This window comes from Nonomuraea sp. NPDC051941 (assembly GCF_044593615.1).
In genome coordinates, this window is the sequence record NZ_JBIUCF010000014.1 from 113,407 (window position 1) to 169,671 (window position 56,265).

The window sequence follows — 56,265 nt, forward strand, 5'->3', positions numbered from 1 at the left end:
ACACGTCCACGACGGGCGGGTTCGCCAGGCGCCAGTTGGCCTCGGAGAGCTCCTCCTGGTTCATCCCGATGCCCAGGTCGTTGATCGACACGAGCACGCCGCCCTCGGCGGGGGTGCTGGTGACCTGGACCTTGCTCTCGCGGGGGGAGAACGAGATCGCGTTCTCGATGAGCTCGGCGAGCAGGTGGACGGCGTCGGTGACGGCCGGGCCGACGATCAGCGTGCCGGACGGGATCTGGATCTGGACCCGCTCGTAGTTCTCGACCTCGGACAGCGAGGCGCGGGCGATGTCGACCAGCGGCACCGGCTCGCTCCACTTGCGCGCGGCCTCCTGGCCGGCGAGGACCAGGAGGTTTTCGCTGTTGCGGCGCATGCGGGTGGCCAGGTGGTCGAGGCGGAACAGGTTCGCGAGCCGCTGCTCGTCCTCCTCGCCCTGCTCCAGACCCTCGATGAGCTGCAGCTGCCGCTCGACCAGCGTCTGGCTGCGGCGGGAGAGGTTGACGAACATGGCGTTGACGTTCGCCCGCAGTTTGGCCTCGTCACCGGCCAGCCGGATCGCCTCGCGGTGGACCTCGTCGAAGGCCTGCGCGACCTCGCCGATCTCGTCGCGGGTGTTGATGCCGACCGAGGGTGTCTCGGGTATCTGCGCGTTCTCGCCGGACTCGCGCAGCACGCGGACGGTCTCGGGCAGCCGGGTCGTGGCGACCTGGAGCGCCTCGGCACGCAGCCGGCGCAGCGGGCGGACCAGCGAACCGGCCACGCGGGTGGTGAAGACCAGGACGAGGAGCAGCAGGACCAGGATCACCGCACCGGAGATGATCGCGTTGCGCTGCTCGGTGTCGCTCAGCTCCCGGGTCCTGGCCACGATCCTGGTGGCCAGGCCGTCCTCGACCTTGCGCATGGCGTTGCCGGACAGCGTGGTCGACTCGTACCAGTTGCCGAGGTCGCGGCGGGTGGTGACGTCGAGGTCCCGGATCTCGTTGTACTCGCGCATCTGGGCGAGCGCGCGCTGGCGCATGGCGTCGGCGAGGTCGATCTGCAGGCCCTTGACGCCCTTCTGGTACGCGTCCAGGTCCTTGGAGTCGGCCTCCTGCTCGAAGGCGGCCAGCTCGGCCTGCTGCTTGTTCCAGGAGCCCAGGAAGTCCGACAGGTCGTCGTTGTCCAGCTTCCGCTGGACGAGCGCCACGATCAGGATGATCTGCTGGCGCGAGATCTCCTCCTTGACCCGCTGCAGCGAGCCGAGCGCGGCCACGTCACCCTGGAGGGTGTCGTCGTTGACGCCGGAACCCAGGTCGCCCTCGATCGCGGAGAAGACGCCGATCATGGTGGTGTACGTGCTGATGGCGGCACGCGGCGGCACGTTCGAGACCATGGACTCGCGGAGGCTGTCGAGACCGGCGAGCCACCGGCGCATGTTGTCGACGCCCTCGATGACACGGGCGGAGTGCGCGGCGTCGATGGCGTTGGCCGCGCTCAGCACCTGCTTCTTGGCCGTGTCCGTCGCCTGCCGCTGCGTCTTGAGCTGGACGAGGCGCTGGCCTCTGCTGCGGTCGGAGACGTACCACGCGGTGAGCGTTCGCTCTTTGCCGAGCTCGTGGTTGAGCGCACCGATGCGCTGGACCAGCTCGGCGACCTGGGTGAGCCGGCGGTACTCGGCGTTGGTGCCGATGGCGTTGGCCAGCTGCACGCCGGCGAGCAGCACACCCACCACCGTGGGGATGAGGATCAGCGCGACCAGCCTGGAGCGCACACGCCAGTTCCCCAGCCGGAAACGTCCGCCTGTGTACTCCCCTGACCTCGTGTGCCTGGGGTCTTTCGTCCTCACTGACTCTCGCAACCTCTCGCCGGTACGTGCTCGAAAGAAATCAGACACGCGTGTGGCGCATGGGATTCGTTCCGGCTGGGTAATTGGAACACAACCCGTACCAGATCGGCCAACCGAACATATCCCATCACACGTGCCCAAAGGGTCACTTTGGGCAACATATCGCCGTACACGTCTTCAGGCGGGCCGGAACGAATCCCGCTCGACCGGTGCCGCGTGCTTCACCATCAGGTGCCGCGTCACCGAATACTCCTGCACCGCCTCCTGGCTCATGTCCTTGCCGAACCCGCTGCCCTTCACCCCGCCGTGCGGCGCCTCGCTGGCGATGGGCAGGTGGTCGTTCACCCAGGTCACGCCCACATCGAGCCGGTGTGAGACGCGCATGGCCCTGGAGACGTCACGCGACCACACCGACGAGGCCAGACCGTACCGCGTGTCGTTGGCCAGTCTGACCGCCTCGTCCTCGCCGTCGAACGGTAGCGCCACGAGCACGGGTCCGAAAAGTTCACCTTGGACGATCTCGCTGTCCTGGGCGATGTCGGTCACGAGCGTGGGCGGGTAGAAGAATCCGGGGCCTTCGATCGGGGCGCCTCCGTGGAGCACGCGCCCGCTGGCCCTGGAGACGAACCCGTGCACCCGGTCCCGGTGCGCGGCCGAGATCAGCGGGCCGATGTCCGTGGCCGGGTCCCAGGGGTCGCCGACGGTTATTTTGGCAAGAGTTGCCCGCAGTGCCTCGATCGCGTCCGCGTACACCTCGCGGGCGACGTAGACGCGGGTGGCGGCCGTGCAGTCCTGCCCCGTGTTGTACGTCGCCCCCATCGCCACCCCGCGGGCCATCTCCGCGAGGTCGGCGTCCTCGAAGACCAGCGCGGGCGCCTTGCCGCCGAGCTCGAGGTGCACCCGCTTGAGCGTGGCCGCGGCCCCGGTCATGACCGCCCGGCCCGTCTCCGTGGACCCGGTGACGCTGACCATGTCCACGCCCGGGTGGGTGACCAGCGCCTGGCCGGCCTCGGCGTCCCCGGTGATCGCCTGGACGAGCCCGTCGGGCGCGCCCGCCTTGGCGAACAGTTCGGCCAGCCGCAACGTCGTACGCGGCGTCTGAGGGGCCGGCTTGATCACCACGGCGTTGCCCGCGGCCACCGCCGGCCCGACCTTCCAGACGGCCATGACGAACGGGAAGTTCCACGGCGCGATCGACCCCACCACCCCGACAGGGCGGCGCAGCAGGACCGAGGTGTAGCCGGGGCTGAAGACACCGGCGCCCGAGCCTTCGAGCGAACGGGCGGCCCCGGCGAAGAAGCGCAGGTTGTCGGCGGCGAACGGCAGCTCGCCGTCCCTGAACACCGACGCGGGCTTGCCCGTCTCCTCCACCTCGAGCCTGGTCAGCTCCTCGGCGTCGGCCTCCACCAGGTCGGCCACCCGCAGCAGCAGCCGCGCCCGGTCGGCCGGGGTGGTCTGCGACCACTCCTCGAAGGCCGCGCGGGCCCGGTCGACGGCGGCCGCGACGCCCTCCACCGGCGTGTCGGGAATCTCGGCGCACGGCAGCCCGGTGGCGGGGTTGATCAGTTCACGCATGGAAATTCATGTCCTCACTGGCCGAGCTGCTCGATCAGGTCGGCGGCCTTGCGCAGGCCGTCGCGACCCCTGATCTCCTCGCCCGCGGCGGCGAGCCGGGCACGCAGCTCGGTGTCCCCGAGCAGCCGCTCGACCGCGCCCTTCAGTTCTTCGTCGGTGAAGGTGTAGGTGGAGAGCCTGACACCATAACCCAGCTCGTCGGCCCGCTGGGCGTTGTCGTACTGGTCCCAGAAGAGCGGCAGCAGGATCATCGGCTTGCCGAAGTGCAGCGCCTCCGTGGTCGTGTTGTTGCCGCCGTGCGTGATGACCAGGTCACACAGTGGGATGATCTTAGTCTGCGGGAGGAACTCCGCGCCCCACATGTTGTCGGCGAGCTTGATCTCCTCGTGCAGCGGGCCCTTGGAGACGATGTACTGGTGCGGCGTGGTGGCCAGCACGTCGATGACGCGCTGCATCAGCTCCACGTCGGAGGAGCCCAGCGAGCCGAGCGAGAAGTAGACCAGCGAGCCCTCATTGCGATCGAAGGGCAGCGTGAACGCCTCGTCCGTCTCGCGCACCGAGGAGTCGAGGCGGTGCCAGGAGTCGCCGAGCGGGCGGGCGTCGGCGTAGTCGAGGATCTCGGGGTAGACGTAGAGGTTCAGGTCGCCCTCGTGGATGAAGTCGAGGTCGGGCAGCGGCTCGGTGCCCTGCTCGACGCACCACTCGTTGAAGGCGGTCCACAGCTCGCGGTGGGTGCGGTCGTACTCGGCGCGGAAGGCCTCCCACTCCGAGCGGTCGTCGGCCGGCAGGCCGGAGAAGACCGGCGCGATGTTCTCGCCGCGCACCTCCAGCGGGTTGCAGGAGACGATGCGGACGAACTTCTTGCCCGCGGTGAGCAGCGCCGGGAACGTGATCACGTTGTCCTCGACGATCACGTCGGGGTTGACGCGCTCGATGATCGCCTTGAGCTGCGGCTCGCAGTACTTCACGCCGTCGATCAGCGAGTCCCAGATCGGCTTGGTGACGGTGTCGAGCTGCTCCAGAGTGCTCTTGCGGTACTCGGGGGCGGTCTCGCGGATGAAGTCCTTCCAGAACTGCCCCGGGTCCTGCTCCTCCGCGGCGTCCTCGGGCGGCGGGGCGAGGTCGACGAGGTCCTCCTCGAAGCCGAGCGCTTCGAGTTTGCCCTTCCACGACGCCTCCGCGGCGAAGACGACGCGGTGGCCGCGGCGGCGGAGGATGTCGCCGATGCCGATCGAGTTGTTGGTCGGCCCGTAGGCGCTTTCCGGCATGAACAGGATGGTGAGAGACATCGAGGCTCCGGGGAAACTCATCAATTTGAAGAGGAATTCAAGAACTGATCTAGCGTGAAGGTCAAGTAACGGGCACTATGGTCACGGCTAACTGAACAGCAGCCAAACGAGTGAAGGCGGTGGGGGTGGCTCAGCGTAAGAGCCGTAGTGACCGGCGCATCGACTTGATCGAGGCCGCGCGCAGGGCCATCATCCGTCACGGCATCGACGGCGTACAGCTCTCGCACGTCGCCGAGGAGGCCGGTCTGACGTCCGGCGCGGTGCTCTACCACTACCCCGACCTCAGCGAGCTGCTGGTCGAGGCGCAGCACGCGGGCATGGAACGTTTCTACGAGCAGCGCGTGCGGCAGCTCAACACCCTCACCGACCCGGTCGAGAAGCTGGTGCTCACGATCAAGTCCGGGCTGCCGACCGGGTCGCTCGACCCCGATGTCCGCCTGCTCAACGAGCTGGGCGGGGCCGCGGGCCGCAACCGGGTCTACGGCGTGCTGCTCACCTCCCTCTACGACCGCCAGGTCTCGATGTACCAGGCGGTCCTGGACACCGGCGCCGCGCTGGGGGTGTTCAGGCTGAGCGCCGACTCGCTGACGATCGCCCGCAACCTGGTGGCGCTGGAGGACGCGTACGGCTACCGCATCACGGCCAGGCACCCGGTGATCGGCCCGGCCGAGGCGGCCGAACTGATCCTCTCGTACGCCCGCGCTGCCACGGGCAACGACCTGGCCCGCTGAGCTCACCGGTCGACCGCCATGATGACCGCGTCCTCGGCCTTCCAGCGCACCTTGACCTTCGCGCCCGCCTTCACCGTGCTCGCGCCCTGCACGGCGACCAGCACCGGCTTGACGTGGCCCGGCACGTCCACGGAGATGTGCGACACGCCTCCGTAGAAGCTGACGTCCAGGACGCTGCCCTTGAGGCCGCGGGTGGCGCTCTCGCCGGCCAGCTCGACCTTCTCCGGCCGGATCGCCAGCAGCGCCTTGGCGCCTGCCTCGAGCTCTTCGAGCGGGGCGCCGGCCAGCATGCCGAAGTCCTCGGTCTTGATGCCGTCGAGGCCGCCGGCCGTGCCGTGGAAGAGGTTGTTGGCGCCGACGAAGTCGGCCACGAACGCCGTGCGGGGCCGCTCGTAGAGCGCGATCGGCTCGTCCACCTGCCGCACCTTGCCGCTGTCGAAGACCGCGATGCGGTCGGCCAGCGACATGGCCTCCTCCTGGTCGTGCGTGACCACCACGAACGTGATGCCCACCTCGTGCTGCAGCCGCTTGAGCTCCAGCTGCATGTCGGCGCGGACCTTCTTGTCCAGGGCCGACAGCGGCTCGTCGAGCAGCAGCAGACGGGGCCGCTTGACGATGGAACGCGCCAGTGCGACCCGCTGCCGCTGGCCGCCGGAGAGCTGGGCGGGCTTGCGGTCCGCGTGCGCCGACAGCCCGACGGTCTCCAGCACCTCGCCGACGCGCTGCTTCACCTCCTGGCGGGGCAGCCGCTCGCGCTCCAGGCCGTAGGCCACGTTCTTGGCCACGGTCATGTGGGGGAACAGCGCGTACGACTGGAACATGAGGCTGATCGGCCGCCGGTTCGGCTGCTTGGACAGCAGGTCCTCGCCGTCCAGCGTCACCGTGCCCCGGTCGGGCGTCTCGAACCCGGCGATGATGCGCAGCAGCGTGGTCTTGCCGCAGCCCGAAGGGCCGAGCAGCGCGAAGAACTCGCCCTGGCCGATCTCCAGCGACACCTCGTCGAGCGCCGTGACCTCCCCGAACCTGCGGGTGATCCCGTCAATCCTGAGCACGTCTCTCCCCGATCTTCGTCATGCGCTGCCCGGCGATCACCGCCGTGAAGCTCACGAGGAGCAGGATCGCGGCCAGCGCGTTGATCTTCGGGGTGACCCCGAAACGGATCATCGAATAGATCACGATCGGCAGCGTCTGGTCGCTGTTGCCGATCGTGAAGAACGCGATCACGAACTCGTCCAGCGACAGCGTGAACGCCAGCAGCGCGCCGGCGACGATGCCCGGCGTCAGCTGCGGAAGCGTGATCTTCAAGAACGTCGTGACCGGCCCCGCGCCCAGATCCCGCGAGGCCTCCTCGAGCGAGGTGTCGGAGTTGGTCAGCCTGGTGCGCACCACCGCGGCCACGAACGCCATCGCGAACAGGCCGTGGGCGAGGATCACCGAGTACAGGCCGAGCGTGAGCTGGATCAGGCCGTAGAACAGCAGCAGGCCGATCGCGATCACCAGGTCGGGCAGGACCGCCGGCATGAGCGCGATGGCGTCCAGCGTCTTGGACCTGGTGTGCCGGGCCAGCCCGACGGCCAGTAGCGTGCCGAGCACGGTGGCGATCACCGTGGAGCCGGTGGCCACGATCAGCGTGTTGACCAGGCCGTCCCTGACCAGCTTGTCGTTGACCAGCTCGCCGTACCACTTGAGGCTGAAGCCCTCGTACGTGTACGCCGACTTGCCGGAGTTGAACGACATGACGACGAGCACGACGATCGGCAGGTACAGGAAGACATACGTGGCCCAGAACGGGACGTACAGGAGCTTTGACCTACGCACGGCGCGCCACCCTGGCCTGCACGATGAGCAGCACGATCAGCACCGCGATGAGCGCCAGCGCGAGCGTCGAGCCGAACGGCCAGTCGCGGGCCTTCAGGAACTGGTCGCGGATCAGATTGCCCACCATGATCGACTTGCTGCCGCCGAGGATCTCGGGGATGACGAAGTTGCCGAAGCTCGGCACGAACACGAACAGGCACCCGGTCATCACGCCCGGGACCGTCATCGGCAGCGTGACCTTCCTGAAGGTGGTGAACGCCGAGGCGCCCAGGTTGGCCGAGGCCTCCCTGAGCTGCGGGTCGAGCCGCTCGATGGCGGAGTACAGCGGCAGCACCATCAGCGGCAGGTACGAGTAGAGCAGCCCGGTGACGATCGTGCCCTGCTTGTAGAGCAGCTCCAGGTCCGTGCCCAGCAGCGAGTTGACCACGCCGGGGCCGCTCAGCAGGATGATCCAGGCGTACACGCGGATGATGAAGTTCGTCCAGAACGGCAGCACGATGGCGACCAGCGCCACCGTCTTCCACTTCGGCGGCAGCTGGGCGATCAGGTAGGCCGTCGGATAGCCGATCAGCAGCGCGATCAGTGTCGTCAGGGTCGCGATCTTCAGCGAGGTGCCCACCACGCCGAGGTAGAGCGGATCGACCAGGCGCTCGAAGTTCTCGGTGGTGAACTCGTAGACGACGCCGCCGAAGCGGCCACGCTGGAACACCGTGTTGCTGAGCACCAGCGCGAGCGGCACCAGCAGCAGCACGATCAGATAGGTGACGCCGGGTGACAGGAAAACGAACGCGCCCAGCCGGCGTCCCTTGGACGCCGGCCGGGCCTTGACCTCAGACTTCACCGCTTTACTGCTGCGCCGTGATTTCGGTCGACAGGCGCGTGAACTTGGTCGACGCCTGGCCCAGGTCGATGATCGACTCACCGTTGAGCAGCTCGGCGGGCTTGACGTCCAGCAGCGAGCCCTTGGCGACCTGCACCCGCTCCATGGCGGCCTTGTTCGGGACCTTGTAGTTGATGTTCTCGGCGGCCCAGCTGTGGATCTCGGGGTCGAGGACGTAGTTGATCAAGGCGTGCGCGGCCTCCTTGTTCTTGGAGGACTTCATGATCACCATGGTGTCCACCCAGAGGTCGCTGCCCTCCTTCGGCACCTTGAACTTGATGTTGCCCTTCGGGTCCGTGGTCGGGCACCAGCCGTCCCACGCCTCGACCATGACGGCCTCGCCGGACTTCAGCTTGTCGCCGAACGTGGTGTCGTCGTAGGTGAGCAGGTGGGGCTTCTGCGCGACGAGGAGGTCCTTGGCCTTGGCGATCTCGTCGTCCTTGTCGGTGTTCACCGAGTAGCCGAGGGCCTTGAGCGCGGGCAGCGCGAGCCAGCGCTCGGTGGTCATCATGGTGACCTTCTTGTCGGCCCAGGCTGGGGGCTTGAGCAGATCGTTCCAACTCGTCGGCTCGGACTTCACCAGGTCGGAGCGGTAGCAGATGCCGGTCGTGCCCCAGGTGTAGGGCACCGAGTACTTGTTGCCCTTGTCGTAGGAGAGCTGGGTGGCCTCCGGGTAGAGGTTGGCCAGGTTGGGGATCAGCTCGGGGTGGATCGGCTCCAGCAGGCCCGCCGCGTTGAGCGCCTGGGCGTACTGGCCGGACACGAACGCCACGTCGATGCCGCTGTCACCGGGGGCGGTGAGCTTGGTCATCGCGATCTCGTTGGTGTCGTGCAGGGCGACCTTGATGTCCTTGACCTTGAGCTTCGCCTTGACCTTCGCCGGCAGCTCCTCGGGGGTGTAACCCGGCCAGACGGTGATCTGGAGCGTCTGCTGCGACAGGTCCGCGTTGGGCTTGAGCTGGTCCGCCGCCGCCGGCGTCGTGCCTTCTGAGCTGGTCGACGACTCACCGCCGCACGCCGCGACGGCGAGCGCGAGGCCGGCCGCTGTGACAGCGACCGGGAGACGACGGGTGAACCGGATACGGGACACGGCCGCTACTCCTTCTGGATTTTGTGCAGTTTTGAGGGGTCGCGCGACCTTACCGGACACAGCAGACCAGAGCAGGAGTGTTGCAGGGGAAATCAACATGAGCAAGACTTTTGCTGACATTGCTACCTGGAAGTTTGGTCTACGAGTTGAATTGGGATTCAATAGCAGATCGGCTGCTCTCTCTCGGTGAGAGGCCCCTCACGGCCCGAGACCGGGGTGTCAGCGCCACACTTCTCCCGCTGCTGGAGGGTGAGGTGCCGCCGCCGTTCGCGGTGCGGCGCTTCCTCCCGCTGCCCACCCTCTCGTACAGCCTTGGAGATCTCCACACTGGGGCCCCAGGTGAGCGGGAGTTCGGCGCGCACGTTGACCAGACGAACTACTCGGTGATCGTCGACGAGAAGGTCGTCGTCAAGTGGATCACCCCACCCGTCCCCCTGCCCCACCCCACCCCAGAGGTCTTCGCCCACCTCGTTGAGGCGGGGTTCAACGACACAGCACCCCCTTACGCGGCCCTGACCCGCGATGTGGACGGGAACGAGCAGCTCCTGGCCCTGGTCACGGGCTACCTTCCGGAGGCCCGCGACGGCTGGGAGTGGTGCGTCGACGAGGCCGAGGCCGGCGCCACGGACTTCGCCCCCGTGCTCGGCCGCCTCGCCGCCGACCTGCACCTCGCTCTCGCCACGCTCCCCACCCCCGCGCAGGAGCCCGGCGCCGCGGGTACGGCGGCCAGGGCGGAGGCCGCGCTCGCGGAGGCGCTCGCGCTCACGGACGGCGAGGACGGCGCGTGGCTGGCCACGCGGACCCCGGCGATCCGGCGCGAGCTGGCCGCCCTCCAGGAGCCGATCACCGGCCCCCGCATCAGGATCCACGGCGACCTGCACGTGGGCCAGATCCTCAAATGGCGGGACGGCTACGCGGTGATCGACTTCGACGGCAACCCCACCGTCACCGACGCCGACCCGTGCCAGCCGGCCGCCAGGGACGTGGCCCAGCTCACCACGAGCATCGAGCACGTGGCCCAGGTGGCGATCAAGCGGAGGGGCACCGACCCCGGCGCGGCGGCGGCCTGGGCAGCCGAGGCCCGCGCCGGGCTGCTGGCCGCCTACAGGGCCCGCCTGGCCGAGAAGGACCGGCCGGACCTGCTCGACGAGAGACTGGTCCGGCCGTTCGAGGTGGAGCAGGAGTGCCGCGAACTCATCTACGCCGCCCGCCACCTGCCCCGCTGGCGCTACGCCCCCATGGGCGTCCTGCGCACCTGGTACCAAGAGGAGAACATCACGTGAATTCCGAGCTCTACCTGTCCGACCTGGAGGCCAAGCCGGCGGCGCTCAGGAGCCTGGCCGCCGCCCTGAGGGAGGAGAACCCGTTCGCGGCGCTCCCCTCGGGCCTGACCCGGGTGCTCTTCCTGGGCATGGGCAGCTCCCGGTACGCCGCGGGCGTGGCCGCGCTGCGCCTGCGCCGGGCGGGCGTGGACGCGTACGCCGACTACGCCTCCGCGGAGGCCACCTACCCGGCCGCCGCGGACACCCTGGTCGTCCCGATCTCGGCCGGCGGTTCGAGCAGGGAGACCCTCGACGCCGTGGAACGGTACACGGGCGGCCCCTCCTACCTGGCGGCGCTCACCAACATCCAGGGCTCCCCTCTCGCCGAGCGGGCCGACCTGGTGGTCGACATGCGCGCGGGCGAGGAGCGCGGCGGCGTCGCCTGCCGTACGTTCCAGCACACCCTGGCCCTCCTCCTGGCGCTGGAGGCCCACCTCACCGGGAGGGGCCGCGACCTGCCGAAGCTGCTGGAGCGGGCCGCCGAGGCCACGACGGACCTCCTGGACAGGAGGGACGAGTGGCTCCCCATGACCATGGAACTGCTGGACGGCGACCGCGGCGTCTACACCGTCGCCCCCGCCGAGCGGCTGTCGTCGGCCGAGCAGTCGGCGCTGATGTTCCGCGAGGGCCCGCGCCGTCCCGCCGACGCGTGCGAGACGGGCGACTGGGCACACGTGGACGTCTACCTCACCAAGACCCTCGACTACCGCGCGCTGCTCTTCCCCGGCTCCCGCTACACCGAGCAGGCCATGGACTGGGTGCGCGAGCGCGGCTCCACGGTGGTCACGGTGGGCGGCGAGGTGAAGGACGCCAGGGCCGCCGTCAGGTACGCGCACGACGACGACCCGGACGTCGCCCTGCTCACCGAGACGCTGGTGGCCGAGCTGGTCGCCGGGAATTGGTGGTCGGCGCGGTAGTCAGTGCGGTAGTCAGTGGGCCCGCGCGGCGAGCGCGTGCTCGACGAGCGAGATGAGGGTGTTCTTGACCGCCGGCCGCGCCCGCGCGTCGGTGCGGATGACCGGTATGTGCGGGGAGAGCGTGAGCGCCTCCCGCACCTCGCCCTCGGTGTGCGGGAACACCCCGTCCCAGCCGTTCAGCCCGATGACGAACGGGATGCCGGACTCCTCGAAGTAGTCGATGGCCGGGAAGCTGTCGGCCAGCCGCCGCGAGTCCACCAGCACCACGGCCCCGATGGCGCCGCGTACGAGGTCGTCCCACATGAACCAGAACCGGTGCTGCCCCGGCGTGCCGAACAGGTAGAGGATCAGGTCCTGGTCCAGCGAGAGCCGCCCGAAGTCCATGGCCACGGTGGTGGTGGTCTTGCCCGGCGTGAGCCCGATGTCGTCGATGCCCTCGGACGCGTCCGTCATCACCGCCTCCGTGGTCAGCGGCATGATCTCGGACACGGAGCCCACGAACGTGGTCTTCCCTACACCGAACCCGCCCGCCACGACGATCTTCGTGGAGGTGAGCCGGCTAGAGCCTGCGAAGTCCACTCAATACCCTTTCGAGCAGGCCCCTGTCGGGAAGGCCCGCGTCCAGCTGGGGCTGGTACACCCTCACCAGCCCATCCGCCTCCATATCGGCCACCAGCACCCTCGCCACCCCGAGAGGAACGCCCAGCAGCGCGGAGATCTCCGCCACGGAGCGCACCTGCCGGCACAGCTCGCTGATCGCGCGATATTCACGGGTGTACGTCATGCCGAGTCGTGCCGAGGTGGCCGACGATACCAGGGCCTCCATGGCGAGCTCCGTACGAGGAGTCGTCCTGCCACCGGTGACGGCGTACATCCGGACGAGCGAGCTGCGCTCCGACTCCGGTTCATCGTTGTGCCACGATGCCAACGTCCACTCCCATCACCCTGTCTGTCCGGCCGCAGCGGGATCCATTACGGACGCGCCGCCGACAGTTCCGCCCGCACGGCAGGCGTGAGCACCTGCCCGGCGCGCTCGACCAGGATCGTCATCTGATAGGCCACCAGGCCCATGTCGCAGTCGGGCGCGGCCAGCACCGCCAGGCAGGATCCGTCGCTGATCGACATGACCAGCAGCAGGCCGCGGTCCATCTCGACGAGCGTCTGGGTGACCCCGCCGCCTTCGAACACGCGCGCCGACCCCTGCGTGAGGCTGACGAGCCCGGCCGCGATCGCGGCCAGCTGGTCGGCGCGGTCTTTGGGGAAGCCCCTGGAGTACGCCATCGGCAGCCCGTCGGCGGACACGACCACCGCGTGCGCCACGCCGGGGACCTCGTCGACGAAGCTGCTGACCAGCCAGTTCATGTCTCTGGCCGCCTGGCTGAGCTCCTTCATGAGTCCTCCTCGAGCTCGGCGCGACCCTTGCGCACACCCTGCTGGTAGCTGGCCAGCCTGTTGCGCAACCGGTCGGGCGACACCGGAGGAGCGGAAGCGGTCGGGGGTTTCGGACTCGCGGTGCCCGGTACCAGATTCGCTCTCGGGGTCCGCTTCGGCAAGCCGGAGTTGGTCATGCCGTTCTGCGCCGGTTCGGCGGCCGCGCCGGCCGCCTGCCAGCCCTGATCGGCGGGTGAGGACCAGGCCGGGTCCCGGTGGTCGGCCGTGGGCGTCGTCTTGGTGAACCAGCCGCTCCCCTCGACGGCGGAGTAGATGGGCAGGAACTCCTCGTCCTTGGACGGCGCCGGCGGGGTGGCGAACGACGGATAGGAGTCCGCCGGCCCGCCCAGGTCCGGCGGTAGCTGCTCGACCGAGTGCGCCTGCGACGAGCTGAACCAGGACGACGGCTCGGGCGCCGCGGGCACGATGTCCAGCGACGGATGCCCGTACGAGGGCCCGGGAAAAGGGTCGGCGGGCGGCAGGGTCCCGAAGGACGGGTGCCCCGGGAAGGGCGCGGCCGGTGTCGGCGGGTGGGCCTGCCTGGGCACCGGAATGCGCGCCGGCACGGGCACCGCACCCGGCATCGCGCCCGACACGGCCGTGAGCAGCGCGGGCGGGATCAGCACCATGGCGGTCAGCCCGCCGATGTCCTGCATGCGCAACTGGACGCGGATGCTGTGCCGCAGGGCCAGCCGGCCGACCACGAACAGGCCCATGCGCCGCGACACCGACACGTCCACGACGGGCGGGTTCGCCAGCCGCCAGTTGGCCTCGGCCAGCTCCTCGGCGCTCATGCCGATCCCGTGGTCGGTGACCGACAACATCAGCGAGCCGGTGTCGATGCGGCTGCTGGAGATGATGACCTTGGTGTCCCGCGAGGAGAACGAGACCGCGTTCTCGACCAGCTCGGCCAGCAGGTGCACCACGTCGGTGACGGCCTGGCCGGCGATGGCGACGTCCGACTGGACCTGGATGCTGACCCGGTCGTAGCTCTCGACCTCGCCGAGCGCGGCCCGCACGATGTCCATCAGCTCGACCGGCTCGCTCCACTTGCGGGCCGCCTCCTGGCCGGCCAGGACCAGGAGGTTCTCGCTGTTGCGGCGCATGCGGGTGGCCAGGTGGTCGAGCTTGAACAGGTCGCCGAGCCTGGTGTCGTCGCGCTCGCCGCGCTCCAGCCGCTCGATCAGCGTGAGCTGCCGCTCGACCAGCGTCTGGCTGCGCCTGGACAGGTTGACGAACATGGCGTTGACGTTCGCGCGCAGCTTGGCCTCGTCGCCCGCCAGCCGTACGGCCTCGCGGTGCACCTCGTCGAACGCGCGGGCGACCTCGCCGACCTCGTCCCTGGAGAAGATCCCGATGGGCGGGACCTCGGCCTGGACGGCGCCGTCGCGGGACTCGCGCAGGTGCTGGACGAAGTCCGGCAGCCGCCTGCCCGCGATCTCCAGCGCCTCGCCGCGCAGGCGGCGCAGCGGGCGCACGAGCGACCTGGCCACCCCGGTGGTGATGAGCAGGACCGCCACGAGCAGCGCAAGCACGGCGCCCGCGGTCACGAACGCCTGCTGCCGCTCGTCCGCGCTGAGCGCCTCGCTGCGTGCCACGATGCCCTGGGCCTGGCGCTCCTCGACCTCGCGCATGGAGTCGACGACCACGTTGGCCGCGTCGAACCACTCCTTGGCGTCGTCGCGCTTGCTCAGGTCGAGGCCGCGCAGCGGCAGCCCCTTCGTGCTCCTGATCAGCACCAGCTCGCGCAGGAACAACATGCGGTCGGCGGACCTGCCGTTGACGGTCTCGTCGAAGAAGCGGCGCTCGTCGGCGGTGGCCTCGGTCGAGTACGCCTTGCGCTCGTTCAGCTCCTTGGACTGCTCGCCGAGGAAGCGCTTGAGCTGGTCCTGGTCGAACGCGCCCTCGACGAGCACCGCGGTGACCAGCGCCTGCTGGTAGGAGACGCTCTCCTTCGCCCTGGCCAGGGCGTTCAGCATGCGGGTCTGGCGGAACAGCTCGTCGTCCACGCTGTCCTTGATCAGCTCGTTGTGGACGGAGAGCAGGTCGCCGATCACGGTCGTGTAGAGCTCGACGGCGGGGCCCGGCAGCAGGTTGGCCTCCAGCGCCTGCTTGCGCAGGGCGGTCAGGTCGTCCATGCGGCTGAGCAGGTTCTCGAGCTGGTCGGCGCTACGGCCGCTGACCTCGGTCAGCAGTTGCCCGGCGGTGCCGCGTACCTTCCTGACGGCCAGGTCGGCCTGGTCCATCTGGGCCTGCACCGTGGAGAGCATGCCCGCCGGCCGGTTGCGCGCGATGTACCAGGCGGTCGTGGCCCGCTCGGCCGCGACCTGGTGGGTGAGCGCGCCCAGCTCGGCGGAGAGCTGGGCGAACTGGTTGGTACGCGCGTAGTCACCGGCGGCGGACGTCCTGGCGAGCACCTGGATGCCGCCGAGCAGGACGGCGGCGGCCGTCGGGATCAGGATGAGGGCGACAAGGCGCGCGCGGACGCGCCAATTGCTCAGCCGCCAGTTGCCGTTACTGGCCTGCCTCTCACCCAACGCTGTAGTCACCGAACGCACCTCGCCCGAATCGGCGTATTTGAGGGGGCTGTGTCCCATGGGAAATCAGCTAAGTGCCGGCCAATTAGAACACATCCCACAGCAGTGTGGCCCACCCGAACATAACGCTACAAAAAGCGACTCGTGTGACTCAAGTGCCAAAACCTGGAGCTCCATGATTCATGATCGGAAAGCGGGAAATAAGCCTTTAAAGAGTTGAATGTCCCCATGTGGGGCTTTAGTACGTTCCAATCCCATAACACCACAGGAGCATGGAGGTCTCTGGAGTGTCACGGCGTTGAGATTTCCGTTAATCGCGCCATATGTTGTGGCGGTCAAAGAAGGAGGCGAGGGTGGGGGATTCTCCCGACAGCGCGGCCATCACTGTTGAGGGCCTTTGGAAGATCTTCGGATCCAGGGCACAGAAAGTCCTGGACAGCGAGGACAGGCATCTCGACCAGGCCGCATTGAGAGAGAAGACCGGCTGCACCGCCGCCGTCAGGGACGTGAGCTTCGAGGTGCGACCGGGCGAGGTCTTCGTGGTCATGGGCCTGTCCGGCAGCGGCAAGTCCACCCTCGTACGCTGCCTCACCCGGCTGATCGAGCCCAGCGCGGGCGAGATCAGGATCGGCGGCGACGACATCGGCCGTGCCTCCCCCGCCCGGCTCCGCGAGATCCGCCGCCATCAGGTCAGCATGGTCTTCCAGCATTTCGGCCTGCTGCCGCACCGCAAGGTGATCGACAACGTGGCGTACGGGCTGGAGATCCAGGGCACCGCCAAGGCGGCCAGGCACGCGCGGGCGGCGGAGATCCTCTCCCTCGTCGGCCTCGACGGCTACGCCGACGCCTACCCCGACCAACTCTCCGGCGGCATGCAGCAGCGCGTCGGCCTGGCCCGCGCGCTGGCCGTGGACCCGCAGGTGATGCTGTTCGACGAGCCGTTCAGCGCGCTCGACCCGCTGATCAGGCGCGACATGCAGGCCGAGGTGATCCGCCTGCACCGGGAAGTCGGCAAGACGATGGTGTTCATCACGCACGACCTGTCCGAGGCGCTGAAGCTGGGCGAGCGGATCGCGATCATGCGGGCGGGCTCGATCGTGCAGCTCGGCACCGCGGAGGAGCTGGTGGGCGCGCCCGCCGACGACTACGTGGCCGACTTCGTCCGCGACGTGCCCAGGAGCCACGTGCTGACGCTGCGCTGGATCTGCCGCGAGCCCGAGCCCGGCGAGCCGCTGGACGGGCCCGTCCTACCGGCCACCACGCTCATCATGGACGCCATCAGCGCCTCGTCCGCCTCCTCCCGCCCCATCAGGGTGGTGGACGGCGACGACCTCGTGGGCGTCGTGGACCGCGTTGACCTGCTGACCTTCCTGTCCGGCGCGGACGTCACGGTGAAGGCATGAGCTCCACCGTGGTCACCACGCCCTCGTCCCGGCTGAAGGTGCCGAGGTGGGCGGTCCCCGCCGGGGTGGCGGTCCTCTTCGTGGTGGCGTACCTGGTCTTCCGCGGCACGGCGACGCTGCCGCACGACAAGGAGGCGCCGCAGTTCCTGGCCGTCACCGACCTGCGCGAGTGGATCGACGACCACCGCAACGACAACCCGCTCTTCCTGTACTTCCTCAACTACATCCGGCTCTTCGTGGGCTGGCTGTACGGCATCTTCCAGTCCGTCCTGTACGCGCTCGGCTGGCCCGGCATCACCGGCGTCATGGGCGCGCTGGCCTGGCTGGCGGGCGGCTGGCGAATCGGGCTGGCCGCGGTGGCGGGCGTGAGCGCGTTCGGCTTCCTGGGGCTCTGGCAGTCGAGCGTCGACACGCTGGCCCTGGTCGCAGTCTCGGTGCTGCTGTCGCTGGCGATCGGGATCCCGCTGGGCGTCTGGGCCGGGCTCTCGGGCCGCGTCCGGCGGGTGATCACGCCGGTGCTGGACGTCATGCAGATCATGCCGACGTTCGCGTACCTGGCGCCGCTCGCGCTGTTCTTCCACATCGGTGCCCCGGCGGGGGCCATCGCGACGATGATCTACTCGATCCCCCCGGCCATCCGGATCACCGCGCTGGCCATCTCCGAGGTCTCGCCCACGGCCGTCGAGGCGTCCGGCTCGCTGGGCGCGACGGGCCGGCAGACGCTGTTCAAGGTCTACCTGCCGCTGGCCAGGTCGACGATGGCGCTGGCGGTCAACCAGACGATCATGATGGCCCTGTCCATGGTCGTCATCGCCAACCTGATCTCCGCGCCCGGCCTGGGCGGCGACATCATCCGCGGCCTGTCGCGGGCGCAGGTCGGCATCATGCTCCCGGCGGGCGTGGCCATCGTCATCATGGCGGTGCTGCTCGACCGGACCATGATGGCGATCGCCCACCGCGGGCCGCACGCCAGGCTTCGCACGGTCGATCTCGTCGCCGCCGGCGTGCTGGCGGTGGCCGGGGTCGCGCTCATCCCCGTGCTGCCCAGGACGTGGCCGGACGGCCTCACGGTCAACTTCGTGGCCGAGGTGAACGACGCCGTCCGCTGGGCCGAGACCAGCTGGTACGGGGTGACCACGTTCATCAAGGACCTCTCGACCGGCGTCCTGCTCAACCCGCTGGAGACGCTGCTCACCTCGTCCCCGTGGTGGCTGGTCGCCCTGGCGGTGCTGGCCGTGGCCTGGCGGGTGAGCGGGGTACGCGCGGCACTGACGGCGCTCGTCTGCCTGCTGGCCATCGCGCTGCTCGGCGTCTGGGAGCACACCATGCAGACGCTGACCACGGTCGTCGTCGCGGTGTTCGTCACGCTGCTCGCCGGGCTGCTGCTCGGCGTGGCCGCGGCCCGCTCGCCGCGATATTCGGCCGTGCAGCGGCCCATACTCGACGCCGCGCAGACCATGCCGGCGTTCGTCTACCTGCTGCCGGCGCTGGCGCTGTTCGAGACCACCCGGTTCACGGCGATCTTCGCCTCCGTCATCTACGCGGTGCCGCCGGTGGTGCGGCTGGTCGAGGACGGCATCAAGGGCGTGCCCGCCACGGTCGTCGAGGCGGCCACCTCGGCGGGCTCGACCTCGGGCCAGCTCCTGTGGAAGGTGCAGTTGCCCATGGCCAGGCGGGCGATCCTGCTCGCGGCCAACCAGGGCATCGTGATGACGCTGGCCATGGTGGTCGTCGGCGGTCTGGTCGGGGCGGGGGCCCTCGGCTACGACGTGGTCGTCGGATTCTCCCAGCGACCCGACTTCGGCATGGGCTTCGTGGCCGGCATCGCGACCGTGCTGCTCGGCGTCATGCTCGACCGCATCACGCAGGGCGCCGACAGGCGCCCCTCCCCCCGAAAAAGGAAATCCACATGAAGATTCGCCTGCTCGCAGGCCTCCTCGCCCTTGGACTCGCCGCTGTCGGTTGCGGCGGAGCCAAGGTCGAGACCTCTCCCAGCTCCTCCGCCGCCCCGGCGGCCTCCGGATCGAGCGCCGCCACCGGGACCGTGAAGATCGCGATCAACCCGTGGGTGGGCTACGAGGCCAGCGCGAACGTCGTCGCGTACCTGCTGAAGAACGAGCTCCACTACAACGTCGAGCTGCCCGAGATCAAGGAGCAGCTCGCCTGGGAGGGCTTCGAGACCGGCGACGTCGACGTCATCATCGAGAACTGGGGCCACCCGGACCTGAAGAAGAAGTTCATCGAGGAGAAGAAGGTCGCGGCCGAGGCCGGCTCCACCGGCAACAAGGGCATCATCGGCTGGTACGTACCGAAGTGGATGGCCGACAAGTACCCGGACATCACCGACTACAAGAACCTCAACAAGTACGCCTCCCTGTTCAAGACCTCGGAGTCCAGCGGCAAGGGCCAGCTCCTCGACGGTGACCCCAGCTACGTCACCAACGACGAGGCCCTGGTCAAGAACCTGAAGCTGAACTACAAGGTCGTCACCGGCGGCAGCGAGGCGGCCCTGCTCAAGTCCGCCACGCAGGCGCAGGAGCAGCAGAAGGCGCTGCTGTTCTACTTCTGGACGCCGCACTGGCTCTTCGACAAGGTGGACCTGGTCCGCGTGAACCTGCCGGCCTGGACCGACGGCTGCGACGCCGACCCCAAGAAGGTCGCCTGCGACTACCCGGAGATGGACCTCGACAAGATCGTCAGCAAGAAGTTCGCGGACACCGGCGGCAAGGCGTACGAGCTGGTCAAGAACTTCAGCTGGACCAACGAGGACCAGAACGCGGTCGCCAACGACATGACCAACAACGGCCTGACCGGCGAGCAGGCCGCCAAGAAGTGGATCGAGGCCAACACCGCCAAGTGGCAGGCCTGGATCCCCAAGTGACGCCCTCTTGACCGCGGCCCCGGGCGGGGCCGCGGTCACCGGGAGACCCTCATGTTGCGAACGAACAAGCTCGTCGGGCCGCTGGTCGCGGCCCTGCTGCTGACGACCGCCTGCTCCGGCGAGGAGCCCGGCTCCGCCAAGGTGTCGAAGGGCGTCGTCAACATCGACATCCACGGCTGGGTCGGGTACGAGGCCCAGGCCGCCGTGCTGGCGTACCTGCTCGAACACGAGCTGGGTTACTCGGTGCACAAGCGGCCCATGAAGGAGGGCGATTCCTGGGAGGATTTCGAGGACGGCAAGGTCGATGTGATCGTCGAGAACTGGGGCCACAACGACCTGAAAAAGAAGTTCATCGAGCAGAAGAAGGTCGCTCTGTCGGCCGGGCTCACGGGGAACCAGGGCATCATCGGGTGGTACGTCCCCGAGTGGATGGTGAAGAAATACCCCGACATTACGGACTACCGAAACCTTAATAAGTACGCGCACCTTTTCCGGACCGACAAAACCGGAAATGCCGGACAGGTTCTGGACGGAGATCCGACGTTCGTGACGAATGACGAGGTTCTCATCAAGAACCTCGGACTCAATTACAAGGTCGTCTACTCGGGCAGCGAGGCGGCGCTGATCAAAGCGGCCGAGTTCGCCACCAAGAATCGGACACCGCTGCTGCTGTATTTCTACGAGCCGCAATGGCTGTTCACCAAGGTCAAACTGGTCAAGGTGGCGCTGCCGCCCTACGCGCTCGGCTGCGACGACGACGCCAAGCGGGTCGCGTGCGACTACCCGCCGTACCTGCTCGACAAGATCGTCAGCAAGCAGTTCGCGCAGACCGGCGGCAAGGCGTACGAGCTGGTCCGCAACTTCACCTGGACCAACGACGACCAGAACTCCGTGGCCAGCGACATGATCAACGAGAAGATGACCGCCGAGCAGGCCGCCGAGCGGTGGGTGCGGGACAACAAGATCGTGTGGAAGGACTGGATCCCGCGCTGAGGCCCGGCGATCGAGGTGGCATGGGTGACAGTTGTTTCAGCCTAAACTGAACCCATGGCTCCTTCCGACGACCGCGAGCGGACGCTCGAGTGGGTCGAGCGCGTGGCGACCTTCTGCGGCGACGCCTGGGGCCTGGCGCCCATCACCGGCCGCGTGCTGGGCTGGCTGCTGATCTGCACCCCCGCCGAGCAGTCCGCCGGCGAGATCGCCGACGCGATCGGGGCCAGCCGGGCGTCCATGACGTCCAACCTGCGCCTGCTGACCTCCATCGGCCTCGTCCGGCGGCGCACCCGGCCGGGCGAGCGCACCACGTACTACCGCATCGAGGACGACGCCTTCGAGAAGGTCGTGCGGCAGCGGCTGGCCTCGTTCGCCGCGTTCGGGGAGATCGCGGAGGAAGGGCTGGAGCTGGGCGGGGAGGACGAGGAGCGGATCCGGCGCATCCGCTCGGCCCAGCACTCCATCGCCCTCCTCACCGGCCGGGTGCAGTGACGCCCTACCGGTCGAGCCGCTGGTAGAGGCGTACCGACAGGACGAAGAAGACGGCGGTGATCACCACCGGCCAGATCACCGCCATCAGCACGGCGTGCTGGGCCACCCAGGAGTCGCCGCCCCAGCCGGGGTTCCCGAAGAGCTCCCTGGCCGCCGCCACCGTGGACGACAGCGGGTTCCACTCCGAGATCGCGCCCAGCCAGCCCGGCATCGTGTCAGGGGCGACGAAGGCGTTCGACAGGAAGCCGACCGGGAACTCCAGCACCTGGATCGCCACCACGCCGCCCGGATCCCTGAGCAGCAGCCCCAGGTACATGCCGGCCCAGAGCAGCGAGAAGCGCAGCAGGAGCAGCAGGCCCACGGCGGCCAGCGCGCCCGGGAACGAGGACGGCCGCCAGCCCACCGCCAGGCCGCAGACCAGCAGTCCGCCCAGGATCAGGACCGAGTTGAGCAGGTCGGCCACGGCCCGGCCGATCAGCACGGCCGAAGGCGCCATGGGCATCGAGCGGAAGCGGTCGGTGACCCCCTTGGAGACGTCGGTGGCGACGGCCATCATGGTGGCGCTGAGACCGAAGAGCATCGTCATGCCGTACATGCCGGGCATGAGGAAGGCGAAGTAGTCGGCCCCCGAAGGCACCTTGACCGCGCCGCCGAACAGATAGCCGAAGGCCAGCGTGATCACCACGGGGAAGAGGATCCCGAACACCACCGTCATCGGCTGGTTCGCCCAGTGGATCAGGTCGCGGCGGGCGACGGTCCAGCCGTCTGCCAGAGCCCATCTCATACGGTGCCCCCTCGGCGGTCGGTGAGGTTCAGGAAGACTTCGTCGAGCGTGGGGCGGCGCACCGCCACGTCCTCGGCCTCGATCCCGGCGGCCGCCAGGCCCGCGAGCGCCTCCGTGAGCGCCCGCACCCGGTCGCTCACCGGCGCGCTCACGTGCCTGGTGTCCCGATCGACCTCGGCCGGCCCCGAGGCCGCCCCGCGGACGATCCCGGCGGCCTCGTCGAGCCGTGCCGGGTCGTGGATCACCACGTCGAGCCGGTCGCCGCCGAGCTTGGACTTGAGCTCGTCCGGCGTGCCCTCGGCCACCACCCGGCCGACGTCGATCACCGCGATCCGGTCCGCGAGCTGGTCGGCCTCCTCCAGGTACTGCGTGGTCAGCAGCACGGTGGTGCCGCCGGCGACGAGGTCGCGCACCGCGCGCCAGATCTCCGTGCGGCTGCGCGGGTCAAGCCCCGTCGTCGGCTCGTCGAGGAACAGCACGGGCGGCGCCAGGATCAGGCTGGCCGCGAGGTCGAGCCTGCGCCGCATGCCGCCCGAATACTCCTTGGCCGGCCCCTTGTGATCCAGCCCGAACCGCTCCAGCAGCTCGTCCGCCCTGGCCCGGGCCCGCGACGGGCCGAGGTGGTGGAGGCGGCCGAACAGCTCCAGGTTCTGCCGCCCGGTCAGGATCTCGTCCACGGCGGCGTGCTGGCCGACGAGACCGATGCTGCGGCGTACCTGCCGGGGCTGGGTCGCCACATCGAACCCCGCCACCTCCGCGCGGCCGCCCGAGGCGCGCAGGAGGGTGGTGAGGATGCGGACGGTCGTGGTCTTGCCAGCGCCGTTGGGGCCGAGCAGGCCGTAGACCGTGCCCCGGCCCACGTCGAGGTCGATCCCGTCGAGCGCCGCCTTCTCGCCGTACTTCTTGCGCAGGTCCTGCGCGAGCACCGCCGGCATGCGTGTCCCCTCCCTTAATTCCGTACGCCGTACCGTACAACATACGGTTCAAGACGGCAACCGTACGGTGTACCGTACGGATGTGACCGTTGAGTACCCGGGAAAGGGCGACCCGGCGCGCAGCCTGGCGCTGCTCTGGCGCACCAGCGAGCGCGTCAGCCGCAAGGGCAAGCCCGAGCTGAGCGTCGACCGCATCGTGCGCGCGGCCATCGAGGTGGCCGACGCCGAGGGGCTGGCGGCGCTGTCCATGCGCCGCGTGGCCGAGCGGCTGGGCGTCGGGACGATGTCGCTCTACACGTACGTGCCGGGCAAGCCCGAGCTGTTCGACGTCATGCTCGACACGGTCTACGGCGAGACGGCCAGGCCGCAGGACGTGCCCGGGGGCTGGCGGGGCCGGCTGGAGCAGATCGCCAGGGAGAACTGGGCCCTCTACCTGCGCCATCCGTGGCTGCTGCAGGTGGCGTCGAGCCGCCCGGTGCTCGGGCCCAACGTCACCGCCAAGTACGACTACGACCTGCGGGCCGTGGACGGCATCGGGCTGACGGACCTGGAGATGGACTCGGTGATCACGCTGGTCGCCGGGTTCGTGCACGGGGCGGCGCGCGGCGCGGTCGAGGCGGCGCAGGCCGAGAGCCTGACGGGCATGACCGACGAGCAGTGGTGGGCCGCGCACGCGCCCTTCCTCAGCCGGATCACCGACGCCGCCCGCTACCCCACGGCCGCGCGCGTCGGCCAGGCGGCGGGCGAGGCGCTCAACGCCGCCTACAGCCCGGGGCACGCCTTCGAGTTCGGCCTGCAGCGCGTCCTCGACGGCGTCGAGGCCCTCATAAGCCGCCGATCAGCCTGATAGGGCCTTTTCGTAGGCCATCAGGGTGTCCACGAACATCCGCCGCTGCTCCGGCGTGAGCGGCTCCAGGGCCTCGCGCCAGGCCTTGGCGCCGTAGCCGAGCCACTCGTTGATCGACTCCTGGTGCCGGTCCGCGATGCTCACGATCGTACGGCGCCGGTCCGCGTCGTCCTCGCGCCGGTCCAGCACGCCCTTCCTGCTCAGGTCCCCCACCATCAGGCTGACCGTCGCGGGCGCCACCTCCAGCCGGGCCGCCAGCTCGTTCACCGTCGTCGGCCCGTCGAACAGCAGGTAGGCCAGCAGCGACAGGTGCCGGGGCGCCAGGGACAACGACTGCAGCTCAGAGGGCACCCCCAGCCGCTTGGCCCGCCCGACCATCCGCGGCATCAGCAGCAGCAGCGTCCTGATCCCGTCGTCCACGCTCAAGCCGTCTGTTGACATGTCGAACACCTTGATGTCTAAATTAGCTTTGCTTGCAAAGCAAATACGAAGCCTCGTCCAAGGATATGACGTGACCGATTTCAATCAGCAGGTGATCGAGGAGTTCCGGGCGAACGGCGGCAGGGTGGGCGGCATGTTCGAGGGCGCGCCTCTCGTGCTGCTCACCACCACGGGCGCCAAGACGGGCCGGCGGCGCACCAACCCTGCCGTCTACCTGCGGGACGGCGAGCGGGTCCTGGTGTTCGCCTCCAACGCGGGCGGCGCCGCCCACCCGGCCTGGTACCACAACGTGCTCGCCAACCCGCGAGTCATCGTCGAGCTGGGAGAGGACCGGTTCGCGGCCCGGGCGGTGCCGCTCGAAGGTGAGGAGCGCGACCGCTTGTACGCCCGCCAGGCCGCGATCGATCCCGCCTTCGCCGCCTACCAGCAGAACACCGAGCGCGTCATCCCGGTCATCGCGCTGTACCCCGAGCGCGAGCGGCTGGAGGCGTTCGGGGACGAGCTGGCCAGGATCCACGACCACCTCAGGGGCGAGCTGGCCAAGGTCCGCCAAGGGGCGCCCGCCGGCGACCTGCGGGCGCACTGCCTGGCCTTCTGCGACGCGATGACCTTCCACCACAACGGCGAGGACCGGGTGGCGTTCCCGCACCTGGAGAAGCTCTTCCCCGAGCTGAAGGAGCCCCTCGACCGGCTGCGCGCCGAGCACGCGGTGATCGCCGGGCTGGTCGCCGAGCTGCGGGAGGCCCCCGGGCCGGCGACGCTGGAGCGCATCGCCGGCGAGATGGAGGCCCACTTCGCCTACGAGGAGGAGCAGCTGGTGCCGGTGCTCAACTCGCTGGAGAGCGTCCCCTGGGGTTAGCGCACGGGCGCGGCACGCAGCCGTACGACGTGCTCCACCAGCGAGATCAGCGTCGCCTTGACCGACTCGCGGTTGCGGGCGTCGGTACGCACGATCGGCACGTGCGGCGACAGCGCGAGCGCCTCCCTGACCTCCTGTTCGGCGTGCGGGAACTGCCCGTCCCAGCCGTTGACGCCGACCACGAACGGCAGCTTCGCCTCTTCGAAGTAGTCGATGGCGGGGAAGCTGTCGGCCAGCCGGCGGGTGTCGAGCAGCACCACCGCGCCGATGGCGCCGCGGACGAGGTCGTCCCACATGAACCAGAACCGGTGCTGCCCGGGCGTGCCGAACAGGTAGAGGATCAGGTCGCGGTCGAGCGAGAGGCGGCCGAAGTCCATGGCCACCGTCGTGGTCTGCTTGTTGGGGGTGAGACCGAGGTCATCGATGCCCGCGGACGCGTCCGTCATCACCGCTTCTGTGGTGAGCGGAAGGATCTCGGACACCGCCCCCACGAACGTCGTCTTACCGACGCCGAACCCACCGGCGACGACGATCTTCGTCGACGTCAGCCCGGGGCTAGAGCCTGCGTAGTCCACTGAGCACCCTTTCGAGCATGTTGAGGTCTGGCTGTCCCTGGCTGAGGCGTGGCTGGTGCAGGCGGACGAGTCCTTCGTCGGACATGTCCGCCACGAGCACCCTGGCCACGCCCAGCGGGACGCGGAGCAGGGCCGAGATCTCGGCGACCGACCGGAACGACCTGCACAATTGCATGATGGCCTCCTGCTCGGGGGTGAGCATGGCCATCTCGTCGTCCGGGATCGACATCGACGAGATCAACGTCTCCATCGCGAGGTGATAGCGCGGCTCGGATCGGCCGCCCGTCACCGCGTAAGGACGGAACAGGGGCTCTTCGTCCCCAGCTCCGTCAACGCCGTACACGGCCCTCTCCCATCAGTTCCATCACATCACCGGGTCCTGGCGGCCTGGAGTTCAGCCCGCAGGGCCGGCGTGAGCGCCTGCCCGGCCCTGTCCACCAACAGCGTCATCTGGTACGCGACCAGGCCCATGTCACAGTCCGGGCCCGCGAGCACCGTCAGCACGGAGCCGTCGCTGATGGCCATGACGATGAGCAGGCCGCGCTGCATCTCGACGACGGTCTGCGTCACAGAGCCGCCCTCGAACACCCTGGACGCTCCCACGGTCAGGCTCAGCAGGCCCGCGGAGACCGCGGCGAGCTGGTCGGCCCGGTCCGGCGGGAAGCCTTCGGAGGCGGCCAGGCACAGGCCGTCGGCCGATACGACGACGGCATGCGCGACTCCGGGCGTGTTACGCACGAAGTCGGTGATCAGCCAGTCGAACCTGTTCGCCTCGTGGCTAAGGGTTGTCACGCATCCTCCCCGGCGGGACGCTCACTCACTCTGTTCCTCCTGTCCACGTACTTCCTGGCGGCCCCGTCGCACACCCTGCTGGTAGCTGGCCATCCGGCTGCGCATCCGATCCGCCGAAACGGGCGGCATCGGAGCCGGCCGCTGCGGCTGCTGCGGCTGCGCCTGCTGGTTCGCCGTACCGGGAACCAGATTGGCCTTGGGGGTGCGCTTCGGGAGCCCGGCGGCGGTCATGCCGCCGAGGCTGGGCTCGGCGGCAGCGGCCGCCGCGCGCCAACCGGCGTCGGCCGCCGTTCGCCACGCTTCCTCCCCAGAGGGTACGGCTTGCGAGGGCTTGTCCTCACCATCTCCGGTCACCCGCGGCGCCGCCTCCTCCGGCGGCCTGCGGAACCAGGCGGACTCCACCGCCGCGAAGATGGGCAGGAACTCCTCCTGCTCCGGCTCCATCGGCGACACCTCGACCGAGGGCGTCGGGTCGGGCCGGCGCACGTCGTTCGTTGGGTACGACTGGGGCGGCGGAGGCGTCTGGAACGCGCCATTTCCGGATGGGTAGGAGCCCGTGCTGGGGAGCGACGGGTAGACGTTGGAGTCGAACGAGGATGGCTGCCTGCGGTAGGAGCCGCCGTCGGTGTCGGCGGTGAATCCGTTCACGCCCGCCCTGCCGGGGTCCGAATGGTACGGCCCGCTGTCGAACGAGCGCGGTCCCGGCGGCGTGCTCTCGGAAGTCTGGAAACCGTGCCTGGGAGCGGGCCCGTTGGGACGCCGGCCGCCGTCGAAGGAGTCGAAGCTGCCGAACGATTTGAACGTCCCGTTCTGCGCTGGCGGGCCCGCCGGGGTGGGCACCGTGCCGCCGCCGAACGCGGGCCGCTGCGGCAGCGGCTGCTGCTGCGTGCCGTCGACGATCAGCGTGGGCGGGAGCAGCACCATCGCGATCAGACCGGCGCCCTCGCCCCTCCTGAGCTGGACCCGGATGCCGTGACGCAGCGCCAGGCGGCCGACCACGAACAGGCCCATGCGCCGGGAGACCGACACGTCCACGACGGGCGGCTCGGCCAGGCGGCGGTTGGCCTCGGCCAGCTCCTCCTCGGTCATGCTGATGCCGGTGTCGCTCACCGACAGCAACGCGCCGCCGCCCTCGATGAGGCTGCTGGTGACGACGACCTGGGTGTTGCTCGGGGAGAACTGGATGGCGTTCTCGACCAGCTCGGCGACCAGGTGGACCAGGTCGTTCGCGGCGCTGCCGAGCACCGAGGTGGCCCGGTGCACCTTGACCTGGACGCGCTCGTAGCCCTCGACCTCCGACAGCGCGGCGCGTACGACGTCGACCAGCTTGGCCGGCTGGCTGCGCCGGCGGGTGGCCTCGTGGCCGGCCAGGACGAGGAGGTTCTCGGAGTTGCGGCGCATGCGGGTGGCCAGGTGGTCGAGCTTGAACAGGTCGGCCAGCCTGGTGCCGTCCTGCTCGCCCTTCTCCAGGCCGTCGATCAGCGAGATCTGCCGCTCGACCAGCGTCTGGGTGCGGCGCGAGAGGTTGACGAACATCGAGCTGATGTTGCTGCGCAGGTCGGCCTCCTCGCCCGCCAGCCGCACCGCCTGCTGGTGCACCTGGTCGAAGGCCCTGGCGACCTCGCCGATCTCGTCGTTTCCGTCGACCTCGATCGGCCGTACCTCGCCGACGGACGCGTCACCGCTGGCCCGCAGCCGGTGCACCACGTCGGGGAGCCGGAAGCCGGCCACCTCCAGCGCCTCGGTACGCAGCCGGCGCAGCGGGGTGACCATGGAGCGGGCGATGGCCACGGTGAGCAGCAGGACCAGCAGCAGCAGCGCCAGGATCAGGATCCCCGCGATGATCGCGCTGCTGATCTCGGACTCGCGCAGCTCCTTGCTGCGCAGGCTCACCTGGCCGGCCAGCTGCTGCTCGATGCCGTGCAGCACGTCGATGGCCACGGAGTTCTCGTTGAACCACTGCTCGCGGCTGCCGTTGGCGGAGATCAGGTTGTCGCTGATCCGCGCGCCCGGCGCCCGGCCGCTGGCCAGCGTGACCGCGCGCGCCTTGGTGAGCTGGACGTTGACGTACTCGGGCTGCGAGGTGAGCGCCTTGGACAGCTGGAGCCCGACCTCGACGCCGGCCTCGGCGCCGACCTGGGAGATGTCGCTCTGCTCGCGGGCGTTGGAGGCGATGAACTGCTCGACTTCCTTGGCGTCCACGTGCTGGGTGTCGTAGGAGGCCTGGAGCAGCTGGACGCGCTGCCGGGAGACCTCCTCCTTGGCTGCGGCGAGCGCGCTCAGCGCGCGGAACTGGCCGATGATCTGCGGGTCGTCGGACAGCAGGCTCAGCTCGTCGTGCAGCTTGAGCAGGGTGTCGGTGAGGAAGTCGTACCGGATGGTCTCGGTCTGGCCCTCGGCGCGGATCCTCGGCAGCCGGCCCAGGTCGTACTTCACCTGCTGGGCGGCCTTCACGATGCGGGGGCCGTACGAGTCGTCGATCGTGTCGAGGTCGGTGTTCACGGTCTTGACGAGCGTGTCCACCGCGGCCTTGCGCTGCGCGAGCGGCTGGGCGAGCTTCTTACGCATGGCGCGATTGGCGCCGATCCAGCCGCCCGTGTCACGCTCCAGCCCGATCGCCTGCAGCAGGTCGCGGATATGGGCCGCCTGCTCCGCCCCGGTCGCCGTGCGGTCGTAGTCGCCGATGCTCTGCACCGATCCGACGACTCGCGCTCCCCCGAGCACGACGCCGGCCATGGTGGGCACCAGGATCAGGGCGGTGAGCCGCCACCGTACGCGCCAGTTTCTCAGGCCCAGGCGTGGCAGTGGCCGCTTTACGCGGTCCCGCTTCACGGCTGGGCCGCTGTCGGAGTTCCCCGTCACTGCTTCCGCTACCCCTCAATCGTCCCGTCCCCGACGGGCCTTCAAGCCGTCCACAAGGTATCCGCAGGTTCTGACTTACCGGGCATTTCGGACACAATCGTTACACATGTGACCGGTAGTCGTGTGCTGTTGGTTATCGCAGTGCGGCCAGGACTTGATCGCGGACTTGTGCCCTCTGCGCGGCATCGCTGAGGGGGCGACCGGCGCGATCCACGACATAGAAGACGTCCACCGCCTCCGCGCCGAGAGTCTCCACGCGAGCGGCCCTCACGTCAAGACCACACTCGCCGAACGCCCGCCCGATACGCCACAGAAGCCCCGGCCTGTCATGGGCCCTGACTTCCACCACGGTGGCGGTCGCGGAGGCGTCGTCGACCAGTGTCACCCGAGGTGGAGCCACAGGTACCCGGGGCGGCCGCATGGCCCGCGCACGGCGGGCCAGCCGCTGCTCGATGTCAAGACGGCCAGCAAGGACGAGACGGAGATCGGACTCCAGCGTCGCGGGGTCGGGCGGGGAGCCGTACTCGGGGATGACGGAGAACTCGATCACCGCGGTGGAGCCCGCGGAGGCGGACGAGGCGGAGCGCACGATGAGCCGGTGTGCGGACAGCACGCCCGCGGCGCTCCAGAGCAGCCCCACCCGGTCGGGGGCGACGACCGTGACGGCTCCGCCGTTGACGCGGACGGCACCGCCGCCGTGCCGGGCGAGCGCGGTCTGGTCGGCCGACAGGGTCGGCGGCTTGGGCGGCGGCGAGCCGGCCAGCACGGACCTGACCCGGCGCACGAGGTCGGCGACGAGCCCGGCCTTCCAGCTGTTCCAGGCGGCCGGCCCGGTCGCGTTGCCGTCGGCGACCGCGAGCGCGGCCAGCAGGTCGAGGACCTCACGGGTGCCGACGGTGGCGGCGACCTTCTCGATCGTGACGGGGTCGTCGAGGTCCCTGCGGGTGGCGGTCTCGGGCAGCAGCAGGTGGTGGCGTACGACGGTGGCGAGGGTGTCGACGTCCTGCGCGGGCAGGCCGATGCGGGTGGCGATGTCGCGGACCACGACCTCGCCGGTCGCCGAGTGGTCCCCCGGCCAGCCCTTGCCGACGTCGTGCAGGAGCGCGCCGATCAGCAGGAGGTCGGGACGGGAGACCTCGCGCGTGTGGCTGGCGGCGTTCGCGGCGGCCTCGATCAGGTGCCGGTCGACCGTGAAGCGGTGGATCGGGTTGCGCTGGGGACGGTGGCGTACGCGTTCCCAGTCAGGAAGCAACTTGACAAGGATGCCCGCCTGGTCGAGCTCCTCCCACACGGGCACGGCGGCGCGGCCCGCGCCGAGGATCGACACCAGCGAGTCGCGTGCCTCCTCCGGCCACGGCACCGGCATGGGAGGCGACTGAGCTGCGAGCACGGACACCGTCGCGGGAGCGAGCGGCAGCCCGGAGTCGGCCGCCGCGGCGGCGGCGCGCAGCACCAGCACGGGGTCCTTGCGCGGGTCGATCCCCCTGGCGAGCACCACCTCGCCGCCGTGCTCGACCACGCCGTCCGCCAGCGGGCGGCGGCCTCGGGGAGCGGGGCCTGACACGAGCCTGTCAACGGTGCGCCAGGTGCCGTCGAAGGCGTGGGAGATGGTACGGCCCGCCTCGGCGAGCCTGCGCATGAGCGCCTCGGCGTCGAGCAGGCCGAGCACCCCCGCCACGGCGTCCTGCTCCTGCAGCACCAGCCGGTCGGTGCCGCGGGCGGTGACGACGTGCAGCGCGTGCCGCACGTCGAGGATGAACTCGTACGCCTCGCGCGCCCTGGGGCCGGGCGCCGATGCGACCCAGGCGGCCGCCACCGCCTGCATGGCCTGGACGTCGCGGAGGCCGCCGCGCCCGTCCTTGAGGTCGGGTTCGAGCAGGAAGGCCAGCTCGCCGCTCACCTGCGCCCGCTTGTCGGCCGCGTCACGCAGCTCGCCGAGGCGGCGCCGGGAGTCGGCCCGCCACTCGGCCAGCACCGCTTCCCTGGCCTTCTTGGTCAGCTCGGCGTCGCCGGCCACGTGCCGGGCCTGGATGAGGCCGAGCACGGCCTTCAGGTCCTTCCTGGCGACGGTCACCGCTTCCTCGACCGTCCGCACGGAGTGGTCGAGGTTGACCGCGGAGTCCCAGACCGGATACCAGATCCGGTCGGCGATCCTGGCCACGTCGGCCCGGCCGTTGTGCAGCAGGACCAGGTCGAGGTCGCTGCCTGGTGCCAGTTCGCCCCTCCCGAGGCTCCCGACGGCGACCAGTGAGACGTGGTCGCCGTCGCTCGCCGTACGGAAGAGATCCTTGAGCCAGCGGTCGGTGTCCGCGGTCCGCTCCTTGCGGGCCGCAGCGTACGAACGGGCCTCTCCCCTCAATGCTGTGCCCCCTTGCCGAGCCCTTTGCTGGGCTCAGCCCGGACGCCGTCGTCCGGGCGTCGCCGTGGATCCGTCGTTTCGGCCGAGCCCCGCCGGGTCACAGGGCCTCAGGACCCCGCTCTCCCGTGCGAACACGGACGATGGTGTCCACCGGGACGGACCAGACCTTGCCGTCGCCGATCTTGCCGGTGTGCGCCGCCTTGACGATGACGTCGATCACGTCCTCGGTGTCATCCTCTTCGGCGAGGACCTCCAGGCGGACCTTCGGCACCAGGTCGACCTGGTACTCGGCGCCGCGGTAGACCTCGGTGTGGCCGCGCTGACGGCCGTAGCCGCTCGCCTCGCTGACCGTCATTCCCTTGATGCCGAACTGCTCCAGTGCGGCCTTCACGTCATCGAGCTTGAAGGGCTTGATGATCGCCGTGATGAGCCTCATGCGTCCACCTTCTTAGCTGCCGGGGCGGTGGGCCCGTTGGGGGAGGTCACGCCGGAGGCGTAGACCGTGCCGAGGTCGTACCCCGTCTCGGCGTGCGCGGTGACGTCGATGCCGGTGCGCTCGTCGTCGGCGGTGATCCGGAAGCCCATCGTCTTGTCGATGATCTTCCCGAGAACCCAGGTGATGACGAAGGAGTAGCCGCCGACCGCGACCGGGCCGAGCACCTGCAGGCCCAGCTGACCGAATCCGCCGCCGTAGAACAGGCCCTTGCTCTGCTGGTCGAGGAAGGGGTACGCGGCCAGGAAGCCGAGCGAGACGGCGCCGATGACGCCACCCACCAGGTGCACGCCGACCACGTCGAGGGAGTCGTCGAAGCCGAGCTTGTACTTCAGGCCGACGGCGTAGGCGCAGAGGACACCGGCGAGCAGGCCGATGAGCATCGCGGCCCACGGGTCCACGAAACCACAGGCGGGAGTGATGGCGACCAGGCCGGCGACCGCGCCGGAGGCGACGCCGAGGCTGGTGGCGTGCCCATCGCGCATCTTCTCCACGACGAGCCAGGCGCCCGCGGCGACCGCGGTGGCGATCTGGGTGTTCATGAACGCCAGGCCGGCCGTGCCGTCGACGGCCAGCTCGGATCCGGCGTTGAAGCCGAACCAGCCGAACCACAGCAGGCCCGCGCCGAGCAGCACGAACGGGAGGTTGTGCGGCCGCATCGGCTCCTTGCGCCAGCCGGTGCGCTTGCCGAGCACGAGACACAGGGCCAGGCCCGCGGCACCCGCGTTGATGTGGACGACCGTGCCGCCCGCGAAGTCCTCGATGCCCATCGTGTTGAGCCAGCCGGTGCCCCACACCCAGTGGGCGATCGGGAAGTAGACGATCGTCGCCCAGAGGATGGAGAAGAGGATCCACGCCCCGAACTTCGCCCGGTCCGCGATCGCGCCGCTGATCAGCGCGACGGTGATGATGGCGAAGGTCAGCTGGAAGGCGGAGAAGACCAGGCTCGGCATGCCGGTGCCGTCGTCCTTGGTGGCCGTGTCCACCAGGCTCTGCAGGCCGAGCGCGTCGAAGCCGCCGACCACGTTGTTGATCGCCGAGCTTGCGTTGTCGGTGAACGCCAGCGAGTGTCCGAACAGCACCCAGGCGATGGTGACCGTGATGATGGCGCCGAACGACATCATCATCATGTTCAGGACACTCTTGGCCCTGGTCATGCCCCCGTAGAAGAAAGCGAGACCCGGAGTCATCAGCAACACCAGCGCGGTGGCCGCGAGCATCCAGGCTGTGGTGCCGCTATCGATCTTCACGACGCGACCCTCCTTACATGTGACGTGTGGCCACAGCGTGTTCGTCCGGGGTTTCATGACTCGACCAGGCGTGTTTCACATTCGTGAATCTCGCCACACTGGTGTTTCGGACGCGTTTCGGTGTTCTCACTCCTCCCATTTCGGCTCAGCAATATCAGGCGTGAGATACTTAGGTTTGCCTAACCTTCGATCAAGGAATGCCGAATGCGTCTTCGCCTGGCCGTCGCCGCCATGCTCCCCGTCCTCGCCCTCGCCGCCTGCGGCACTTCCACGTCCTCGCAGGAGGCGGGACCGACCCGGACCGTCAAGCACGCCATGGGCGAGACGAAGGTGCCGATGACCCCCAAGCGGGTGGTGGTGCTCGACACGGACAAGCTCGACACGATGGTCTCGCTCGGCCTGGCGCCCGTCGGCGCGGCGCAGGCGTCCCAGAACCAGAAGTGGCCCGCCTACCTCGGCTCGGCCCTGTCGGCCACCAAGGCGGTCGGCACCACCCAGGCTCCCAGTATCGAGGCCATCATGGCGCTCAAGCCGGACCTCATCCTGGGCAGCAAGTTCCGGCAGGAGGCCTTCTACGACAAGCTCAGCAAGATCGCGCCGACCGTGTTCACCGAGAAGGTGGGCATCACCTGGAAGGACAACTTCCTGCTCGACGCCGAGGCGCTGGGCAAGAAGGACCAGGCCCAGCAGCTGCTGTCGGGTTATGAGACGCGGGCCAAGGAGGTGGGCGCGAAGTTCTCGAAGCTGAAGGTGAGCATCGTGCGGTTCATGCCCACCGAGATCCGCATGTACGGGCCCGAGTCCTTCAGCGGCATCGTGGTGGGCGACGCGGGCATCCAGCGGCCCGAGGCGCAGAAGCTGGCCGACCAGGCCGACAAGCGCTTCGGCAAGCTGAGCCAGGAGAACATCGCCCAGGCGGACGCCGACGCGATCTTCTACACCGCGTACGGGGAGGCGGCCGTCAAGTCGCAGACCACGGTCACCGGCGGGCCGCTGTGGAAGAACCTCGGCGCGGTCAAGTCGGACAACGCGCACAACGTGGACGACGAGATCTGGATGACCGGAATCGGCGTCACGGCGGCCGGCAAGATCCTGGACGACCTGGACAAGTACCTCACGCCGCTGGCGTCGTAGGCCGCGTCAGGCGTACCCGGTCGCCTTTCCTGACCCGCCCGGGCCGCACCACTCGCGCGTACACCCCCGCGCAGGGCTGCGGCCCCATGTCGAACACGGGCACCCGGTTGTGCCTGGCCACCGTGCGCAGCGCGTCGGCATCGCGCCCGAGGCTCCCGTGTTCGAGCGTCGGCACCGCGCAGCGCGGGCTGGCCACGATCACCGCCAGCACCACCTCGTCACCGATGCGCAGCTCGCGTCCCACCCAGTCGTTCTCCACGAACCCCTCCGTCTCCGTCCCGATCACCAGATTGGGCCGGTAGCGGAGGGCCTCGACGGTGCCACGCGGGCCGAACGCGCCGATCCGCGCGACCGCGGAGGTCGTGATGAGGTGGATCGGGGCGAAGTCGAAGAACGTCCCGGCGGGTGAGGCGCCGCCGAGCGTGCCGACGGTGTGGGGGACCTCCGCCTCGATGCCCTCGGCCAGCACCCGTTCCGGCACCGAACGCTCGAACTCGGCGCCCTCCGGAGGCACGTCGATCAGCCGCACCTCGCGCCCGAGCAGCGTCGACAGCTCCTCGTCGCCGGGGACCCCGGCGCCCTCGATCGTGAGCAGGCCGCGCCAGAGGCGAGGGTTCTTGGCGCTGGCGATCTTCCCGGTGGCGACGTCGAGCACCGCCCGCGCACGGTCCCCGGCCAGCCCGCGCTCGGTGACCTCGCTCTCGGTCAGCTCCTCCCCCAGCATCGACTTGACGGGGTAGCGCCGCACGGCCTCCAGGTACATGGGGCGATCTTACGGCTGCGCCCAGAACCGCCTCAGATGCGGCACCAGCTCATCCGCCCGATCGTCGGGGAAGAACAACCGCCCGCCCTCGATCTCGACGATCTCCTTGACGCCGGGGATCGTGTCCCGCAGCCACCGGGCCCAGCTCACGTCGAAGAAGACGTCTCCCGTACCCCAGACCAGGAGCGTCGGCACGGTCAGCACGGTGAGCTGCGGCTCGATGGCGATCATGTCCTTGGCGTCGATGGAGGTCAGCAGGCGCTCGAAGGCACGGCCGCCATCGGGCTTGGCGAAGATCGGCCGCAGGTACGCCTCCACCAGCGCCGCCGGATCGTCGAGCCGCTCGTAGCCCTCGCCGTACGCGGTCTGGGCCAGGAGCTCCGGCTGCTCCAGGACGAGCGCGGTGAGCGGGGCCAGCTCGCCCCTGGCGGCCAGGTCGACCGTGGGCTTGAACGCCTCGGGCGGGGTGTTGGTGTGGACGTCGCAGTTGGTGAGGGTGAGCGTACGCAGGCGCTCGCGGTGCCGTACGGCGAAGACCTGGGCCACGGCGCCACCGGTGTCGTTGGCGACGAGATCCACCTCGGTGAGCCCGAGCCCTTCGCACAACTCCTCGACGGCCTCGGCCAGCGCGGGGATGGACAGATCGTCGCGCGGGGCGCTGCCGCCGTGCAGCGGCAGGTCGATGGCCACGCAGCGGCGCTCGTCGCGGAACGCGGCGATGACGTTGCGCCACAGGTACGAGCTGGTGCCGACGCCGTGCACGAACAGGCTGACCGGCCCGTCCCCCACGTCGACGTAGCTGATGCCCTCCATGGGACCCTCCTCGGGCAGATTACAAACCGACTGTCGGTCTACGAAATTACCGACTGACGGTCGGTTTGTCTACAGTGGGTCCATGAACCTCAAGGCGGAACGCGGCGCGGCCACCCGCGACAGGGTCCTGGCGATCGCCACGCGGCTGTTCGCCGACCGGGGCTACGACGACACCTCCATCGAGGTGGTGCTGCAGGAGTCGGGGCTGAGCCGGGGGGCGCTGTACCACCACTACGCCGGCAAGGACGCCCTCTTCGAGGCGGTGCTGGAGGCCACGGAGTCGGCCATCGGCGGCAAGATCCTGGCAGCCGTCCGCGGCATCACCGACCCGGCGGCGGCCCTCCGCGCCGGCGTGCTGGCCTGGATCTCACTCGCCGGGGATCCGGTCATCCAGCGCATCGTCCTCATCGACGCGCCCGCGGTGATGGGCTGGGAACGGTGGCGGGCCATGGAGGAGCGCTACTCGTTCGGGATGCTGAAGGCGGCGCTGGGGGCCACGGGGGCGGTACCGGCCGAGTTCCTGGACCTGCACGCGCACATGCTGCTGGCGGCCGTCAACGAGAGCGCCCTGATGGTGGCCCGCGGCGGCGACCACACCATCGCGGTGGCCGCCGTCGAAGAGTTCCTCCGCCGCATCCTCCAGCACTGAAGTCCAGCGCCTCGGCCAACGCCCAACGCGGGCCGCCCGCCGTCGAAGGCGCCGGGCTCCACCGCACACCGACCCACCGACGCGGCGCAACAAAAGCGCGGCGGCACCGCTCCGGCGCACCACGCACCAGGGTCGACGCCCGCGACGACGGCCTCCCCGGCCGAGCACCGCGACGCCAAGCGTCGTTACGACCGACGTGCCACACCACCACGCCCTCCCGCGCCCGCCATTCCCAGGCGCCGCGTCGGCGGGGCGTGGTACGGCGGGGCCCGGCGCCCACCGCGGCGGGCAATCCGGGCAACCCGCGGGCCCCGGGTGGGGCCGGTCAGGCGGCGGCGGTGGCCATTTTGCGGAGGCGGGCCAGGGCGTCGCGTTCGATGCGGCGGGCGCGGTCGCGGCCGATGCCGTAGCGTTCCCCGACCTCCGTGAGCGTGTGCTCGCGCCCGTCCACCAGCCCGTACCGCCACCGCAGCATCTCGCTGGTGTCGCCCTCGAGCCCCGTCAGCCACTGGTCCAGCCGCTCGCGCTCCAGGATGTCGATGGCCTGCTGCTCGGGATCGGCCCACGTCTCGTCGGCGATCATGTCGCCGAGCTCCGTCTCGTCCTCGTCGCCCACCCCGAGCTGGAGCGAGACCGGGTCGGAGGCCCAGCGCCGCAGCTCGCGTACGCGCTCGATCGGCAGGTCGAGGATCTCGGCGAGATCGTCGTCCGTGGGCTCGGCGTCGAACTCCGCCAGCATGTCGCGGCGGACCCGCATCAGCCGCGTCATCTGCTCCCCCGCGTGCGTGGGCAGGCGCACCGGGCGGGCCTGCTCGTGGATGGCACGCCCCACCGACTGCCGGATCCACCACGTCGCGTACGTGGAGAACTTGTACCCCCGCCGGTAGTCGAACTTCTCCACCGCCCTGACCAGCCCCAGGTTCCCCTCCTGCACCAGGTCGATCAGGGGCATCCCCCGCCCCGAGTATTTCCGGGCCACCGCCACCACCAGGCGCAGGTTGGCCTGGATGAACTCGTCCTTCGCCCGCTGGCCGGAGATGGCCAGGCGCTCCAGCTCCTCGTCGGCCGCGTCCCCGATGCGCGGCTCCGAGCCCCCACTGTCGAGCAGCTGCTCGGCGAAGAGACCCGCCTCGATCCGCTTGGCGAGCTCCACCTCCTCCTCCGCCGTGAGCAGCGGGACCCGGCCGATTTCGGCCAGATATGTCCCCAGCAGATCGCGCTCAGCGATGTGCTGCTCCTGCGTGCGACTCCCCGTAGGCCTTGCCATCCCCTGGCACCTCGTTCCGCAGCTGCGTTCTATATCCGGCCAACGTGCGGCCAGACGCAAAGATTCCCTAAAGCAGTACGTCGCTGGGATGGTTCTGGATGTCCTCCTAAAGGAGGAGACCGCCGCGAAACACCTGGTGAACGAGGGGGACGCCGGGCCGGTAGGCAAGGTGTACATAGGAGGGGGCATCGAGCACGACGAGGTCCGCACGGGCCCCGGGTCGTAGCCAGCCTACGTCCGTACGGCGCAGCGCGCGCGCCCCGCCGTACGTCGCCGCCCTGATCGCCTCCAGCGGCGTCATCCGCATCTCGCGTACGGCCAGCGCCACGCAGAACGCCATCGACGACGTGAACGACGACCCCGGGTTGCAGTCGGTCGCCAGCGCCACGGTCGCCCCCGCGTCGATCAGCCGCCGGGCGTCCGGGTACGGCGACCGCGTCGAGAACTCCGCCCCCGGCAGCAGCGTCGCCACCGTGTCCGACGACGCCAGCGCGTCCACGTCGGCCGGCGTCAGATGGGTGCAGTGGTCGGCCGAGGCGGCGCCCAGCTCGCAGGCGATGCGCACGCCGGGCCCCTCCCCGAGCTGGTTGGCGTGCACCCGCACCCCCAGCCCCGCCTTGAGCCCGGCGCCCAGGATCTCGCGGGTCTGGTCGCCGTCGAAGGCCCCGCGCTCGCAGAACACGTCGACCCACCTGGCGTGCGGGGCGCACGCGTCGAGCATCTCCCCGGCGACCAGCCGTACGTAGGAGTCGGCGTCCATGCCGGCGGGCACGACGTGCGCCCCCAGGAACGTGGTCTCGCCGGTCAGCCCGGCGGCGATCTCCAGCGAGCGCCGCTCGTCCTCGACGGTCAGGCCGTACCCGCTCTTGATCTCGACGGTCGTGGTGCCCTGGGCAAGCATCTCGTCCACCAGCGCACGCGCGTGGGCGGCCAGCTCGGCGTCGCCGGCCTGCCGGGTGGCGGCGACCGTGGTCCTGATACCGCCCCCGGTGTACGGCTCGCCGGACATGCGGGCCTGGAACTCGGCCGTCCGGTCACCGGCGAAGATCAGGTGGGCGTGGCTGTCCACGAAGCCGGGGATGACGGCGCGGCCCTCGACGTCCACCCGCTCGTCGGCGTCGGGGGCCTGCGCGGCGGGCCCGGCCCAGGCGACCAGGCCGTCCGCCACGACCAGCGCCGCTTCGGGGATCTCCTCGCGCTCGGGGTCGCCGGTGTACAGCGAGCCGATCCCGTCGATCAGCGTCGTGCTCATCTCACCCTCCGTATCGCCTCTGCCAGCAGGGATCCGACGTCGCCGAGCCGGTGCCGCCCGTCCGTGACGACGCGGCGGCCGCCGGAGACCACCGAGTGCACGTCCGCCGCCGTGGCCGCGAACACCACGGCCTCCGGCCCGCCCGCGCCCGCAGTCCGTACGGAGTCGAGCCGTACCGACACCAGGTCGGCCCACGCGCCGGGCACCAGCAGCCCCGCGTCGGGGAAGCCGAGGGAGGCGTGGCCGTTGACGGTCGCGGCGGCGAGCAGGTCGGCGGCGCTCCAGTTGCCGCGCTTGCCGCTGCGCAGCCGCTCGTCCAGCTCGACCCCGCGCGCCTCCTCGAACAGGTCGATCACGGCGTGGCTGTCGGAGCCGAGCGTGATCTGCGCGCCCCGGTCGACCGCCGCCCTGGCCGGGCCGATGCCGTCGGCGAGGTCGCGTTCGGTGGTGGGGCACATGCAGATGTGCGTGCCGGACTGGGCGATCAGCTCGATGTCCACGTCGGTCAGGTGGGTGGCGTGCACGGCGGTCGAACGCGGCCCCAGGGCGCCCCGCTCGTGCAGCACCTGGACCGGCGTGGCCGCGTACATCTCCACGCAGGCGGCGTTCTCGGCCGGCTGCTCGGACACGTGCATGTGCAGGGGGCCCGCGTGCCGGTGGGAGAACTCGGCCACGACCGGCATCTGCTCCGGCGGCACCGCGCGCACGGAGTGGATGGCCGCGCCGATCTCCACGTCGGGCTGCCCCTCGTAGGCCGCCGCCAGGTCGTCGGCCCTGACCGCCCAGCGCTCGGCGTCGCCGTCGGTGAAGCGCAGCTGCGCGCCGGTGAGCGGGGCGCCGATGCCGCCGGTCAGGTAGCAGGTGTCGAGCAGCGCGATGCGCAGGCCCGCCTCGCGGGCCGCGCGGACCAGCGCGTGGCCCATCTCGTTGGCGTCGTCGTACGGGCGGCCGTCCGGCCCGTGGTGCAGGTAGTGGAACTCGCCCACGCAGGTCACCCCGGCCAGCGCCATCTCGGCGTAGACGGCCCTGGCCAGCTGGAGGTAGGAGTCGGGGTCCAGAGCCCCCGCCACCTCGTACATCCGCTCGCGCCAGGTCCAGAAGTCGCCCTTGCCCTCCTGGGCGGAGCCGCGCAGCGCGCGGTGGAAGGCGTGGGAGTGGGCGTTGGCCAGGCCGGGAACGATGATCCCCGGCAGGCGCTCGGCCGTGCCGGGCGGGCCCTGGCCGACGCTCGCGATCCGTTCGCCCTCGACCTCGATGAGCACGCTCTCCGCGACTCCGCCGGGGAGCCAGGCCTGTTCGCACCAGTAGGTCAGCGGCACAGGTCCTCCAGCACGTCCGCGAGTGCGACGACTCCCGCCTCGCAGTCTGCCCGCTCGGCGTGCTCGTCGGGGGAATGGGACACGCCGGTGGGGTTCCTGACGAACAACATCGCGCTCGGGACGCCCGCCGAGGCCAGGATCCCCGCGTCGTGACCCGCCCCCGTGGGCAGGACGGGCACGGGCGTGTCGCCTCCCGCGACCCTGGCCAGGCGGTCCCTGAGCGGCACGTCGAAGTCGACGACCGGCGTCCACGACTCCTCCCGCACCGTGGCCCCCGCCTCCTCGGTCAGCTCGGCGACGAGGGCGCGCACGGCGGCCTCGTCCGCCCCGCGGGCGTCGAGCCAGGCCGAGACCAGGCCGGGGATGGCGTTCGCGTTGCCCGGCGAGACGCGTATCTTGCCGACCGTGGCCACCACGTCGCGGCGCGCCGCGGCCGCGCGGGCGGCCAGCACCATGCGGGCGAACGGCAGCATCGGGTCGTCCCGGTCGGCCAGCCGGGTGGTGCCCGCGTGGTCGGCCCGGCCGTGGAAGTCGAAGCGCCAGCGTCCGTGCGGCCAGATCGCCGCGGCCACGCCCACCGGCCGCCCCTCGTGGACGAGCGCCTGCCCCTGCTCGACGTGGAGCTCCACGAACGTGCCGACCGTCGCGAGCGTCTCGTCGTCCCGCCCCAGCTCGTACGGCGCCCGCCCGGCCTTCGTCATGACATCGGCCAGCGTGTCGCCGGAGTCGTCCGTGAGCGCGAGGGCCCGCTCCGGCGACAGCACGCCCGTGAGCAGCCTCGACCCCATGCACGGCACCCCGAACCTGGCGCCCTCCTCGTCGGTGAAGCAGGCCACGCCGACCGGCTTGGACGGTGTGGTCCCGCGCTCCCTCAGGAGGTCCAGGGCGGCGAAGGCCGACACGACCCCGAGCGGACCGTCGTACGCGCCGCCCTGCCGTACGGAGTCGAGGTGACTCCCGGTCACCACGCCGGGGCGGCCGGAAGGGTCGCCCCACCATGCCCAGAGGTTGCCGTTGCGGTCTTCGCGCAGGTCGAGCCCCCGTCGCCCGGCCTCGCCCGCGAACCACTCGCGTAGCTCCATGTCAGCGGCCGACCAGGCGTCCCTGACGTAGCCCCCGGTCGCCGGATCCCGTCCTATGTGCGCGAGTGGTTCAAGCATGGCCCCACTGTAGTGAATGGATCCATTCAGTTGACAGGCCCTCCCCTGGGACGGAGGGTCAGCTCGGTGAGGTGGGCGTCGGGGCCCGCGGTGACGGCGGCCAGCACGGCCCGCGCCACGCTCTGCGGCGTCAGGTACTTCTCGGGCTCGAACTCGCCGCCCTCGTAGCCACGCAGCTCGCGCTGCATGTCGGTGGCCGTCCGGCCCGGGTAGACGGTCGTCACCCTCAACCGCGGCTCCTCCAGCCGCAGCGCGTCGGCGAACGCCTTCAGCGCGAACTTGCTGGCCGCGTAGGCGCCCCACTCGGGGTTGGCCCGCTGCCCCGAACCCGAGTTGACGCAGACCACGTGTCCCCCGGACCCGCGCAGGGCGGGCAGCAGCAGCCGGGTCAGCTCGGCGACCGCGACGACGTTCACCTCCAGCGTCTCGCGCCACGCGGCGGCGGGCAGGTCGGCGATCCGGCCCATCCGGTTGATCCCGGCGGAGTGCACGAGCACGTCGAGCCGTTCGATCCCGGCGACGTCCGCCTCCGTGACCCCCGTCAGCTCCGCCGGCCAGACCCGCGCGTCGGGCAGCGCGGCTGCCACGGCGGCCAGCGACTCCTCGTCGCGGCCGTTGAGAATCACGTGGTGCGTGGGGCCCAGCGCCTCGGCCACGGCCGCGCCGATCCCACGCGAAGCGCCTGTGACCAGCGCAGTCGGTCGTTCGTTCATGGATATCAGCTTATTGATGTTGACGGATGCTCAAATTTGAATACAAACTTGTACCCATGTCTGCTTCGACACGCATCCTCATCCTCGGTGCTCTGCTCGACGGCCCCATGAACGGCTACGGGGTCCGGCGGCGGCTGGAGGTGATGGGCGCCGACCAATGGGCGAGCGTCGCCTTCGGGTCGATCTACCACGGGCTGAGCAAGATGGCCGACGAAGGACTCCTGGCCGTCGTCGAGGCGGGCAAAGGCGGCAAGGTCGTCTACGAGCTGACCGAGCTCGGCCGCGAAGAGTTCCACCGGATGTTGCTGACCGCCTGGCACGAGGTCAAGCCCATCGTCGACCCGTTCCAGGTGGCGCTGACGTTCATGGACCGGCTGGAAAAACAGGAGATTCTGCAGGCGCTGTATGGCAGGATGCAGCAGCTCAGACTGAGCGTCGAGATCCTTGGACACGCCCTCGGCGCCAAGCAGCGCTACGGCGCTCCCCAGCACATGGACGAGAACCTCCGTCTCAACAGATCCATGGTCCAGGCCCAGCTCGACTGGGTCGAGAAGGCCATCGAACGGGTTGAGGCCGACGAATTGCCCTAAGGAGCTGAACCCCCCAATGATCATTCAGGCGCAGGGCCTGCGAAAGACGTTCACCACCAGGAGCAGGAAGGGCACGCAGACCGTCGAGGCCGTCCGCGGGGTGGACCTCGAGGTCGCGCAAGGCGAGATCTTCGGCGTGCTCGGCCCCAACGGGGCCGGCAAGACCACCACGATCAGGATGCTCTCCACGCTGATCGCCCCCGACGCGGGCACGGCCACCGTCGCGGGCCACGACCTGCTCAAGGAGCCGAGCGCCGTCCGGCGCAAGCTCGGGTACGTCAGCCAGGCCGGCGGTGTCGAGGACACCACGAGCGCCAGGGCCCAGATCATGATGGCCGCCAAGATCCACGCCATGGCCGACCCGAAGCAGGCCACCGCGGAGGTGCTGGAGCGCTTCGACCTGACCGAGATGGCCGACCGCCCCGGCCGTACCCTGTCGGGCGGGCAGAAGCGGCGCGTGGCCATCGCGATCGGGCTGGTGCACAACCCGCCGCTGCTCTTCCTCGACGAGCCCACCACCGGCCTCGACCCGCAGAACCGCGCCAACCTCTGGGACCGCATCAGGCAGCTGCGCGAGGCCGGAACGAGCGTGCTGCTCAGCACCCACTACCTCGACGAGGCCGACGCGCTGTGCGACCGCCTCATGATCGTCGACCACGGCCTGGTCGTGGCCGAGGGCACCCCCGGGGAGCTCAAGCGGGAGGTCTCCGGCGACGTGATCACGCTCAGGGTGGACGACCCGGAGCGCGCGGCGGACACGCTCAAGCCGTACGCCCGCGAGACCCGCGTCGACGAGGACCTGCTGCGCGTCTACGTCGACGACGGCGAGCACACGCTGCCCGCGCTGCTGCGGGCCCTTGAGGAGCAGGGGCTGGGGCTGAGCTCGATCGCGCTCGACCGCTCCACGCTCGACGACGTCTTCCTGGCCAAGACCGGCCGTTCCCTCCGCGACACCGGAGCCGCCTCATGATCCGCCACACCGTCCTGTTCACCGGCTACGAGCTGAAGAAGTCGTTCAGCAACCCGATCTGGCCGCTGTTCGGCATCATGCAGCCGGTGCTGTACCTGCTCATGTTCGCGCCGCTGCTGAAGTCGCTGACGCCGGGCGGCTCGACGGTGGACGCGCTGCGGATGTTCACGCCGGCGTCGATGATGATGATCGCGGTCTTCGGGGCGCTGTTCTCGGGGTTCGGGCTGATCGCCGACCTGCGCAACGGCTCGCTCGAACGGTACGCCGTCAGCCCCGCCTGGCGGCCGGCCATCGTGCTCGGGCGGGTGGCCAAGGACATGGTCGTGCTGGTGTGCCAGGCGATCCTCGTGCTCGTCGTGGCCATCGCGATGGGCGTGCGCATCGGGGCCGTCGAGCTGCTGCTGGTGCTGCTGCTCATGGCCGCCACCGGACTGTTCGCCTCGGGGCTGTCCCAGGGGCTGGCGCTGACCGTACGCGACGAGAACGGCATGTCGCAGACGCTCAACCTCTTCATGCTGCCGATCATGCTGCTGGCCGGGCTGTTCATCCCGATCTCGTACGCGCCCGGCTGGATGCAGACGCTCGCCCCGATCAACCCGCTCTACCACGCGGTCGAGGCGGGGCGGGCGCTGTTCGCCGGGCGGTTGTCGGACTCGTCGATCCCGATCGCGTTCGCGGTGTTCATCGTGCTGGCGCTGCTCACCACGATCTGATCGATGCGCTCGCTACGCAGGATCGCCGGGTAGGAACGTACCGGTCTCGTCGGTCATCCGCTCGTACTCCTCGAGCCTGGCCTGGGTGCGCAGCGGCGCCGCGTCGGCCATGGCCTCGACCAGGGCCATGGCCAGGGCGAGCGGTGCCGCGTGCGAGTCGAACACGAGCCGGTCGCCGACGGGGGCGTCCAGCACGACCTCCGCCGGAAAATCCGACTTATCCGTTATGGCCGCCACCCGCAGCCCCATCTTCTCCGCGTACTCCAGCGCCTGCACGGCCTCCGCCGGATACCTCGGCAGGACCACGGCCACCACCCACTCCGCGCCCGCCCTGCGGGCCGCGTGCAGCCCGTCGACCAGCTCCGACCCGCCGTGCGTGAGCAGCCGCACGTCGGGGTGGATGCGGCGGGCGTAGTAGGCGAAGGTGGTGGCCAGCCCGCAGGAGACCCGCAGCCCCACCACGGGCAGCGGCTCGGTGGCGGCCAGCTGCTCGCCGAGCTCCTTGAGCGGGAAGGCCGGCAGCCGCTCCCTGACGATCGCGAGGTTGCGGATCTCGCACTCGATGGCCCCGCGCAGCAGGCTCTCCTGCGGCTCCGCCACCGTCGCGCCGCCCAGCACGAGCGGGCGCAGCGCCTGCCGCAGCTCGGGGTATCCGGCGAACCCCAGCACCATCGCGAACCGGGTCACGGACGGCTGGCTCACCCCGGCCCGCTCGGCCAGCTCCACGCTGGACAGGAAGATCGCCTCATCGAGATGCTCGGTGAGGTAGTGCGCGATCCTCCGCTGCACGGGCGACAGCCTCCGGCCATCCAGCAGCACGCTCAGCCCACCGTGATATCCGTCCGCCACGCCACCTCCAACGCTTCCCACCCCGCATTCTCATCCCACCACCCTCACGACCCCCACCAGATGGGTGGCGGAAGCGCGGTGGGTCAGGATTCGCGCATCGGGATGCGGACGCCGCGGGCGGCGGCCACGTCGGCGGCCTCCTCATAGCCCGCGTCCACGTGCCGCATGACCCCCGTCCCAGGGTCGTTGGTCAGCACGCGGTTGAGCTTCTCCCCCGCCAGCGCGGTCCCGTCGGCCACCGTCACCTGGCCGGCGTGGATGGACCGGCCGATCCCGACCCCGCCCCCGTGGTGGATGGACACCCAGGCGGCCCCCGAGGCCGTGTTGAGCATGGCGTTCAGCAGGGGCCAGTCAGCGATCGCGTCCGACCCGTCCGCCATGGCCTCCGTCTCGCGATACGGCGAGGCCACGGAGCCGCTGTCGAGGTGGTCGCGCCCGATCACGATGGGCGCCTGCAGCTCGCCCGAGGCCACCATGTCGTTGAAGCGCTCCCCCGCGACGTTCCGCTCGCCGTACCCGAGCCAGCAGATCCGCGCGGGCAGCCCCTGGAAGTGGACCTTCTCCCCGGCCTTCCTGATCCACCGGGCGAGTCCCTCGTTCTCGGGGAAGAGCTCCAGGATGGCCCGGTCGGTCGCGGCGATGTCGGCGGGGTCCCCGCTCAGGGCGGCCCACCGGAACGGGCCCTTGCCCTCGCAGAACAGCGGCCTGATGTACGCGGGCACGAACCCCGGGAAGTCGAAGGCCCGCCCGTAGCCGGCCAGCTGCGCCTCGCCCCGGATGGAGTTGCCGTAGTCGAACACCTCCGCCCCGGCGTCCTTGAACCCGACCATCGCCTCCACGTGCCGCGCCATCGAGGTCCGGGCCCGCTCGGTGAAGCCGGCCGGGTCCTTGTCCCGCTCCGAGGCCATGTCCTCGAAGGCGACCCCCAGAGGCAGGTACATCAGGGGGTCGTGCGCCGAGGTCTGGTCGGTGACGATGTCGATCTCGGCCCCGCGGGCGAGCAGGTCGGGCACGGCCTCCGCGGCGTTCGCGACGACCCCGATGGACAGGGGACGGCGCTCGTCGCGCGCCGCGTAGGCCAGCCGCAGCGCCTCGTCCAGCGACGACGCCTCCACGTCGAGGTAGCGGTGCTCGATCCGCCGGGTGACCGAGCGCGGGTCGCAGTCGAGGCAGATCGCCACCCCGCCGTTCATGGTGACGGCCAGCGGCTGGGCGCCGCCCATCCCGCCGAGCCCGGCCGTCAGCGTGATCGTCCCGGCCAGCGACCCGCCGAAGCGCTTGGCGGCCACGGCCGCGAACGTCTCGTACGTCCCCTGCAGGATGCCCTGCGTGCCGATGTAGATCCACGACCCGGCGGTCATCTGCCCGTACATGGTGAGCCCGGCCGCCTCCAGCCGCCGGAACTCCTCCCAGTTGGCCCAGTCGGGCACGAGGTTGGAGTTGGCGATGAGCACCCGGGGCGCCCACTCGTGGGTGCGGAACACGCCCACCGGGCGCCCCGACTGGACCAGGAGGGTCTCGTCGCCCTCGAGCGTCGTCAGCGTCCTGACCATCGCGTCGAACGACGCCCAGTCACGCGCGGCCTTGCCCGAGCCGCCGTAGACGACCAGCTGCTCGGGGTGCTCGGCGACCTCCGGGTCCAGGTTGTTCTGGAGCATGCGGAGCGCCGCCTCCTGCGGCCACCCCTTGGCGGTGATCGTCGTGCCTCGCGGCGCGCGCACGCTGCGGCTCATCGTGACCCTCCTGAATGAAAACATTCACATATGTCACCCGCAGAGTACATGGATTAGCTGACGAGGAACTGGGTGGCCGCCAGCTCCCGGTAGAGCTCGTCCTCCCCGACCAGCGAGTCGTGCGTCCCGATCGCCCGTACGCCACCCCCTTCCATGACCACGATCCGGTCCGCGTTCGTCACGGTGGACAGCCGGTGGGCGATCACCAGCACGGTCGTCTCCGCGGCCACCTCGGCGATGACCTCGCGCAGCCGCAGCTCGTTGACCGCGTCGAGCTGGGAGGTGGCCTCGTCGAGCAGCAGCAGCCGGGGCTTGCGCAGCAGCGCCCTGGCGATGGCGACGCGCTGGCGCTCGCCGCCCGACAGCAGCACGCCGCGATGCCCGACCGGCGTCTCCAGCCCTTCGGGCAGCCTGTCCACCAGGTCGTCGAGCCTGGTGCGGGCGACGGCCCGGCGCAGCTCGTCCTCGGTGGCGTCCTGGGCGGCGAAGAGCAGGTTCTCCCGGAGGGTGCCGGCCAGCACGGGGGCGTCCTGCTCGACGTACCCGAGGGCGGCCCGCAGCTCGCCCAGCGGCCAGTCGCGGATGTCGCGCCCACCGATGGCGATGAGCCCCTTCTGGTGGTCGTAGAAGCGCTCGATCAGCGCGAACACCGTCGACTTGCCCGCGCCCGACGGCCCCACCAGTGCGGTCAGCCCGCCGGGCGGCACCTCGAAGGTGACCCCGTCGTGCACGGTCGGCCGGTCGTCGCCGTACTTGAAGACCACGTCCCGGAACGTCACCCCGACCGGCTCGGAGGCCCCCGCGACGGCGGCGCCGACCGGCTCCGCGGGCAGGTCCTCGATCTCCTTGATCCGCTTCATCGCGGCCAGTCCCTGCTGGAGCTGGACGCCGCCCTGGACGAGCTGCCCGATCGGCGGCACCAGGTAGAACAGGTACAGCAGGAACGCGATCAGCGACGACACCTCCAGCGTCCCCGACGCGACCCGGGCTCCGCCGACGGCCAGCACGGCGAGGAACGCGATCTGCACCGCCATCCACGTCGCCACTCCCGCGAGCGACGTCCACCCGGCGACCTGCAGCCCCCGGTCGCGGGCGCGCACCGCCGCGTCGCCCACCACCGCGATCTCCCGCTCCTCCGCGCCGCTGGCCTTGACGGTCCGGTACGCCTGCAGCGCCCGGTCCAGCACGGCCCCCATCTCGCCCACGGCCTCCTGGGCATGGGTCTGCGCCCGCTGGATCCTCGGCATGATCAGCGCGACGAGCCCGCCGATCACCACCACCACGAGCAGCGTGACCAGCAGCAGCACGCCGTCCATGGTCGCCATCATGATGATCGCCCCGACCAGCATGAACGTGGCGCTGACGGACTCGACGATCCCGTTGGTCAGCACGGCCCGCAACAAGGTCGTGTCACCCGTCACCCGCGACAGCAGGTCGCCGGGCTTGAGCCGGTCCACGTCGGCGACCTTGAGCCGCAGCATCCGGTCGACGAGCTTGCGCCGGGCACCGAGCACGATGCCCTCGCCCGTGCGCTCCATCAGGTAGCTTCCGGCGGCCGACACGACCGCGCCGATCAGCACCGCCGCGGTCAGCCCCAGCAACGGCCCGGCCATCGAGCCGGTCTCGCCGAACGCGTCCACGACGTATTTGGCCAGCAACGGCATGGCGAGACCCGCCGCCGAGCCGATCAAGCCCAGTAATCCGCCCAGGATCAGGATCTTCCGGTGCGGGCGGACGTGGGAGAGCAACTCCTTGACCACCACATCTCCTTCCACGACATGTCTCGACTTGCTCTAACGAACGGGACCGCGCGATCCGCACCGCTTCGACAGGGTCAACCTAGATTGACGACTTAAGTATGTCAACTTTCGTTGACCCTCATTCTTGAGGAGGAGACGACATCCGGAAGCGTCCGGCGGACGAATAGGGCGTCGAGGAACCCGGCCGGAACCTCGCAGTAAACGATCAGCCCTTCCGAAAGGACCGAAAATGGAGCTCCGGATCAACCGGCGCGCTCTAGTCGGACTTGGCCTCGCCGCAGCTGTCGCCGCGTCGTCGTTGGCCGTGCTCCGCACCGACTCCGGCATCGCTTCCTCGCACCGCGAGGCTCCCATGATCGCGGGCGACCCCCAGCACGACAACACGGACGTGTACGCGTTCGTGAGCCCTGACAAGGCCGACACGGTGACCTTGCTGGCCAACTGGATCCCGTTCGAGGAGCCCAACGGCGGCCCGAACTTCTACCCGTTCGCCACCAAGTCCCGCTACAACATAAAGATCGACAACAACGGAGACGCCAGGCCCGACATCACGTACGAGTGGACGTTCCGCAACGAGGACAAGCGCGGCAACACCACGTTCCTGTACAACAACGGCCCCGTCACCTCGCTCGACGACCCGAACCTGCTCTTCCGCCAGCGCTACACGCTCAGGAAGATCACTCCCAGCGGCACCCGGACGCTGGTCGGCGACGGCATCGTCGCGCCGAGCAACGTCGGCCCGGCCTCGATGCCCGACTACGGCACCCTGCGCGCCCAGTCCATCAAGAGCCTGCCCGGCGGCGGCAAGTCGTTCGCCGGCCAGGCGGACGAGGCGTTCTTCCTGGACCTGCGCGTGTTCGACCTGCTCTACGGCGGCAACCTGTCCGAGGTCGGCCAGGACACCACCCGGGGCTACAACGTGAACAGCGTGGCCCTCCAGGTGCCCTCCTCCGAGCTGGCGCTCAAGGGAGACGTCAAGCGCAACCCGGTGATCGGCGTCTGCTCGACCACCGACAAGTTCAACGGCAGCAGGTACGTGCAGGTCTCGCGCCTGTGCAACCCGCTGGTGAACGAGGTCGTCTCGCCCGCCGGGCTCAAGGACGCCTTCAACGCCCTGCCCCCGGAGAAGGACGCCGATGTGGCGCCGCTGGTCAAGCGGGTCATCGACCCCGAGGTGGCCAGGCTGCTGGAGGCCATCTACGGCATCAAGGCCCCCGCGACCCCGCGCAACGACCTGGTCGAGATCTTCCTGACCGGCATCGCCAAGCAGAACGGCCCGATCAAGGCCGACCTGAACTCGCAGGTGCTCAACAAGGACGCGGGCAAGCTGCGCCCCTCCGAGATGCTGCGGCTGAACATGGTGATCCCGCCCGCGAAGGACCCGAACCGCCTCGGCGTGCTGGCCGGTGACCTCCAGGGGTTCCCGAACGGCCGCCGTCTCATCGACGACGTCGTGGACATCGAGCTGCAGGCCGTGGCCGGCGCCGCGGTGACCGGCAAGCTCGTGCCCGGGCTGACGGACAAGGTGGACAGGAACGACAAGCCGATCCTCCAGTCGTTCCCCTACATCCCGCTGCCCAGCAACGTCGCGGTGAACCAGCGCTGACTCCCCGACCGGCCTGCTCCCTCTCCAAGCGGGCCGGTCAGCCCCCGGCGGCAGACCACCCTTCTCCCACCGTCTGCCGCCGACATGAGGCCGGCCGGCCGTGCTCCCCGTCACGGCCGGCCGGCCAACTCCCCAGCACCCTGGAGCCTTGGACATGCGTGCCTTCGTGATATTCGCCGGGCTTGCCCTCATCGGGGCCATGACCTTCACGATCCTCTCGTTCTCGGCGGCGCCCGCGCCGGGGCCGGTGGCGGACAAGCCGTCCACCGAGACGCTGCAGGATCGGCTCAAGCGCCTGCCGGGCGACTACCGCGGCTGGGCCCAGCTCGCCTCCCAGTACGTCGACCAGGCCAGGATCACCGGCGACCCGTCGTACTACACGAAGGCGGAGGGCGCGATCACCACGGCCGCCAAGCTGAGGGCCGAGGACGACGCGGTGCTCACCGGCCAGGCGGCGCTGGCCGCCGGACGCCACGACTTCGCCGAGGCGGTGCGGCTGGCCGAGCGCGCGATCGACGTCAACCCGTACGGCGCCCCGGCCTACGGCGTGCTGGCCGACGCGCGGACCCAGCTCGGGGACCTGCGCGGGGCGCGGCGGGCCGTGGACGAGATGCTGGGCCTGCGCCCCGGAGTGGCGGCCTTCGCCCGCGCCTCGTACGCGGCCGAGCTGCGCGGCGACAGGGCCGGAGCCCGCAAGTACCTCGAAATGGCGCAGAACGACGCGTGGCAGCCGGCCGACCTCGCCTACGCCCGCTACTACCTGGGCGAGCTGGCCCTCCACTCCGGCGACCTGGCCACGGCGGCCGGCTGGTACGCCAAGGCCCTGCAGGCCTACCCCGGCTACACCCCGGCGCTCGCGGGCCAGGCCAGGACCGCCGCGCTGAGCGGCCGGCTGACCGAGGCGCTCGGCCTCTACCAGAGCGTCGTCGAACGCCTCCCGCTCCCCCAATACCTGATCGAGCAGGGCGAGACCCAGATCAAGGCGGGCCGGCCCGCCGACTGGACCCTGCTGAAGGCGCAGCGCAAGCTGTTCCAGGCCGCGGGCGTGCGTGACGACCTGACCTGGGCCGAGTTCGAGGCCGACCACGGGGACCCGGCGCTGGCGGTCGAGCACGCCAGGGCCGAGTACGCGCGCAACCCGAACCTCGTCGCCGCCGACGCCCTCGCCTGGGCCCTGTTCAAGGCGGGCAAGCCGGCCGAGGCGCTGCCGTACGCCAAGAAGGCCACGGCGACCGGCTGGCAGAACCCGCTGCTGAAGTACCACCGCGCCAAGATCGAGCAGGCGCTGGGCCGGTCCGTCAAGGTGGACGCCGGCTTCGACCCGACACTGTCCGCACTGGCGAGGTTCTCATGAGAGTCATCCGGCTCGGCCTGCTGTCCATCGCGATGGGCCTGGTGCTGTCGCTGGGCCTGAGCGTCGTCCTGGTCGCCGCGGCCAAGGCCGCGCCCGTGGCGATGCACCCGCTGGGCAACTTCACCGTCAACCACTACAACGGGCTGCGGATCTCGCCCTCCGACGTGCGCAGCCTCGCCGTCGTGGACGCGGCCGAACTGCCCACGCTGCAGGCCAAGCCGCAGGTGGACACCTCGTACGCGGCCCGCCGCTGCGGCGCGCTGGCCGCCGCCCAGCGGCTCTCGGTGGCGGGCCGGACGGTGCCGTGGCGGGTGGCCGGCTCCGCCTTCGCCTACGCCCCCGGCCAAGGGGGCCTCCAGACCAGCCGGCTGACCTGCCGGCTCGTGGCCGAAGTCCGCGCCTCGGGGGCCGTGGAGTTCGCCGACGGGTTCGAGCAGGACAGGATCGGCTGGCGGGAGATCACGGCGGTGGGCGACGGGGTGCGCCTGGTCCGCTCGTCGGTGCCGTCGGTGAGCGTGAGCAAGGAGCTGCACGCGTACCCCGAGGATCTGCTGGCGAATCCGCTCGACCAGCGCACCGCGACGATGACCGTCGCGCCCGGCGCGGGCCTGCCCGGCCAGGGCGGCTCCGGCGCTCCCGGTGGCACCGTGTCCGGCGGGATCGGCATCGGCGGGCCGATCGGGGACGCGCTGGCCGCCCTGGACCGGACGTTCGCCGGGCTGATCGGCTCCGACTCGCTGACGCTCCCGCTCGGGCTGCTGGCGGTCGGGCTGGCCGTGGTGCTGGGCGCCGGGCACGCGCTGATCCCCGGGCACGGCAAGACCATCATGGCCGCGTACCTGGCCGGACGGCGGGGACGCCCGCGCGACGCGCTCGTGGTGGGCGCGACGGTGACGGCCACGCACACGGTCGGGGTGCTGGTGGTGGGGCTGCTGCTGAGCGCGTTCACGGCGCTGGCGGGCGAGTCCGTGCTGGCGTGGCTGGGGGTGGCCAGCGGCGCGCTGATCGCCGTCATCGGCTTCCGCCTCCTCCTGAACGCCCGCCGCGGCACCTCCTCGCACGGCCACGGCCACGGACACGGGCATGGCCACGGCCATGGCCATGGACACGGCCACGGGCACGGGCACGGGCATGGGCACGGGCACGGGCACGGGCACGGGCACGGGCACGGGCACGACGGCGAGGAGGCGACGAAACGGGCAGGGCTGGTGGGGCTCGGCATCGCGGGCGGGCTCGTCCCCAGCCCGTCGGCCCTCGTCGTGCTCCTCGGCGCCATCGCGCTCGGCCGCACCTGGTTCGGCGTGGCGCTGGTGACCGCGTACGGCATCGGGATGGCCGCCACCCTCACCGCCACCGGCCTCCTGCTGGTCAAGCTGGTGGACCGCCTGGAACAGCGCGCCTCGGCGGGTCGCCGCCTGGCCGCCAGGCTCTCGGGCCTGGCCCCGGTGGGCACGGCCGCGATGGTGGTGCTGCTCGGCGCGGGCCTGGCCCTCCGCTCGGTGGCCACCCTCTAGCGTCCCTACATCTACGCCTTTATAGTCATGTCCATGACTACTCATGGACATGACTACTCATGGCTCTGAGGCATGCCGTGCTGGCGGCCCTGCTCGGCGGCGAGTACAGCGGCTACCAGCTCACCAAGATCTTCGACGTCGGCGTCTCCAACTTCTGGTACGCCGCCCCTCAGCAGCTCTACGCGGAGCTGACCAAGCTGGAGGCCCACGGGCTGATCGCGGGGCGGGAGGTCGTCCAGACGGGCCGGCCCAACAAGCGGGTGTTCACGGTCACCGAGGCCGGTGCCGCCGAGCTGGCGGCCTTCGCCGCGACCCCGCCCAAGCCCCTGCTCATCCGCGACGACCTCGCCGTCAAGGTGCACGCCGTGGACCACGTCGATCCGGGGCCCGTGATCGAGCAGCTCCGGGAGCGGGCGGAGGAGGCCGCGGTCAGGCTCGCCTTCTTCGAGCAGACCCTCCTGCGCATACGCGGTGACCTGGACGAGGAGACGTTCCTGCGGGGCGAGAACGTCGGCCCCTACCTGTCCTGCCTGGCCGGCTGCCGCCTGGAGCGCGAGATGCGCGACTGGTGCCTGGAGACCGCCCGGACCCTGACCGAACGCGCGGCCCACGCGGAGAGGACGACGCCATGACCTACGTGCGTTATGTCGCCATCGGCGACAGCCAGACCGAGGGCCTCGGGGACGGCGACGACGTCACCGGCCACCGCGGCTGGGCCGACCGCCTCGCCGAGCACCTGGCCGCCGCCGACCCGGACCTGCTCTACGCCAACCTCGCGGTCCGCGGCCGCCAGGCGGCCGAGATCCAGGCCGAGCAGCTGCCCGCCGCCCTGGCGCTGCGCCCCGACCTGGTCACGGTCATGGCGGGCATGAACGACATCATCCGCCCCGGCTTCGACGCCTCCATAGTGGCGGGCATCGTGGAGGACATGATCGTCCGGCTGACCGCCGAGGGCGTGCACGTGGTCACCATGACCTTCCCCGACATCGCCAGGATCGCGCCGATGGCCCGCCCGCTCCGGCCCAGGCTGATCGAGTTCAACGCCCGTGTACGCGCCGCCGCCGCCCGCCCGGGGGTCACGCTGCTGGACACGTTCCCGCTCGACTTCACGGACGCCCGGATGTGGAGCGCCGACCGGCTGCACGCGAGCCCGGCCGGGCACACCCGCTTCGCCGCCGCCGTCGCCCACGCCCTGGGCCTGCCCGGCAGCGACGACACGTGGATGGCGCCCCTGACGCCGTTGCCCGCCCCGGGCGCCTGGCGCGCGGCCTCGACGGAGCTGCGCTGGCTGGCCACCTTCGCCGGCCCGTGGATCGGCCGCCGCCTCCGCGGCCGGTCCTCCGGCGACGGCCGCACCGCCAAACGCCCGCTGCTCACCCCGGTGATCGCCGGAGGTCAGCCGATGTCCGGCACATCCGGGTCGTCGTAGCCGATGTCCCCGTTATCCGGCTCAGGTGTGCCGACGGCCGCGCCGCGTGGAAGGGAGATCGTGACGCCCTGAGAGGAACTCCTGGAAGGCGATCTTGGCCCTGATCGCCGGCCGGCGCCACCGTTCCTCCCGGTGGATGGCCTTGGCCATCTTGCGCGGCGAGCGCTGGGCGAAGAACCAGCGGGCCCACGGGGAGCCGGGGCGGGCCAGCCGTAGCGCGCCCACCACCAGCATCGGCGGCACGAACAGGCCGGCCATCCCCGTCCAGATCTTGCCCTTGAGCAGGGTGACGACGGCGAGCGCCAGGTTGGCCACGATGAGCGCGCCGGGGTTGACCAGGGTGCCGTAGTCCCAGGTCAGGGGGCGCAGGCCGATGAGGAGCAGGCCGGTGACTGCGATCGCGATGAAGACCGCGTCCACCGAGGTGCGCCCCTCCTCCTCCCAGTACACGTCGTGCAGGTGCAGGATCAGCGCGAACTCGTCCAGCACGAGCGCCGATCCGATGCCGAAGATGGAGGCCGCGACGGCGTAGCCGACCTGCGAGGCGGAGGACACGATGAGCCCGCTGACCCCGCCGACCAGCATCAGCACGACGCCGAACACGATGTGGTGGATGTGCATCTCGCCCACGTTCAGGTTGCGGAACCAGCCGATCTTCGCCCTGATCAGGCGGACGTTGATGCGCGTGGCGATGAACGCCACGATGAGCGTGACGAAATAACAGAACAGCGGCAGCCGTCCTGTAGCGACGATGTTGTGCTCGAACCAGTTCCCCATGACTCTAGAAAGAGATGGTACGAGGGCCCCTGCACCTTCTAGACCGTCAAGCGAGGAAGGCCCGCAAAAGAGCTGCTGTGCCCTCCAGGTGCTCGGTGACCGCCCGGCGGGCCCCGTCCGGGTCACCGGCCAGGATGGCGTCCACGATCGCCTGGTGCTGGCTTGCGGCATGATCGAGGTTGACCTGGAGCATGGGGATCGCGTTCAGCAGGTCGCTCACCCGCGAGCGGGCGTCCGCGCACGCCGTGGCGAGCAGGGTGGAGCCGGTCAGCTCGGCGATGGACAGGTGGAAGGCCGTGTCGAGGCGGCGGTAGTCCTCGATCGGGGCCTCGTTCAGCTCCGACAGCCGGCGGAGCAGCACTTCCCGCCTGTCCTCCGCGAGGCGGGACGCGGCCAGCACCTGGGCCGCCCCGCACTCCACCGCCAGGCGGAACGTGAGCGCGTCCGACAGGTCGTCGCTGCCCATCTCCGCCACGACCTGCCGCAGCTCTCCCGCATCCGGTTTGGGGGGAACGTACG

The 56,265-nt window shown here is 70.2% G+C and carries 53 protein-coding genes (2 of these 53 cut by a window edge); 20 read left to right on the plus strand and 33 right to left on the minus strand.

Annotation, left to right across the window (positions count from 1 at the left end; translation table 11 throughout):
- The 3 genes from ACIHFD_RS24055 to ACIHFD_RS24065 all read right to left on the minus strand — a co-directional run.
- On the minus strand, positions 1 to 1,750 hold the 5' portion of the coding sequence (locus ACIHFD_RS24055; RefSeq protein WP_397368780.1) for a nitrate- and nitrite sensing domain-containing protein. The gene continues 1,559 nt to the left of window position 1, outside the view; only the first 1,750 of its 3,309 coding nucleotides appear in the window; its start codon is at positions 1,748 to 1,750; its stop codon lies off the left edge, out of view.
- Between the two features lie 252 nt (positions 1,751 to 2,002).
- Entirely contained in the window at positions 2,003 to 3,400 is a 1,398-nt protein-coding gene (locus ACIHFD_RS24060; protein WP_397368781.1) for an aminobutyraldehyde dehydrogenase, read from the minus strand.
- A gap of 14 nt (positions 3,401 to 3,414) precedes the next feature.
- Positions 3,415 to 4,689: a glycosyltransferase gene (locus ACIHFD_RS24065; protein ID WP_397368782.1), complete on the minus strand. Its 1,275-nt coding sequence runs from the start codon at positions 4,687 to 4,689 to the stop codon at positions 3,415 to 3,417.
- 125 nt (positions 4,690 to 4,814) lie between these two features.
- Between ACIHFD_RS24065 and ACIHFD_RS24070 the strand changes: the two genes are divergently transcribed.
- Entirely contained in the window at positions 4,815 to 5,420 is a 606-nt protein-coding gene (locus tag ACIHFD_RS24070; protein WP_363962883.1) for a TetR family transcriptional regulator, read from the plus strand.
- A gap of 2 nt (positions 5,421 to 5,422) precedes the next feature.
- On the opposite strand, the gene ACIHFD_RS24075 is transcribed toward ACIHFD_RS24070, so the two are convergent.
- The 4 genes from ACIHFD_RS24075 to ACIHFD_RS24090 are packed head-to-tail and all read right to left on the minus strand — an operon-like array spanning position 5,423 to position 9,208.
- Entirely contained in the window at positions 5,423 to 6,472 is a 1,050-nt protein-coding gene (locus tag ACIHFD_RS24075; protein ID WP_397368783.1) for an ABC transporter ATP-binding protein, read from the minus strand.
- Positions 6,459 to 7,238, minus strand: coding sequence for an ABC transporter permease (locus tag ACIHFD_RS24080; protein WP_355207130.1), 780 nt, complete (start codon positions 7,236 to 7,238; stop codon positions 6,459 to 6,461). Before ACIHFD_RS24080 ends, ACIHFD_RS24075 begins: the two co-directional genes overlap by 14 nt.
- On the minus strand, positions 7,231 to 8,079 hold the full coding sequence (locus tag ACIHFD_RS24085; protein WP_350730233.1) for an ABC transporter permease: 849 nt from the start codon (positions 8,077 to 8,079) through the stop codon (positions 7,231 to 7,233). The genes ACIHFD_RS24080 and ACIHFD_RS24085 overlap by 8 nt, the downstream gene beginning before the upstream one ends.
- A gap of 4 nt (positions 8,080 to 8,083) precedes the next feature.
- Positions 8,084 to 9,208, minus strand: coding sequence for a spermidine/putrescine ABC transporter substrate-binding protein (locus ACIHFD_RS24090; protein WP_397368784.1), 1,125 nt, complete (start codon positions 9,206 to 9,208; stop codon positions 8,084 to 8,086).
- 254 nt (positions 9,209 to 9,462) lie between these two features.
- Between ACIHFD_RS24090 and ACIHFD_RS24095 the strand changes: the two genes are divergently transcribed.
- A complete protein-coding gene (locus tag ACIHFD_RS24095) occupies positions 9,463 to 10,491 on the plus strand; it encodes a hypothetical protein (RefSeq protein WP_397368785.1) in 1,029 nt (342 codons plus the stop codon).
- Entirely contained in the window at positions 10,488 to 11,447 is a 960-nt protein-coding gene (locus ACIHFD_RS24100) for an SIS domain-containing protein (RefSeq protein ID WP_397368786.1), read from the plus strand. Before ACIHFD_RS24095 ends, ACIHFD_RS24100 begins: the two co-directional genes overlap by 4 nt.
- Positions 11,448 to 11,459: 12 nt before the next feature.
- Here ACIHFD_RS24100 and ACIHFD_RS24105 read toward each other — a convergent pair whose 3' ends face one another.
- The 4 genes from ACIHFD_RS24105 to ACIHFD_RS24120 form a co-directional block, all read right to left on the minus strand.
- Positions 11,460 to 12,026: an ATP/GTP-binding protein gene (locus tag ACIHFD_RS24105; protein WP_350730225.1), complete on the minus strand. Its 567-nt coding sequence runs from the start codon at positions 12,024 to 12,026 to the stop codon at positions 11,460 to 11,462.
- Positions 12,007 to 12,321, minus strand: a complete 315-nt coding sequence (locus tag ACIHFD_RS24110; protein ID WP_350730360.1) for a DUF742 domain-containing protein — start codon at positions 12,319 to 12,321, stop codon at positions 12,007 to 12,009. The genes ACIHFD_RS24105 and ACIHFD_RS24110 overlap by 20 nt, the downstream gene beginning before the upstream one ends.
- A 98-nt stretch (positions 12,322 to 12,419) precedes the next feature.
- The gene (locus ACIHFD_RS24115) at positions 12,420 to 12,839 is read right to left on the minus strand and encodes a roadblock/LC7 domain-containing protein (protein WP_185071497.1); all 420 of its coding nucleotides are present in this window, start codon (positions 12,837 to 12,839) and stop codon (positions 12,420 to 12,422) included.
- Entirely contained in the window at positions 12,836 to 15,427 is a 2,592-nt protein-coding gene (locus ACIHFD_RS24120) for a nitrate- and nitrite sensing domain-containing protein (RefSeq protein ID WP_397368788.1), read from the minus strand. Before ACIHFD_RS24120 ends, ACIHFD_RS24115 begins: the two co-directional genes overlap by 4 nt.
- A gap of 311 nt (positions 15,428 to 15,738) precedes the next feature.
- On the opposite strand from ACIHFD_RS24120, the gene ACIHFD_RS24125 reads away from it, so the two are divergent.
- The 5 genes from ACIHFD_RS24125 to ACIHFD_RS24145 are packed head-to-tail and all read left to right on the plus strand — an operon-like array spanning position 15,739 to position 21,184.
- Entirely contained in the window at positions 15,739 to 16,818 is a 1,080-nt protein-coding gene (locus tag ACIHFD_RS24125) for a glycine betaine/L-proline ABC transporter ATP-binding protein (RefSeq protein WP_397368789.1), read from the plus strand.
- Complete coding sequence (locus ACIHFD_RS24130) at positions 16,815 to 18,731, plus strand: ABC transporter permease (protein ID WP_397368790.1); 1,917 nt, start codon at positions 16,815 to 16,817, stop codon at positions 18,729 to 18,731. The genes ACIHFD_RS24125 and ACIHFD_RS24130 overlap by 4 nt, the downstream gene beginning before the upstream one ends.
- Positions 18,728 to 19,699, plus strand: coding sequence for an ABC transporter substrate-binding protein (locus ACIHFD_RS24135; RefSeq protein WP_350730217.1), 972 nt, complete (start codon positions 18,728 to 18,730; stop codon positions 19,697 to 19,699). The genes ACIHFD_RS24130 and ACIHFD_RS24135 overlap by 4 nt, the downstream gene beginning before the upstream one ends.
- Before the next feature lie 51 nt (positions 19,700 to 19,750).
- Positions 19,751 to 20,692 (plus strand): ABC transporter substrate-binding protein, encoded by a 942-nt coding sequence (locus ACIHFD_RS24140; protein WP_397368791.1) that lies wholly within the window; start codon positions 19,751 to 19,753, stop codon positions 20,690 to 20,692.
- A 54-nt stretch (positions 20,693 to 20,746) separates the two neighbouring features.
- Complete coding sequence (locus ACIHFD_RS24145) at positions 20,747 to 21,184, plus strand: GbsR/MarR family transcriptional regulator (protein WP_397368792.1); 438 nt, start codon at positions 20,747 to 20,749, stop codon at positions 21,182 to 21,184.
- 4 nt (positions 21,185 to 21,188) lie between these two features.
- Here the strand turns inward: ACIHFD_RS24145 and ACIHFD_RS24150 are convergent, their stop codons facing one another.
- Both ACIHFD_RS24150 and ACIHFD_RS24155 read right to left on the minus strand, forming a co-directional pair.
- A complete protein-coding gene (locus ACIHFD_RS24150) occupies positions 21,189 to 21,968 on the minus strand; it encodes an ABC transporter permease (protein WP_397368793.1) in 780 nt (259 codons plus the stop codon).
- A complete protein-coding gene (locus ACIHFD_RS24155; protein WP_397368794.1) occupies positions 21,965 to 22,903 on the minus strand; it encodes an ATP-binding cassette domain-containing protein in 939 nt (312 codons plus the stop codon). Before ACIHFD_RS24155 ends, ACIHFD_RS24150 begins: the two co-directional genes overlap by 4 nt.
- Positions 22,904 to 22,985: 82 nt before the next feature.
- On the opposite strand from ACIHFD_RS24155, the gene ACIHFD_RS24160 reads away from it, so the two are divergent.
- Positions 22,986 to 23,750: a TetR/AcrR family transcriptional regulator gene (locus ACIHFD_RS24160; protein ID WP_350730209.1), complete on the plus strand. Its 765-nt coding sequence runs from the start codon at positions 22,986 to 22,988 to the stop codon at positions 23,748 to 23,750.
- On the opposite strand, the gene ACIHFD_RS24165 is transcribed toward ACIHFD_RS24160, so the two are convergent.
- Entirely contained in the window at positions 23,742 to 24,191 is a 450-nt protein-coding gene (locus ACIHFD_RS24165; protein ID WP_397368795.1) for a MarR family transcriptional regulator, read from the minus strand. The genes ACIHFD_RS24160 and ACIHFD_RS24165 overlap by 9 nt on opposite strands.
- 70 nt (positions 24,192 to 24,261) lie before the next feature.
- On the opposite strand from ACIHFD_RS24165, the gene ACIHFD_RS24170 reads away from it, so the two are divergent.
- Positions 24,262 to 25,050, plus strand: a complete 789-nt coding sequence (locus tag ACIHFD_RS24170; protein WP_397368796.1) for a nitroreductase/quinone reductase family protein — start codon at positions 24,262 to 24,264, stop codon at positions 25,048 to 25,050.
- On the opposite strand, the gene ACIHFD_RS24175 is transcribed toward ACIHFD_RS24170, so the two are convergent.
- The 7 genes from ACIHFD_RS24175 to ACIHFD_RS24205 all read right to left on the minus strand — a co-directional run bounded on the left by ACIHFD_RS24175 (position 25,047) and on the right by ACIHFD_RS24205 (position 33,381).
- Positions 25,047 to 25,625 carry an ATP/GTP-binding protein gene (locus ACIHFD_RS24175; protein WP_192790679.1) on the minus strand — a complete coding sequence of 193 codons (579 nt, stop codon included), beginning with the start codon at positions 25,623 to 25,625 and terminating at the stop codon, positions 25,047 to 25,049. The two genes, ACIHFD_RS24170 and ACIHFD_RS24175, sit on opposite strands and share 4 nt — an antisense overlap.
- Positions 25,606 to 25,968: a DUF742 domain-containing protein gene (locus ACIHFD_RS24180; protein WP_185071484.1), complete on the minus strand. Its 363-nt coding sequence runs from the start codon at positions 25,966 to 25,968 to the stop codon at positions 25,606 to 25,608. The genes ACIHFD_RS24175 and ACIHFD_RS24180 overlap by 20 nt, the downstream gene beginning before the upstream one ends.
- 26 nt (positions 25,969 to 25,994) lie before the next feature.
- Complete coding sequence (locus ACIHFD_RS24185; RefSeq protein WP_185071483.1) at positions 25,995 to 26,417, minus strand: roadblock/LC7 domain-containing protein; 423 nt, start codon at positions 26,415 to 26,417, stop codon at positions 25,995 to 25,997.
- A 21-nt stretch (positions 26,418 to 26,438) separates the two neighbouring features.
- Positions 26,439 to 29,249, minus strand: coding sequence for a nitrate- and nitrite sensing domain-containing protein (locus tag ACIHFD_RS24190; RefSeq protein WP_397368797.1), 2,811 nt, complete (start codon positions 29,247 to 29,249; stop codon positions 26,439 to 26,441).
- A gap of 163 nt (positions 29,250 to 29,412) precedes the next feature.
- Entirely contained in the window at positions 29,413 to 31,638 is a 2,226-nt protein-coding gene (locus tag ACIHFD_RS24195) for a [protein-PII] uridylyltransferase (protein WP_350730202.1), read from the minus strand.
- A gap of 97 nt (positions 31,639 to 31,735) precedes the next feature.
- A complete protein-coding gene (locus ACIHFD_RS24200; RefSeq protein ID WP_350730200.1) occupies positions 31,736 to 32,074 on the minus strand; it encodes a P-II family nitrogen regulator in 339 nt (112 codons plus the stop codon).
- Positions 32,071 to 33,381: an ammonium transporter gene (locus ACIHFD_RS24205; RefSeq protein WP_397368798.1), complete on the minus strand. Its 1,311-nt coding sequence runs from the start codon at positions 33,379 to 33,381 to the stop codon at positions 32,071 to 32,073. The genes ACIHFD_RS24200 and ACIHFD_RS24205 overlap by 4 nt, the downstream gene beginning before the upstream one ends.
- Before the next feature lie 204 nt (positions 33,382 to 33,585).
- Here ACIHFD_RS24205 and ACIHFD_RS24210 point away from each other — a divergent pair, with 204 nt between their 5' ends.
- Positions 33,586 to 34,515 carry an iron-siderophore ABC transporter substrate-binding protein gene (locus ACIHFD_RS24210; protein WP_355207167.1) on the plus strand — a complete coding sequence of 310 codons (930 nt, stop codon included), beginning with the start codon at positions 33,586 to 33,588 and terminating at the stop codon, positions 34,513 to 34,515.
- Here the strand turns inward: ACIHFD_RS24210 and ACIHFD_RS24215 are convergent.
- Both ACIHFD_RS24215 and ACIHFD_RS24220 read right to left on the minus strand, forming a co-directional pair.
- A complete protein-coding gene (locus ACIHFD_RS24215) occupies positions 34,496 to 35,278 on the minus strand; it encodes an MOSC domain-containing protein (protein WP_397368799.1) in 783 nt (260 codons plus the stop codon). The genes ACIHFD_RS24210 and ACIHFD_RS24215 overlap by 20 nt on opposite strands.
- Before the next feature lie 9 nt (positions 35,279 to 35,287).
- Positions 35,288 to 36,091, minus strand: coding sequence for an alpha/beta fold hydrolase (locus ACIHFD_RS24220; RefSeq protein ID WP_397368800.1), 804 nt, complete (start codon positions 36,089 to 36,091; stop codon positions 35,288 to 35,290).
- 82 nt (positions 36,092 to 36,173) lie between these two features.
- On the opposite strand from ACIHFD_RS24220, the gene ACIHFD_RS24225 reads away from it, so the two are divergent.
- Positions 36,174 to 36,740: a TetR/AcrR family transcriptional regulator gene (locus tag ACIHFD_RS24225; protein ID WP_397368801.1), complete on the plus strand. Its 567-nt coding sequence runs from the start codon at positions 36,174 to 36,176 to the stop codon at positions 36,738 to 36,740.
- Positions 36,741 to 37,065: 325 nt separating this feature from the next.
- On the opposite strand, the gene ACIHFD_RS24230 is transcribed toward ACIHFD_RS24225, so the two are convergent.
- The 5 genes from ACIHFD_RS24230 to ACIHFD_RS24250 form a co-directional block, all read right to left on the minus strand.
- Positions 37,066 to 38,007, minus strand: coding sequence for an RNA polymerase sigma factor RpoD/SigA (locus tag ACIHFD_RS24230; protein ID WP_192790669.1), 942 nt, complete (start codon positions 38,005 to 38,007; stop codon positions 37,066 to 37,068).
- Between the two features lie 106 nt (positions 38,008 to 38,113).
- Positions 38,114 to 39,259 (minus strand): imidazolonepropionase, encoded by a 1,146-nt coding sequence (gene hutI / locus ACIHFD_RS24235; RefSeq protein ID WP_397368802.1) that lies wholly within the window; start codon positions 39,257 to 39,259, stop codon positions 38,114 to 38,116.
- Positions 39,256 to 40,578, minus strand: coding sequence for a formimidoylglutamate deiminase (locus ACIHFD_RS24240; RefSeq protein WP_397368803.1), 1,323 nt, complete (start codon positions 40,576 to 40,578; stop codon positions 39,256 to 39,258). Before ACIHFD_RS24240 ends, hutI begins: the two co-directional genes overlap by 4 nt.
- Positions 40,569 to 41,738: an allantoate amidohydrolase gene (locus ACIHFD_RS24245; RefSeq protein ID WP_397368804.1), complete on the minus strand. Its 1,170-nt coding sequence runs from the start codon at positions 41,736 to 41,738 to the stop codon at positions 40,569 to 40,571. Before ACIHFD_RS24245 ends, ACIHFD_RS24240 begins: the two co-directional genes overlap by 10 nt.
- A 26-nt stretch (positions 41,739 to 41,764) precedes the next feature.
- Positions 41,765 to 42,451: an SDR family oxidoreductase gene (locus ACIHFD_RS24250; protein WP_397368805.1), complete on the minus strand. Its 687-nt coding sequence runs from the start codon at positions 42,449 to 42,451 to the stop codon at positions 41,765 to 41,767.
- Positions 42,452 to 42,507: 56 nt separating this feature from the next.
- On the opposite strand from ACIHFD_RS24250, the gene ACIHFD_RS24255 reads away from it, so the two are divergent.
- The 3 genes from ACIHFD_RS24255 to ACIHFD_RS24265 are packed head-to-tail and all read left to right on the plus strand — an operon-like array spanning position 42,508 to position 44,724.
- Complete coding sequence (locus ACIHFD_RS24255) at positions 42,508 to 43,041, plus strand: PadR family transcriptional regulator (RefSeq protein WP_397368806.1); 534 nt, start codon at positions 42,508 to 42,510, stop codon at positions 43,039 to 43,041.
- A 16-nt stretch (positions 43,042 to 43,057) separates the two neighbouring features.
- A complete protein-coding gene (locus ACIHFD_RS24260) occupies positions 43,058 to 44,011 on the plus strand; it encodes an ATP-binding cassette domain-containing protein (protein WP_355207188.1) in 954 nt (317 codons plus the stop codon).
- Positions 44,008 to 44,724: an ABC transporter permease gene (locus ACIHFD_RS24265; RefSeq protein WP_397368807.1), complete on the plus strand. Its 717-nt coding sequence runs from the start codon at positions 44,008 to 44,010 to the stop codon at positions 44,722 to 44,724. Before ACIHFD_RS24260 ends, ACIHFD_RS24265 begins: the two co-directional genes overlap by 4 nt.
- Positions 44,725 to 44,736: 12 nt before the next feature.
- On the opposite strand, the gene ACIHFD_RS24270 is transcribed toward ACIHFD_RS24265, so the two are convergent.
- The 3 genes from ACIHFD_RS24270 to ACIHFD_RS24280 form a co-directional block, all read right to left on the minus strand.
- Positions 44,737 to 45,573, minus strand: coding sequence for a MurR/RpiR family transcriptional regulator (locus ACIHFD_RS24270; protein ID WP_363962859.1), 837 nt, complete (start codon positions 45,571 to 45,573; stop codon positions 44,737 to 44,739).
- 83 nt (positions 45,574 to 45,656) lie between these two features.
- Positions 45,657 to 47,306 (minus strand): urocanate hydratase, encoded by a 1,650-nt coding sequence (gene hutU, locus ACIHFD_RS24275; RefSeq protein ID WP_397368808.1) that lies wholly within the window; start codon positions 47,304 to 47,306, stop codon positions 45,657 to 45,659.
- A 53-nt stretch (positions 47,307 to 47,359) separates the two neighbouring features.
- The gene (locus tag ACIHFD_RS24280) at positions 47,360 to 49,066 is read right to left on the minus strand and encodes an ABC transporter ATP-binding protein (protein ID WP_397368809.1); all 1,707 of its coding nucleotides are present in this window, start codon (positions 49,064 to 49,066) and stop codon (positions 47,360 to 47,362) included.
- A gap of 229 nt (positions 49,067 to 49,295) precedes the next feature.
- Here ACIHFD_RS24280 and ACIHFD_RS24285 point away from each other — a divergent pair, with 229 nt between their 5' ends.
- The 5 genes from ACIHFD_RS24285 to ACIHFD_RS24305 all read left to right on the plus strand — a co-directional run bounded on the left by ACIHFD_RS24285 (position 49,296) and on the right by ACIHFD_RS24305 (position 54,969).
- Entirely contained in the window at positions 49,296 to 50,672 is a 1,377-nt protein-coding gene (locus ACIHFD_RS24285; RefSeq protein ID WP_397368810.1) for a DUF4331 domain-containing protein, read from the plus strand.
- Between the two features lie 154 nt (positions 50,673 to 50,826).
- Positions 50,827 to 52,026, plus strand: coding sequence for a tetratricopeptide repeat protein (locus ACIHFD_RS24290; protein WP_397368811.1), 1,200 nt, complete (start codon positions 50,827 to 50,829; stop codon positions 52,024 to 52,026).
- A complete protein-coding gene (locus ACIHFD_RS24295) occupies positions 52,023 to 53,540 on the plus strand; it encodes a nickel/cobalt transporter (protein WP_397368812.1) in 1,518 nt (505 codons plus the stop codon). Before ACIHFD_RS24290 ends, ACIHFD_RS24295 begins: the two co-directional genes overlap by 4 nt.
- 59 nt (positions 53,541 to 53,599) lie before the next feature.
- Positions 53,600 to 54,172 (plus strand): PadR family transcriptional regulator, encoded by a 573-nt coding sequence (locus ACIHFD_RS24300; RefSeq protein ID WP_397368813.1) that lies wholly within the window; start codon positions 53,600 to 53,602, stop codon positions 54,170 to 54,172.
- Complete coding sequence (locus ACIHFD_RS24305; protein ID WP_397368814.1) at positions 54,169 to 54,969, plus strand: SGNH/GDSL hydrolase family protein; 801 nt, start codon at positions 54,169 to 54,171, stop codon at positions 54,967 to 54,969. The genes ACIHFD_RS24300 and ACIHFD_RS24305 overlap by 4 nt, the downstream gene beginning before the upstream one ends.
- A gap of 21 nt (positions 54,970 to 54,990) precedes the next feature.
- Here ACIHFD_RS24305 and ACIHFD_RS24310 read toward each other — a convergent pair whose 3' ends face one another.
- Together ACIHFD_RS24310 and ACIHFD_RS24315 are read right to left on the minus strand one after the other, a co-directional pair.
- A complete protein-coding gene (locus tag ACIHFD_RS24310; RefSeq protein ID WP_397368815.1) occupies positions 54,991 to 55,746 on the minus strand; it encodes a hypothetical protein in 756 nt (251 codons plus the stop codon).
- 46 nt (positions 55,747 to 55,792) lie between these two features.
- Positions 55,793 to 56,265, minus strand: the 3' portion of a protein-coding gene (locus tag ACIHFD_RS24315; RefSeq protein WP_397368816.1) for a FadR/GntR family transcriptional regulator. Its footprint extends 232 nt past the window's final position; 473 of the gene's 705 nt are visible here — the last part of the coding sequence; its start codon lies off the right edge, out of view; its stop codon occupies positions 55,793 to 55,795.

Bases quoted from the DNA above. Each gene is read 5' to 3' on its own strand.
- ACIHFD_RS24060 (WP_397368781.1), bottom strand. From the start codon at position 3,400: ATGCGTGAACTGATCAACCCCGCCACCGGGCTGCCGTGCGCCGAGATT.
- ACIHFD_RS24065 (WP_397368782.1), bottom strand. From the start codon at position 4,689: ATGTCTCTCACCATCCTGTTCATGCCGGAAAGCGCCTACGGGCCGACC.
- ACIHFD_RS24110 (WP_350730360.1), bottom strand. From the start codon at position 12,321: ATGTACGCCGTCACCGGTGGCAGGACGACTCCTCGTACGGAGCTCGCC.
- ACIHFD_RS24115 (WP_185071497.1), bottom strand. From the start codon at position 12,839: ATGAAGGAGCTCAGCCAGGCGGCCAGAGACATGAACTGGCTGGTCAGC.
- ACIHFD_RS24125 (WP_397368789.1), top strand. From the start codon at position 15,739: ATGTTGTGGCGGTCAAAGAAGGAGGCGAGGGTGGGGGATTCTCCCGAC.
- ACIHFD_RS24130 (WP_397368790.1), top strand. From the start codon at position 16,815: ATGAGCTCCACCGTGGTCACCACGCCCTCGTCCCGGCTGAAGGTGCCG.
- ACIHFD_RS24135 (WP_350730217.1), top strand. From the start codon at position 18,728: ATGAAGATTCGCCTGCTCGCAGGCCTCCTCGCCCTTGGACTCGCCGCT.
- ACIHFD_RS24140 (WP_397368791.1), top strand. From the start codon at position 19,751: ATGTTGCGAACGAACAAGCTCGTCGGGCCGCTGGTCGCGGCCCTGCTG.
- ACIHFD_RS24145 (WP_397368792.1), top strand. From the start codon at position 20,747: ATGGCTCCTTCCGACGACCGCGAGCGGACGCTCGAGTGGGTCGAGCGC.
- ACIHFD_RS24150 (WP_397368793.1), bottom strand. From the start codon at position 21,968: ATGAGATGGGCTCTGGCAGACGGCTGGACCGTCGCCCGCCGCGACCTG.
- ACIHFD_RS24155 (WP_397368794.1), bottom strand. From the start codon at position 22,903: ATGCCGGCGGTGCTCGCGCAGGACCTGCGCAAGAAGTACGGCGAGAAG.
- ACIHFD_RS24165 (WP_397368795.1), bottom strand. From the start codon at position 24,191: ATGTCAACAGACGGCTTGAGCGTGGACGACGGGATCAGGACGCTGCTG.
- ACIHFD_RS24200 (WP_350730200.1), bottom strand. From the start codon at position 32,074: ATGAGGCTCATCACGGCGATCATCAAGCCCTTCAAGCTCGATGACGTG.
- ACIHFD_RS24210 (WP_355207167.1), top strand. From the start codon at position 33,586: ATGCGTCTTCGCCTGGCCGTCGCCGCCATGCTCCCCGTCCTCGCCCTC.
- ACIHFD_RS24215 (WP_397368799.1), bottom strand. From the start codon at position 35,278: ATGTACCTGGAGGCCGTGCGGCGCTACCCCGTCAAGTCGATGCTGGGG.
- ACIHFD_RS24220 (WP_397368800.1), bottom strand. From the start codon at position 36,091: ATGGAGGGCATCAGCTACGTCGACGTGGGGGACGGGCCGGTCAGCCTG.
- ACIHFD_RS24225 (WP_397368801.1), top strand. From the start codon at position 36,174: ATGAACCTCAAGGCGGAACGCGGCGCGGCCACCCGCGACAGGGTCCTG.
- ACIHFD_RS24230 (WP_192790669.1), bottom strand. From the start codon at position 38,007: ATGGCAAGGCCTACGGGGAGTCGCACGCAGGAGCAGCACATCGCTGAG.
- hutI (WP_397368802.1), bottom strand. From the start codon at position 39,259: ATGAGCACGACGCTGATCGACGGGATCGGCTCGCTGTACACCGGCGAC.
- ACIHFD_RS24245 (WP_397368804.1), bottom strand. From the start codon at position 41,738: ATGCTTGAACCACTCGCGCACATAGGACGGGATCCGGCGACCGGGGGC.
- ACIHFD_RS24250 (WP_397368805.1), bottom strand. From the start codon at position 42,451: ATGAACGAACGACCGACTGCGCTGGTCACAGGCGCTTCGCGTGGGATC.
- ACIHFD_RS24255 (WP_397368806.1), top strand. From the start codon at position 42,508: ATGTCTGCTTCGACACGCATCCTCATCCTCGGTGCTCTGCTCGACGGC.
- ACIHFD_RS24260 (WP_355207188.1), top strand. From the start codon at position 43,058: ATGATCATTCAGGCGCAGGGCCTGCGAAAGACGTTCACCACCAGGAGC.
- ACIHFD_RS24265 (WP_397368807.1), top strand. From the start codon at position 44,008: ATGATCCGCCACACCGTCCTGTTCACCGGCTACGAGCTGAAGAAGTCG.
- hutU (WP_397368808.1), bottom strand. From the start codon at position 47,306: ATGAGCCGCAGCGTGCGCGCGCCGCGAGGCACGACGATCACCGCCAAG.
- ACIHFD_RS24285 (WP_397368810.1), top strand. From the start codon at position 49,296: ATGGAGCTCCGGATCAACCGGCGCGCTCTAGTCGGACTTGGCCTCGCC.
- ACIHFD_RS24290 (WP_397368811.1), top strand. From the start codon at position 50,827: ATGCGTGCCTTCGTGATATTCGCCGGGCTTGCCCTCATCGGGGCCATG.
- ACIHFD_RS24295 (WP_397368812.1), top strand. From the start codon at position 52,023: ATGAGAGTCATCCGGCTCGGCCTGCTGTCCATCGCGATGGGCCTGGTG.
- ACIHFD_RS24300 (WP_397368813.1), top strand. From the start codon at position 53,600: ATGGCTCTGAGGCATGCCGTGCTGGCGGCCCTGCTCGGCGGCGAGTAC.
- ACIHFD_RS24305 (WP_397368814.1), top strand. From the start codon at position 54,169: ATGACCTACGTGCGTTATGTCGCCATCGGCGACAGCCAGACCGAGGGC.
- ACIHFD_RS24310 (WP_397368815.1), bottom strand. From the start codon at position 55,746: ATGGGGAACTGGTTCGAGCACAACATCGTCGCTACAGGACGGCTGCCG.